Origin of the sequence: Pseudomonas sp. SAR267, from assembly GCF_052077595.1 — a bacterium.
Taxonomy (GTDB): Bacteria; Pseudomonadota; Gammaproteobacteria; order Pseudomonadales; family Pseudomonadaceae; genus Aquipseudomonas; species Aquipseudomonas vlassakiae.
This window is the reverse complement of record NZ_JBQIHU010000001.1, coordinates 717985-773186: the sequence shown is the minus strand read 5'-3', so window position 1 is coordinate 773186 and position 55202 is coordinate 717985. Positions and strand designations below refer to the sequence as shown.

The 55202-nt window shown below is 63.5% G+C and carries 53 protein-coding genes and 2 riboswitches (2 of these 55 only partly in view); of the genes, 25 read left to right on the top strand and 28 right to left on the bottom strand.

Annotated elements, in window-relative coordinates:
- Positions 1-1227, top strand: the final stretch of a protein-coding gene (locus tag ACTORR_RS03985) for an NEL-type E3 ubiquitin ligase domain-containing protein (protein WP_441343552.1). The gene continues 3324 nt to the left of window position 1, outside the view; 1227 of the gene's 4551 nt are visible here — the last part of the coding sequence; its start codon lies beyond the left edge, outside the window; it ends in the stop codon at positions 1225-1227.
- A 205-nt stretch (positions 1228-1432) separates the two neighbouring features.
- Positions 1433-1993, top strand: a complete 561-nt coding sequence (locus tag ACTORR_RS03980; protein WP_054885104.1) for a DUF4174 domain-containing protein — start codon at positions 1433-1435, stop codon at positions 1991-1993.
- Between the two features lie 11 nt (positions 1994-2004).
- On the opposite strand, the gene ACTORR_RS03975 is transcribed toward ACTORR_RS03980, so the two are convergent.
- The 4 genes from ACTORR_RS03975 to ACTORR_RS03960 all read right to left on the bottom strand — a co-directional run bounded on the left by ACTORR_RS03975 (position 2005) and on the right by ACTORR_RS03960 (position 5283).
- Complete coding sequence (locus tag ACTORR_RS03975) at positions 2005-2493, bottom strand: HvfX family Cu-binding RiPP maturation protein (protein ID WP_054885103.1); 489 nt, start codon at positions 2491-2493, stop codon at positions 2005-2007.
- 13 nt (positions 2494-2506) lie between these two features.
- Positions 2507-3121 carry a ferric reductase-like transmembrane domain-containing protein gene (locus ACTORR_RS03970; RefSeq protein ID WP_313365824.1) on the bottom strand — a complete coding sequence of 205 codons (615 nt, stop codon included), beginning with the start codon at positions 3119-3121 and terminating at the stop codon, positions 2507-2509.
- A 141-nt stretch (positions 3122-3262) separates the two neighbouring features.
- Positions 3263-4546, bottom strand: coding sequence for a sensor histidine kinase (locus ACTORR_RS03965; protein WP_054885101.1), 1284 nt, complete (start codon positions 4544-4546; stop codon positions 3263-3265).
- Positions 4543-5283, bottom strand: coding sequence for a response regulator (locus ACTORR_RS03960; RefSeq protein ID WP_054885100.1), 741 nt, complete (start codon positions 5281-5283; stop codon positions 4543-4545). The genes ACTORR_RS03965 and ACTORR_RS03960 overlap by 4 nt, the downstream gene beginning before the upstream one ends.
- A 221-nt stretch (positions 5284-5504) precedes the next feature.
- Here ACTORR_RS03960 and ACTORR_RS03955 point away from each other — a divergent pair, with 221 nt between their 5' ends.
- Both ACTORR_RS03955 and ACTORR_RS03950 read left to right on the top strand, forming a co-directional pair.
- Positions 5505-5780, top strand: a complete 276-nt coding sequence (locus ACTORR_RS03955) for a DUF2790 domain-containing protein (protein WP_054885099.1) — start codon at positions 5505-5507, stop codon at positions 5778-5780.
- Positions 5770-6309, top strand: a complete 540-nt coding sequence (locus tag ACTORR_RS03950) for a thioredoxin family protein (RefSeq protein WP_313365692.1) — start codon at positions 5770-5772, stop codon at positions 6307-6309. Before ACTORR_RS03955 ends, ACTORR_RS03950 begins: the two co-directional genes overlap by 11 nt.
- A 26-nt stretch (positions 6310-6335) precedes the next feature.
- Here the strand turns inward: ACTORR_RS03950 and ACTORR_RS03945 are convergent, their stop codons facing one another.
- Positions 6336-7184 (bottom strand): shikimate dehydrogenase, encoded by an 849-nt coding sequence (locus ACTORR_RS03945; protein ID WP_054885097.1) that lies wholly within the window; start codon positions 7182-7184, stop codon positions 6336-6338.
- Entirely contained in the window at positions 7181-7630 is a 450-nt protein-coding gene (aroQ, locus tag ACTORR_RS03940; RefSeq protein ID WP_313365693.1) for a type II 3-dehydroquinate dehydratase, read from the bottom strand. The genes ACTORR_RS03945 and aroQ overlap by 4 nt, the downstream gene beginning before the upstream one ends.
- 216 nt (positions 7631-7846) lie before the next feature.
- Between aroQ and ACTORR_RS03935 the strand changes: the two genes are divergently transcribed.
- Genes ACTORR_RS03935 through ACTORR_RS03925 form a run of 3 tightly spaced genes read left to right on the top strand, consistent with a single transcriptional unit; the run spans position 7847 to position 13458 of the window.
- On the top strand, positions 7847-9100 hold the full coding sequence (locus ACTORR_RS03935) for a TolC family protein (RefSeq protein ID WP_313365694.1): 1254 nt from the start codon (positions 7847-7849) through the stop codon (positions 9098-9100).
- On the top strand, positions 9093-10304 hold the full coding sequence (locus tag ACTORR_RS03930) for an efflux RND transporter periplasmic adaptor subunit (RefSeq protein WP_313365695.1): 1212 nt from the start codon (positions 9093-9095) through the stop codon (positions 10302-10304). The genes ACTORR_RS03935 and ACTORR_RS03930 overlap by 8 nt, the downstream gene beginning before the upstream one ends.
- A gap of 16 nt (positions 10305-10320) precedes the next feature.
- A complete protein-coding gene (locus ACTORR_RS03925; protein WP_441343551.1) occupies positions 10321-13458 on the top strand; it encodes an efflux RND transporter permease subunit in 3138 nt (1045 codons plus the stop codon).
- A 118-nt stretch (positions 13459-13576) separates the two neighbouring features.
- Here the strand turns inward: ACTORR_RS03925 and ACTORR_RS03920 are convergent, their stop codons facing one another.
- Together ACTORR_RS03920 and ACTORR_RS03915 are read right to left on the bottom strand one after the other, a co-directional pair.
- Positions 13577-14911, bottom strand: a complete 1335-nt coding sequence (locus tag ACTORR_RS03920) for an MFS transporter (RefSeq protein ID WP_313365155.1) — start codon at positions 14909-14911, stop codon at positions 13577-13579.
- A 156-nt stretch (positions 14912-15067) separates the two neighbouring features.
- Positions 15068-15757: a FadR/GntR family transcriptional regulator gene (locus tag ACTORR_RS03915; protein WP_054885091.1), complete on the bottom strand. Its 690-nt coding sequence runs from the start codon at positions 15755-15757 to the stop codon at positions 15068-15070.
- 277 nt (positions 15758-16034) lie between these two features.
- On the opposite strand from ACTORR_RS03915, the gene ACTORR_RS03910 reads away from it, so the two are divergent.
- From ACTORR_RS03910 to ACTORR_RS03895, 4 genes are read left to right on the top strand one after another with little or no spacing between them, the layout of a single operon-like run.
- Entirely contained in the window at positions 16035-16820 is a 786-nt protein-coding gene (locus ACTORR_RS03910; RefSeq protein ID WP_176508961.1) for a transporter substrate-binding domain-containing protein, read from the top strand.
- 22 nt (positions 16821-16842) lie between these two features.
- Positions 16843-17508: an amino acid ABC transporter permease gene (locus tag ACTORR_RS03905; protein ID WP_054886392.1), complete on the top strand. Its 666-nt coding sequence runs from the start codon at positions 16843-16845 to the stop codon at positions 17506-17508.
- Positions 17505-18155 carry an amino acid ABC transporter permease gene (locus ACTORR_RS03900; RefSeq protein ID WP_082433639.1) on the top strand — a complete coding sequence of 217 codons (651 nt, stop codon included), beginning with the start codon at positions 17505-17507 and terminating at the stop codon, positions 18153-18155. Before ACTORR_RS03905 ends, ACTORR_RS03900 begins: the two co-directional genes overlap by 4 nt.
- Positions 18142-18876 carry an amino acid ABC transporter ATP-binding protein gene (locus ACTORR_RS03895; protein ID WP_054886390.1) on the top strand — a complete coding sequence of 245 codons (735 nt, stop codon included), beginning with the start codon at positions 18142-18144 and terminating at the stop codon, positions 18874-18876. The genes ACTORR_RS03900 and ACTORR_RS03895 overlap by 14 nt, the downstream gene beginning before the upstream one ends.
- A gap of 44 nt (positions 18877-18920) precedes the next feature.
- Here ACTORR_RS03895 and ACTORR_RS03890 read toward each other — a convergent pair whose 3' ends face one another.
- The 11 genes from ACTORR_RS03890 to ACTORR_RS03840 all read right to left on the bottom strand — a co-directional run bounded on the left by ACTORR_RS03890 (position 18921) and on the right by ACTORR_RS03840 (position 32273).
- Positions 18921-21071 carry a TonB-dependent receptor gene (locus ACTORR_RS03890; RefSeq protein ID WP_054886389.1) on the bottom strand — a complete coding sequence of 717 codons (2151 nt, stop codon included), beginning with the start codon at positions 21069-21071 and terminating at the stop codon, positions 18921-18923.
- 68 nt (positions 21072-21139) lie between these two features.
- On the bottom strand, positions 21140-21550 hold the full coding sequence (locus ACTORR_RS03885) for a DUF2946 domain-containing protein (RefSeq protein ID WP_262108426.1): 411 nt from the start codon (positions 21548-21550) through the stop codon (positions 21140-21142).
- 64 nt (positions 21551-21614) lie between these two features.
- Positions 21615-22391: a ParA family protein gene (locus ACTORR_RS03880; protein ID WP_099813432.1), complete on the bottom strand. Its 777-nt coding sequence runs from the start codon at positions 22389-22391 to the stop codon at positions 21615-21617.
- Positions 22392-22532: 141 nt separating this feature from the next.
- Positions 22533-23552 (bottom strand): UV DNA damage repair endonuclease UvsE, encoded by a 1020-nt coding sequence (uvsE, locus tag ACTORR_RS03875; RefSeq protein WP_313365156.1) that lies wholly within the window; start codon positions 23550-23552, stop codon positions 22533-22535.
- Positions 23553-23732: 180 nt separating this feature from the next.
- A complete protein-coding gene (locus tag ACTORR_RS03870; protein WP_313365157.1) occupies positions 23733-24212 on the bottom strand; it encodes a hypothetical protein in 480 nt (159 codons plus the stop codon).
- Positions 24213-24270: 58 nt separating this feature from the next.
- Entirely contained in the window at positions 24271-25620 is a 1350-nt protein-coding gene (locus tag ACTORR_RS03865; protein WP_313365158.1) for an OprD family porin, read from the bottom strand.
- 17 nt (positions 25621-25637) lie between these two features.
- A complete protein-coding gene (locus ACTORR_RS03860) occupies positions 25638-26426 on the bottom strand; it encodes an ABC transporter ATP-binding protein (protein WP_262108420.1) in 789 nt (262 codons plus the stop codon).
- Positions 26423-27439, bottom strand: a complete 1017-nt coding sequence (locus ACTORR_RS03855; RefSeq protein ID WP_313365160.1) for a FecCD family ABC transporter permease — start codon at positions 27437-27439, stop codon at positions 26423-26425. The genes ACTORR_RS03860 and ACTORR_RS03855 overlap by 4 nt, the downstream gene beginning before the upstream one ends.
- Positions 27436-28446, bottom strand: coding sequence for an ABC transporter substrate-binding protein (locus tag ACTORR_RS03850; protein ID WP_313365161.1), 1011 nt, complete (start codon positions 28444-28446; stop codon positions 27436-27438). Before ACTORR_RS03850 ends, ACTORR_RS03855 begins: the two co-directional genes overlap by 4 nt.
- A gap of 109 nt (positions 28447-28555) precedes the next feature.
- Positions 28556-28755: riboswitch (cobalamin riboswitch) on the bottom strand.
- Between the two features lie 28 nt (positions 28756-28783).
- Complete coding sequence (locus ACTORR_RS03845; RefSeq protein ID WP_441343550.1) at positions 28784-29950, bottom strand: DUF1624 domain-containing protein; 1167 nt, start codon at positions 29948-29950, stop codon at positions 28784-28786.
- A gap of 205 nt (positions 29951-30155) precedes the next feature.
- A complete protein-coding gene (locus tag ACTORR_RS03840) occupies positions 30156-32273 on the bottom strand; it encodes a TonB-dependent receptor (RefSeq protein WP_313365631.1) in 2118 nt (705 codons plus the stop codon).
- Between the two features lie 107 nt (positions 32274-32380).
- A riboswitch (cobalamin riboswitch) is annotated at positions 32381-32586 on the bottom strand.
- Between the two features lie 159 nt (positions 32587-32745).
- On the opposite strand from ACTORR_RS03840, the gene ACTORR_RS03835 reads away from it, so the two are divergent.
- Positions 32746-33492 carry an outer membrane beta-barrel protein gene (locus ACTORR_RS03835; RefSeq protein ID WP_054886378.1) on the top strand — a complete coding sequence of 249 codons (747 nt, stop codon included), beginning with the start codon at positions 32746-32748 and terminating at the stop codon, positions 33490-33492.
- Between the two features lie 57 nt (positions 33493-33549).
- Here the strand turns inward: ACTORR_RS03835 and ACTORR_RS03830 are convergent, their stop codons facing one another.
- The 3 genes from ACTORR_RS03830 to lpxO all read right to left on the bottom strand — a co-directional run bounded on the left by ACTORR_RS03830 (position 33550) and on the right by lpxO (position 35574).
- On the bottom strand, positions 33550-34119 hold the full coding sequence (locus ACTORR_RS03830; protein ID WP_054886377.1) for a GNAT family N-acetyltransferase: 570 nt from the start codon (positions 34117-34119) through the stop codon (positions 33550-33552).
- Positions 34120-34197: 78 nt separating this feature from the next.
- Positions 34198-34542 carry a carboxymuconolactone decarboxylase family protein gene (locus tag ACTORR_RS03825; protein ID WP_054886376.1) on the bottom strand — a complete coding sequence of 115 codons (345 nt, stop codon included), beginning with the start codon at positions 34540-34542 and terminating at the stop codon, positions 34198-34200.
- Between the two features lie 132 nt (positions 34543-34674).
- The gene (gene lpxO, locus ACTORR_RS03820; RefSeq protein ID WP_099813441.1) at positions 34675-35574 is read right to left on the bottom strand and encodes a lipid A hydroxylase LpxO; all 900 of its coding nucleotides are present in this window, start codon (positions 35572-35574) and stop codon (positions 34675-34677) included.
- Positions 35575-35731: 157 nt separating this feature from the next.
- Between lpxO and thpR the strand changes: the two genes are divergently transcribed.
- Positions 35732-36274 carry an RNA 2',3'-cyclic phosphodiesterase gene (gene thpR / locus ACTORR_RS03815; RefSeq protein ID WP_099813442.1) on the top strand — a complete coding sequence of 181 codons (543 nt, stop codon included), beginning with the start codon at positions 35732-35734 and terminating at the stop codon, positions 36272-36274.
- Between the two features lie 181 nt (positions 36275-36455).
- On the opposite strand, the gene ACTORR_RS03810 is transcribed toward thpR, so the two are convergent.
- Positions 36456-37361, bottom strand: coding sequence for an AraC family transcriptional regulator (locus tag ACTORR_RS03810; RefSeq protein WP_099813443.1), 906 nt, complete (start codon positions 37359-37361; stop codon positions 36456-36458).
- Between the two features lie 180 nt (positions 37362-37541).
- Between ACTORR_RS03810 and calA the strand changes: the two genes are divergently transcribed.
- Positions 37542-38594 carry a vanillin reductase gene (gene calA, locus ACTORR_RS03805; RefSeq protein WP_313365630.1) on the top strand — a complete coding sequence of 351 codons (1053 nt, stop codon included), beginning with the start codon at positions 37542-37544 and terminating at the stop codon, positions 38592-38594.
- Between the two features lie 314 nt (positions 38595-38908).
- Positions 38909-40108, top strand: a complete 1200-nt coding sequence (locus ACTORR_RS03800; protein ID WP_099813444.1) for a sugar transporter — start codon at positions 38909-38911, stop codon at positions 40106-40108.
- A gap of 62 nt (positions 40109-40170) precedes the next feature.
- Here the strand turns inward: ACTORR_RS03800 and ACTORR_RS03795 are convergent, their stop codons facing one another.
- The 3 genes from ACTORR_RS03795 to ACTORR_RS03785 all read right to left on the bottom strand — a co-directional run bounded on the left by ACTORR_RS03795 (position 40171) and on the right by ACTORR_RS03785 (position 42593).
- Positions 40171-40755 carry a LysE family translocator gene (locus tag ACTORR_RS03795; RefSeq protein WP_054886370.1) on the bottom strand — a complete coding sequence of 195 codons (585 nt, stop codon included), beginning with the start codon at positions 40753-40755 and terminating at the stop codon, positions 40171-40173.
- A gap of 49 nt (positions 40756-40804) precedes the next feature.
- On the bottom strand, positions 40805-41623 hold the full coding sequence (locus tag ACTORR_RS03790) for an AraC family transcriptional regulator (RefSeq protein ID WP_409521016.1): 819 nt from the start codon (positions 41621-41623) through the stop codon (positions 40805-40807).
- A 70-nt stretch (positions 41624-41693) separates the two neighbouring features.
- A complete protein-coding gene (locus ACTORR_RS03785) occupies positions 41694-42593 on the bottom strand; it encodes a LysR family transcriptional regulator (protein WP_313364702.1) in 900 nt (299 codons plus the stop codon).
- A gap of 102 nt (positions 42594-42695) precedes the next feature.
- On the opposite strand from ACTORR_RS03785, the gene nfsB reads away from it, so the two are divergent.
- Together nfsB and ACTORR_RS03775 are read left to right on the top strand one after the other, a co-directional pair.
- Complete coding sequence (nfsB, locus tag ACTORR_RS03780) at positions 42696-43349, top strand: oxygen-insensitive NAD(P)H nitroreductase (protein WP_262108412.1); 654 nt, start codon at positions 42696-42698, stop codon at positions 43347-43349.
- Between the two features lie 182 nt (positions 43350-43531).
- Entirely contained in the window at positions 43532-43906 is a 375-nt protein-coding gene (locus ACTORR_RS03775; protein WP_099813447.1) for a DUF1801 domain-containing protein, read from the top strand.
- 7 nt (positions 43907-43913) lie between these two features.
- Here ACTORR_RS03775 and ACTORR_RS03770 read toward each other — a convergent pair whose 3' ends face one another.
- Both ACTORR_RS03770 and ACTORR_RS03765 read right to left on the bottom strand, forming a co-directional pair.
- Positions 43914-45068, bottom strand: coding sequence for a cysteine desulfurase family protein (locus ACTORR_RS03770; protein WP_054886366.1), 1155 nt, complete (start codon positions 45066-45068; stop codon positions 43914-43916).
- Between the two features lie 192 nt (positions 45069-45260).
- Positions 45261-46187: a LysR family transcriptional regulator gene (locus ACTORR_RS03765; RefSeq protein ID WP_313364703.1), complete on the bottom strand. Its 927-nt coding sequence runs from the start codon at positions 46185-46187 to the stop codon at positions 45261-45263.
- Between the two features lie 138 nt (positions 46188-46325).
- Between ACTORR_RS03765 and ACTORR_RS03760 the strand changes: the two genes are divergently transcribed.
- The 8 genes from ACTORR_RS03760 to tssH all read left to right on the top strand — a co-directional run.
- A complete protein-coding gene (locus ACTORR_RS03760; RefSeq protein ID WP_099813448.1) occupies positions 46326-47555 on the top strand; it encodes an acyl-CoA dehydrogenase in 1230 nt (409 codons plus the stop codon).
- A 948-nt stretch (positions 47556-48503) separates the two neighbouring features.
- Positions 48504-49007 (top strand): type VI secretion system contractile sheath small subunit, encoded by a 504-nt coding sequence (gene tssB / locus ACTORR_RS03755; protein WP_313364704.1) that lies wholly within the window; start codon positions 48504-48506, stop codon positions 49005-49007.
- A 32-nt stretch (positions 49008-49039) separates the two neighbouring features.
- Positions 49040-50578: a type VI secretion system contractile sheath large subunit gene (gene tssC, locus ACTORR_RS03750; protein ID WP_441343549.1), complete on the top strand. Its 1539-nt coding sequence runs from the start codon at positions 49040-49042 to the stop codon at positions 50576-50578.
- A gap of 23 nt (positions 50579-50601) precedes the next feature.
- Positions 50602-51957 carry a type VI secretion system baseplate subunit TssK gene (gene tssK / locus ACTORR_RS03745; RefSeq protein WP_313364705.1) on the top strand — a complete coding sequence of 452 codons (1356 nt, stop codon included), beginning with the start codon at positions 50602-50604 and terminating at the stop codon, positions 51955-51957.
- The gene (gene tssL / locus ACTORR_RS03740) at positions 51954-52634 is read left to right on the top strand and encodes a type VI secretion system protein TssL, short form (RefSeq protein WP_313364706.1); all 681 of its coding nucleotides are present in this window, start codon (positions 51954-51956) and stop codon (positions 52632-52634) included. Before tssK ends, tssL begins: the two co-directional genes overlap by 4 nt.
- A 4-nt stretch (positions 52635-52638) precedes the next feature.
- Positions 52639-54369 carry an OmpA family protein gene (locus ACTORR_RS03735; protein WP_313364707.1) on the top strand — a complete coding sequence of 577 codons (1731 nt, stop codon included), beginning with the start codon at positions 52639-52641 and terminating at the stop codon, positions 54367-54369.
- A 16-nt stretch (positions 54370-54385) separates the two neighbouring features.
- The gene (locus tag ACTORR_RS03730; protein WP_313364708.1) at positions 54386-54889 is read left to right on the top strand and encodes an Hcp family type VI secretion system effector; all 504 of its coding nucleotides are present in this window, start codon (positions 54386-54388) and stop codon (positions 54887-54889) included.
- A gap of 149 nt (positions 54890-55038) precedes the next feature.
- Positions 55039-55202: the beginning of a type VI secretion system ATPase TssH gene (gene tssH / locus ACTORR_RS03725; RefSeq protein ID WP_313364709.1), read on the top strand. It continues 2491 nt past the right edge of the window; the window shows 164 of its 2655 coding nt (coding positions 1-164); the start codon lies at positions 55039-55041; its stop codon lies beyond the right edge, outside the window.

The window sequence follows — 55202 nt, the reverse complement described above, 5'->3', positions numbered from 1 at the left end:
CAATTGGCGCGTTGCACGCACCTGGAGTACTTGAACCTGTCCTACAACCCGTTGAGTCGCGCTTTCCCGGTGCAGAGCATGCCTCGGCTGCGGCGTTTGCACATGCGCGCCACAGGGTTGACGGAGCTGCCCAGGGGCCTGCTGGCCAGTCTCGAACTGGTCATGGCCGACCTACGCGACAATCGCATCACCAGCATCCCTGGCGGCTTCTATCGGGCACCGGCCTGGGTCAGCAGTTGCATACGCCTGGAGGGCAACCCGTTGGGGCGCGTCGATGCGCAAAGGTTACAGGCGTTCATGCGAGACCACGGCTGGGCGGCAGACGTCGAGGAAGCTATCGGCGTGAGCACAGCCCGTCAGCGCTGGCTGGACGCTGCAGACAGCCTTGAGCGTATGGACCAGGCGGCGATGTGGGACGAGCTCGAGGTGTATGACGGTTGCGACGATTTCTTCAGCTTGCTGATCCGTCTGCTGCAAACCGCCGATTACCAGCAGCACCGGGAGGCACTGGCAACCCGGGTTTTCACCATGCTCAGGGCGATGTGCGAGCACGAGACTCTGCGCCAGGAATTGTTTGCCCAGGCCAGCCTGCCGGTGACGTGCCAGGACAGCGCGTCCTTGTCGTTCAGCGGCCTGGAGCTGCGCATGCTGGTGTGGCGTGCGCGCGTCGACGCTGCCGCCGGAGGGGAGCAGGCGGCATTCCTGCGGCTTGGCCGTCAGTTGTGGCGACTGGATGAGGTCGACCGGATTGCCCAACGCGACTATGAAAGCCGGCGTGCCGCAGGTGCAGATCCGGACCAGATCGAGGTGGTGCTGGCGTACCGCGTCGGCCTGCGGGCGACGCTGGACCTGCCTGCGCAACCCAGCGACATGCTGTTCGCCGAAGTGGCTGGTCTGGATCAGGCGCGTCTCGACCAGGCGCGCAATGATGTACTTGGCAATGAAACGACGGAACGCCTCAGCCAGGCGCTGGTCGAGCGCGATTTTTGGCGTGAACATCTGCTGCAGGCCAATGGAGCGCGCTTCGAATCGCTGGATGTGACATTTCATGCCCGCGTGGAGGCGTTGATGAATGCTTCCGACAGCCTACCTGAGGGGCGCTATCTCGAGGAAATGAACCAGGTGCAGGCCGAGCGTGAAGTGGCACGGCGGGCATTGATGTTGAGGCTCTCGCGTCAAGCCATCGGCGATCACCTGGAACCCTTGCCAGAAGTGCCGGAACCTTAAGGCGGGCGTTGCCGCCATGGTCTTGGGCTATGCTCACAGCAGGAAAGTCAGCGGCTTGGGTTGTAGGAAGTTTCTGGCGGTCAGTCAGAAACTGGCTGTTACCTTTCGCCCAAGCGTTCACCTGCCCAGCTGGTTTAGGCTCGCAGGCCGGATCTTTCTCCCTGATCCGCAGTCTTTGGTTAATCGAGAGAATAAGGAGATACGCATGCTCGTCCGGTCACTGACCCTCGCCACCTTGCTTGCCGTCGCCGGCCCGTTGTTTGCCGCCGACAGTGATGCGCCACTGGCCAAGGAGCTGGGCAAGGCCAGGCCGCTGGTGGTCATCGCACCCAGCGATAAGGACCCGACTTTGCGCGGCCTGAACGAAGCGCTGAAGGATCGCGCCACCCAGGCAGCCTTCAAAGAGCGCAGCCTGATCATGTTCAGCGTTGTCAACACGATGGGCAAGCGCGAGGACAAGAACCTTGAACAACAGACCACCATGGCCCTTATTCGCGAACTCAAGCTGGGCGCGAGCAAGGGCACCAAGGTGATCCTGGTGGGCAAAGACGGCGAGCGACATGTGCTCAAGGACGATGACTCGGGCGATAAGATCGACCCTCAAGTGATCATCGACGCGGTCGACCATTTGCCGGCGAGTGAAAAGGCGGTGAGCGCACCGGAACCCGTGGCCGCTGCGCCGGAACCCAAGGCCAAGGACAGCAAGGCAGCCAAACCGGTCAAGCCCGCCAAGCCAGCTGCCCCGCCAAAACCGTTGGATGACTGAACGCTGCAGGGTCATCGTGTACAGGCCTTGATCCAGTGGTCCAGGCTCAAGCGTCCCGAACCTTTGAGCAGCAGGGGCATCAGCGCGACCAGGTAGATCAGTGGCAGCTTGAAGTTGCCATGACCCTGATCGGTGATGGCGTAGCCTTGCGCCAGTTCGGCCAGGCTGGACCACTGCGCGGGCCAGTGCACGGCGGCAATCGCCACCACGGTCACCACCATCAGCCCCGCCGACGCCAGCCTGGTGCCCAGGCCAAGCAGCAACAGCAGCGGCAACAGCAGTTCGGCCCACATCGACAACTGCCAATTGAGTTCCGCCGGCAGGGCGTTGAAGGGAAATGGGAAACTCCCTTGCAAGTCGCCGAACCAGTTGCTGCCATTGAACTTCTCCAAACCTGATTCGAAGAACTCCCAGGCCAGGAACAGCCGCAGTGGCAGGTCGGCACTCCAGCTGCCGAGGCGATCGATCAGGTTGAAGGTACGGGTCGTCAGTGCATTCATGTGATTATCTCGCTCAGGAAAGGGCATCGGCAGCGCGACGCGGTGCCAGCTTGGCAGTCAGCTTGAGGGCGATGGCGCTGAACATCAGGGCGAAGGCCAGTGAGTACCCGCCGCCCATGGGGATGCGTTTGTAGAACGACAGGCAGAACACTCCGGCCAGTACCCACATGCCGGTGCTGTGCAGGGTTTTCCAGGTACGGCCGCCGAGCAGGCGCATCGGTGCCTTGAATGAGGTCAGGGTGAGCAGCAACAGAAACACATAACCGATGCTGCCAGGCAGGCTCGAGGTGACCGTGCGTCCGGCCCAGAACAGTTCAGGAAATTGCTGGGCGTAGCGGTAGATCAGCAGGCCATGCACGGTATGCGAAAAGGCGAAGGCCAGGCCCACGTAGCGTCGCTCGCGGAGCAACCAGCGGCTGCCATTGCCAGGCAGCAAGGTGACCATTGCCGAGGCCAGGAAGGCCAGCAGGAACAGTGCGAAAGAGCTGCGCGCAGTGGCGCGGATGGCACTGCGCAGGCCATCCGCACCGGGTGGGTAGCTGAGCAGTACCACGGCGGTCATGAACACGGTCAGGCCAGCAAGAGCGGTGAACAGTTTCCAGCCGGAGGGCAGGGTGAGCGGCTTCATGGGTGACTCCCGGAGTATCGTTGTGTGACCGGGAGTGTGTTGGGAATGAGTATCTGCAGTGTGTCGGTGAAAGCGGCTTTGTGTATCGGACTGTAGTTACCGGAGCTGTATGACGGCCCGCGCGGGCCGCCGCGTTTGTCGTTACAGCTCGATCTGGGCGCATAGCCCGCCGCTTTTTCGGTTGCTCAAGGTCAGCCTGCCGCCCATGGCCTGGGTCAGTTGCTGGGCGATGGCAAGCCCCAGGCCGGTACCGCCCGTGCTGCGGTTGCGCGAGCTTTCTACCCGGTAGAATGGCTTGAGCACTTCGTCCAGCTCTTCGGCGGGGATCCCGGGGCCTTCATCGAGCACCCGGATCAGCGTCTTGCCCCGCTCGCGGCTGACCTCAAGCTGTGCCTTGCCGGCAAATTTCAAGGCGTTGTCCACCAGATTCACCAGCACGCGGCGCAAAGCATGCGGGCGGGTTTCCAGCAGGCTGCCGGTACTACCGTTGCGCTCCACCTGGGCGCCGCTGTCCTGGTAGTCGAACACCACGCTGTCGAGAAAGGCGTCAAGGTTGATCCGGCAGGGCGCCTCGGTGTTGATGTCCATGCTGCGTGCGTAGGCCACGCCTTCGCGGACCAAGTGCTCCATGGCGTCCAGGTCGTGCCAGAGCTTGTCCTTCTCGACGCCATCGTCCATCACCTCGACCCGCAGTTTCATGCGCGTGATCGGTGTTTGCAGGTCGTGGGAAATGGCAGCAAGCAGTTGCATGCGCTCTTTGAGGTAGGCGGCGATGCGCGCCTGCAGGGCATTGAACGCCACGGCGGCGTACTGGACCTCGCGTGGGCCGCTTTCATCCAGCAGCACGCCAGGCTTGTCCGGGTCGAGGGTGTCCACTGCCTGGACCAGGCGGGTAAGAGGCCCGATGGCCAGGCGCACGGCGAGCCAGGTACAGAACAGCAGCACCGCCAGCTGGATCAGCAGTACCAGCGGCAACCAGCGCGCTACCGGGACGGGTGCCGGCGTGACATCGATGGTCAGTGGCGCCCCATCGGCCAGGCGCAGGTGGGCCTGGAAGTGGGCATTGGGGCCGGGAATATCCTGGAAAGTCAGCGGATACTGGGCACCGATGGCCTTGACGATCGATTCGGCAGCCATGGGAGGATCGGTGCTTGGCATCGCTGAACCCTGCAAGCCTTCGTCCAGCCGGTACCGATAGGTGCGTCGCTCCAGCCTCGGCAGCCAGGCTGCACGCTCGGCAGCAGGCAGGCGGTCGAGGATGGCCACCGAGGTGACCACATCCTGCTCGAGGTTGCTGAGCATCATCGAGCGGCTGCTGATGTAGCGCTCGTACGCCTGCAGGCTGAACGACAAGCCATAGGCCAGCACCAGCCCGGTGAAGAAGATCAGTGCCAGGCGTGAGGCGAGGGTGCGCGGCCATTTCATGCCGGTGACTCGAGCAGTTGCACTGCCAGCGAGAACACATAGCCCTCACTGCGCACGGTCTTGATGCAGCTCGGCTCTCGGGCATCGTCGCCCAGGCGCTGACGCAGGCGGCTGACCAGCAGGTCGATGGAGCGGTCGAAGATGTCCGCCTCGCGGCCTTGGGTCAGGTTCAGCAACTGCTCGCGGCTGAGCACCCGTTGCGGATGGTCGAGGAACACCCGCAACAGGCGGTATTCGGCGCCGCTCAGCGCCACCAGTGTGCCTTCGCTGTCGAGCAGGTGGCGTGCGGTGGTGTCCAGGCGCCACTGGCCGAAGGCGAGCAGGCGGCTGCTTTCACTGATGGTCAGGTTCGGTGGCAGCATGCGGGTGCGGCGCAGCACGGCATTGATGCGCGCCAGCAGTTCGCGGGCGGAGAACGGCTTGGTCAGGTAGTCGTCGGCGCCCATTTCCAGGCCGATGATGCGGTCGGTCTCGTCGTTGCGTGCGGTCAACATCAGAACCGGCGTGTTGCGGTGCTTGCCGGCACGCAGTTCGCGGCACAGCAGCAGGCCGTCGTCGCCAGGCATCATGATGTCGAGGACGATCAGGTCGACGCTGTTGGCCTCGAGGAACGCGCGCATCTGCCGGCCGTCGGCGACGATGCTGGTGCGCAAACCACTCTTTTTCAGGTAATTGCCGACCAGCTCGCGGATCTCACGGTCGTCGTCGACGATCAGGATGTGATCGACATGTTCCATTTGCAGCGTTCCTTTTCAAAAGGGGGTGTGGGCGCAGTGTACCGAGCGCGTAGGGACTTGCCTGTGCGGGTTTGTATTGCAGTGTATCTGGGCTGGGTGGAGATACAGCAGGAAGCAGATCACAGGCCGGGGCGACACATGCGAGATACCTGGCGGGCGTGAAATGGCTCTCACCGGGGAACAGTGATCCCCATTCCTGAAATGTTGCAAGGAGAGATGCCATGAACTTCAAGACCATCGCCAGCGCCAGTGTGTTCGCCGTGCTCAGCTTCGCTGCCGTTGCCGCCAATGCCAGTTCCACGTCCATGAATGACGCCAGCGTCATGCAGTACCGCTACGGCGATCACCTGGATGTAAAGAAGGTGCTGTCGCTGAAAGACGACCAGCGCAATGCCTGCGGCCCGGTCAAGACGCGCATGGACTACCTCGACTCCCAAGGCCAGTATCAGAGCGTCGAGTACCGCAGCTACGCCACGAGCGGTTGCCATGACAACTGATCGCCGACGGCTGCTGAACGTGGCGAGCGTGGCCTTGGCGCTGGTTGGCCTGGGCCTCGCTGGAGGGCAATTGATGGCTCGCGACAGTTTCGGCAGCATGCCGTCGCTGGCCGGTGCCAGCCAGTGGCTCAACTCGCCACCCTTGGACGCCCAGGAGCTCAAGGGCAAGGTGGTGCTGGTGGACTTCTGGACCTGGGACTGCATCAATTGCCAGCGCAGCCTGCCGCACGTCAACGACTGGGCACGGCGCTATGCCGACCAGGGCCTGGTGGTGGTGGGCGTGCATACGCCGGAGTACGACTACGAGCATGATGTCAGCCAGTTGCGAAGCAAGGTGGCCAGCCTGGGTATCGCGTATCCGGTGGCGGTGGATAACGACTATCAGGTGTGGAATGCCTGGGGTAACCAGTTCTGGCCAGCGCATTACTTTGTCGACCGGCATGGGCAGGTGCGGCATGTGCACTTTGGTGAAGGTGATTATGCTGGGCAGGAGAATGTGATAAAGGCGTTGCTGGATGAGAAAGGGTAGGCTTGTGCCGGCCTCTTCGCGGTCTGTCAGGAGAAGCTGGCGAAATGCGCCTGCATCCGCTCGGCATCTGCCTGTTTGCCACTGAACAGCTCGAACGCCTTGACCGCCTGGAACACCGCCATGTTGCTGCCATCGAGCGTGCGGCAACCCAGCGCGCGAGCGGCTTTCAGCAGTTCGGTCTCCAACGGGAAATAGATGATTTCAGCCACCCACAGACGCGGGTGCAACAGCGCCACCGGGAGTGGCGTGCCTGGCAACTTGGCCATGCCCACTGGCGTGGTATTGACCAGGCCATCGGCTTCGGCCACTTCGACCGCTAGGTCCGTGCCAAGTACCGCGCGACCCGTGCCGAAATGGCCATTGAGGTTGTCCACCAAAGCCTGGGCGCGCGTTGCGTCCACTTCGAACAGCACCAGTTGCTCGACCCCTTCGCTCAGCAGCGCATGGGCCACCGCCGAACCGGCGCCACCGGCGCCCATCTGTACCACGCGCCGGCGCGAAACATCCGGCAAACCGCGCCGCAAACCTTCGGCGAAGCCCAGGCAGTCGGTGTTGTGGCCGACCCGCTTGCCGTCCTTGAGCACAACGGTGTTCACCGCACCAATGCCACGTGCCTCGTCCGACAGCTCATCGAGCAGCGGCAGGATGGCCTGCTTGAACGGATAGGTGATGTTGAGGCCGGTAAAGCCGGTGTGCTGGGCCGCATCGAGCAGCTGTGCCAGGGCGCTGTCTTCCAGCTGGAGCTGGTCGGCGTCGATCAGGCGATAGAGATAACGCAGGTGCTGGGCGTCGCCTTCGTGTTCGTGCAGGGCAGGGGTGCGCGAAAGCTGGATGCCACGGCCGATCAGGCCGGCGAGGATGGCGGGCTGGCTCATGCGCGCGGCTCCTGGAACAGCTCGGCAAAGTGGCTCAAGGCCATGCGGTAGCCATGGCTGCCCAGGCCGCAGATGACCCCCACGGCAATCGACGAGACGAACGACAGGTGGCGGAACGGCTCGCGCTTGTGCACGTTGGACAGGTGTACCTCGATGACCGGGAGTTCGCTGGCCACCAGGGCATCGCGAATCGCTACCGATGTGTGGGTCCAGGCGCCGGGGTTGATCACGATACCGGCACAGCGGCCGCGGGCGGCGTGGATCCAGTCGATCAGTTCGCCTTCATGGTTGGTCTGGCGAAATTCGATTTCCAGGCCGTGGGCGTGGGCAGTGTCGGCGCAACCCTGGGCCAGGTCGGCCAGGGTTTCATGGCCATACTGGGCGGGTTCGCGGGTTCCCAGCATGTTCAGGTTGGGGCCATTGAGCACGAGGATAAGTGGCTTCATGACGGGCATCGCTTTGTTGTTGTTGAATGCCGCTATGTTTGTACCGGGTGGTTAATTCCGTCAATCCGCTCAGGTGTCGCAGGGGGGCAAAGTGGGCGATTATCGAACTTGTCCGGCAGCGTGCCGGATTACGTAATTGTAATGCTGACGCCACCGCCTCGATAACCAGCCTTCTTTACAGTCCATCGCCAACGCTTGTCGACGAGGACTCTCGAAGTGCCCACCCCCCGCAAGATCGCCTTGCTCGGCCTGTTGCTGGCGGCCACCGCCAGCGCCCAGGCCGGGCCAGGCATGAGCCTGCCCGAGGCGTTGAGCGCCGCCTTTGCCAACAACCCTGAACTGGCCGCAGCCGGTCGCGAAGTCGGCATTGCCGAGGGCGAGCGGCGCCAGGCCGGGTTGATCCCCAACCCTGAACTGGCCTGGGAAATGGAAGACACCCGCCGCGATACCAGCACCAGCACCGTCACGCTCAGCCAGCCACTGGAACTGGGCGGCAAGCGCGGTGCGCGCATTGCGGTGGCCGGCGCCGGCCAGGCCATTGCCCAGCTTGACCTCGAAAGGCAGCGCAATAGCCTGCGCGCCGATGTGGTCCAGGCGTATCACGCCGCCTTGCGTGCGCAGACCGGCGTGGAACTGGCGCAGCAGTCGCAAGCGCTGACCGAGCGTGGCCTGCGGGTAGTCCAGGGCCGGGTCACGGCCGGCCAGTCGTCACCGGTGGAGGTCACCCGTGCCCAGGTTCAACTGGCCCAGGCCCGGGCCGACGTAAGACGCGCCGAAACCCAGCGCACCGTGGCCTACCAGGCCCTGGCGCGGTTGACCGGCAGCTCGCTGGCGACCTTCGACACCTTGGCGACGGCCAGTCTGTCGCCTGGCGCCGCACCTTCGGCCGAGGCCTTGCTCGGCCAGCTCGAACGGACCGCCGAATGGCGCCTGGCAGCTGCCCAGGTCGAGCGCGGCGAAGCGTCGCTGGGGTCGGCAAAGGCCCTGCGCGTGCCCAACCTCACCGTCAGTGTCGGCAGCCAGTACAGCCGTGAGGACCGTGAGCGGGTCAATGTGGTCGGGCTGTCGATGCCCTTGCCGTTGTTCGACCGTAACCAGGGCAACGTGCTCGCCGCGGCACGCCGCGCCGACCAGGCCCGTGACCTGCGCAACGCGGTCGAACTGCGCCTGCGCAGCGAAACCCGCAGCGCCGTTGACCAGTGGCGCACGGCGATGCAGGAGGTGCAGGCCTACGACCAGACCATCCTGCCGTCGGCGCAGCAGGCCGTGGACACCGCTACCCGTGGCTTCGAAATGGGCAAATTCGCTTTCCTCGACGTGCTCGACGCCCAGCGCACCTTGATCGACGCGCGCGGGCTGTACCTCGAGGCCTTGGCCACGGCAACCGATGCACGGGCACAGGTCGAACGGATCTACGGCGATCTGGACGGTTTGAGCAACATTTCGAGCAGCAGGAGCAACAATGACTAACCCCCGCAAATTCGCCCTCCTGGCCGCTGCCATTGCCATTCTCGGCATGGGTGGCTTGGCCTGGACCGGCCACCTTGGCCAGGCCAGCAAAGGCCAGACCAGTCCAGCAGAGCCCCGCCACGACGACCATGGCGAAGACAGCCACGGTCACGCTGATGAAGCGGTTGAAGCGCATCAGGAAAAGGAAGGCGCACTGCACCTGTCGACTGCCCAGATCGAGTCGGCCGGCATCCAGTTGACCACCGCCGGCCCACGCGAACTGGGTACCGCCATCAGCTTCCCCGGCGAGATCCGTTTCGATGAAGACCGCACGGCCCATTTGGTACCACGGGTGCCGGGCGTGGTCGAAGCGGTGCAGGCCGAGCTCGGCCAGTCGGTCAGGCGCGGCCAGGTGCTGGCGGTCATCGCCAGCCAGCAGATCTCCGACTTGCGCAGCGAGCAGCAGGCCGCACAGCGGCGCCTCGAACTGGCGCGCCTGACTTTCCAGCGCGAGCAGCAGCTGTGGCAGGAGCGCATCAGTGCCGAGCAGGATTACCTGCAGGCGCGCCAGGCCTTGCAAGAAGCCGAAATCGCCCTGGCCAATGCCCGGCATAAAGTGGCCGCCGTCGGCCCGGCCGGTGCCGGTAACCGCTACGAGTTGCGTGCCCCGTTCGATGCGGTGGTGGTGGAGAAGCACCTGACCGTAGGCGAAGTGGTCGACGAGACCAGCAACGCCTTCACACTGTCCGACCTCAGCCGCGTGTGGGCGACCTTCGCTGTCGCACCCCGCGAACTGGCGAGGGTCACCACTGGGCGCAGCGTGACCGTCAGCGCGCCGGACCTCGGCGCCGAAACCGAAGGCACGGTCAACTACGTCGGCAGCCTGCTCGGCGAGCAGAACCGCGCCGCCACCGTGCGCGTCACCCTGGCCAACCCCAGCGGTGCCTGGCGCCCGGGGTTGTTGGTCAATATCGGGGTCAGTGTCGAACGCTTCAAGGCGGCCGTCGTCGTGCCCGAAAGCGCATTGCAGAGCTGGGAGCAGCAGACCGTGGTGTTCGCCCGCACCGACGAAGGTTTCGAGGCCCGCCCGGTGAACACCGGCCGCCGCGACGCCGGCCAGGTAGAGATCACCTCGGGCCTGGCCGCCGGGACCCAGGTGGCTGCTGCCGGCAGCTTCGTCCTCAAGTCCGAGCTCGGCAAAGCCTCTGCCGAGCACAGCCATTGACTGCGGGGATGCTTGCATGTTCGAACGCCTGATCCAATTCGCCATCGAGCAGCGCCTGGTAGTGATGCTCGCCGTGGTGCTGATGGCTGCCGTGGGAATCCACAGCTACCAGAAACTGCCGATCGATGCGGTGCCGGATATCACCAACGTACAGGTGCAGGTCAACACTGCCGCGCCGGGCTATTCGCCGCTGGAGACCGAGCAGCGCATCACCTTCGCCATCGAGACCGCCATGGCAGGCCTGCCGGGCCTGAAACAGACCCGCTCGCTGTCGCGCTCGGGGTTGTCGCAGGTAACGGTGATCTTTGACGATGGCACCGATCTGTTCTTCGCCCGGCAACTGGTCAACGAGCGCCTGCAGGTCGCTCGCGAGCAGTTGCCCGAAGGCATCGAGGCCGGCATGGGGCCGATCTCCACGGGGCTGGGGGAAATCTTCCTGTGGACGGTGGAGGCCGAGCAGGGCGCACTCAAGGACGACGGTACGCCTTACACGGCGACTGACCTGCGGGTGATCCAGGACTGGATCATCAAGCCGCAGCTGCGCAACGTGCCCGGCGTCGCCGAGGTCAACAGCATCGGCGGCCACGCCAGGCAGTACCTGATCGCCCCCGACCCGAAGCGCCTGGCAGCCTACACGCTCACCCTCAACGACCTGATCGCGGCGCTGGAGCGTAACAACGCCAACGTGGGCGCCGGCTACATCGAGCGCAACGGTGAGCAGCTGCTGATTCGTGCGCCGGGGCAGGTGGCCTCGGCCGAAGACATCGCCAACATCGTCATTTCCACTGTCGATGGCACGCCCATCCGCGTCAGCCATGTTGCCCAGGTTGGCTTGGGCAAAGAGCTGCGCGCTGGCGCGGCTACCGAAAACGGCCGCGAGGTGGTGCTGGGCACGGTGTTCATGCTGATCGGCGAGAACAGCCGCACTGTGTCCCAGGCGGTGGCGGCCAAACTCGCCGAGATCAATCGCAACCTGCCCAAGGGTGTGGTCGCGGTCACGGTCTATGACCGCACCCACCTGGTCGAAAAGGCCATCGCCACGGTGAAGAAGAACCTGGTCGAAGGCGCGATCCTGGTGATTGCCGTGCTGTTCCTGTTCCTGGGCAACATCCGCGCTGCGCTGATCACTGCCATGGTCATCCCGCTGTCGATGCTGTTCACCTTCACCGGCATGTTCAGCAACAAGGTCAGTGCCAACCTGATGAGCCTTGGCGCCCTGGACTTCGGCATCATCGTCGATGGCGCGGTGGTGATCGTCGAAAACGCCATCCGCCGCCTGGCCCATGCGCAGCAGCGCCATGGCCGCATGCTGACCCGTGCCGAACGCTTCCACGAGGTGTTCGCCGCCGCCCGTGAGGCGCGCCGGCCGCTGATCTACGGGCAGTTGATCATCATGGTGGTGTACCTGCCGATCTTTGCCTTGACCGGGGTCGAGGGCAAGATGTTCCACCCGATGGCCTTCACCGTGGTGATGGCACTGCTGGGTGCCATGATCCTTTCGGTGACCTTCGTGCCAGCCGCTATCGCGCTGTTCGTCACCGGCAAGGTCAAGGAGGAAGAGGGCGTGCTCATGCGCACCGCCCGCCTGCGCTACGCACCGGTGCTCAACTGGGTGCTGGGCCGGCGCAAGCTGGCGTTCACCACAGCCGCCGGGCTGGTGCTGCTGTCCGGGGTCATGGCCAGCCGCCTGGGCAGCGAGTTCATCCCCAGCCTCAGCGAAGGTGATTTTGCCTTGCAGGCGCTGCGTGTTCCAGGCACCAGCCTGTCGCAGTCGGTGGACATGCAGCAGCGCCTGGAGCAGGCCATCATCGCCCAGGTGCCGGAAGTGCAGCGGGTGTTTGCCCGCACTGGCACCGCCGAGATCGCCTCCGACCCGATGCCGCCGAACATCTCCGATGCCTACGTGATGCTGCGCCCGCGCGAGCAGTGGGCGGACCCCGGCAAGCCCCGCACGGAACTGATTGCCGAGGTGCAGCGCGCTGCCGCCAGCGTGCCGGGCAGCAACTACGAGCTGTCGCAGCCGATCCAGTTGCGCTTCAACGAGCTGATCTCCGGCGTGCGCAGCGATGTGGCGGTGAAGGTGTTCGGGGATGACATGGAAGTGCTCAACCGTACCGCCGCGCAGATCGCCAGCAGCCTGCAACAGGTACCCGGCGCCGCGGAGGTGAAGGTCGAGCAGACCACCGGCCTGCCGGTGCTGACCATTGATATCGATCGCGACAAGGCTGCGCGCCATGGCCTGAATGTGGGCGACGTGCAGGACGCCATCGCCATCGCCGTCGGCGGGCGCACGGCGGGCACGGTGTACCAAGGCGATCGCCGCTTCGACATGGTGGTACGCCTGCCCGAAACCCTGCGGACCGATGTCGATGGCCTGGGCAGCCTGCTGATTCCGGTCCCCGCCAGCGCGGCGGCCGGCGCGGCACGGATCGGCTTCATCCCGCTTTCGCAGGTGGCCACGTTGAACCTGCAGTTGGGGCCGAATCAGGTCAGCCGCGAGGATGGCAAGCGCGTGGTGGTGGTCAGCGCCAACGTGCGCGGGCGCGACCTGGGTTCGTTTGTCGAGCAGGCCGAGCAGACGTTGCTTGCGCAGGTACAGATCCCGCCGGGTTACTGGACCCGCTGGGGCGGCCAGTTCGAGCAGCTGCAGTCGGCCGCCGAGCGCTTGCGCGTGGTGGTGCCGGTAGCGCTGTTGCTGGTGATGGCTTTGCTGCTGATGATGTTCAACAACCTCAAGGACGGCCTGCTGGTGTTCACCGGGATTCCGTTTGCCTTGACCGGCGGGGTGCTGGCGCTGTGGCTTCGCGAGATTCCGCTGTCGATTTCCGCCGGGGTCGGTTTCATTGCCTTGTCGGGTGTGGCGGTGCTCAATGGCCTGGTGATGATCGCCTTCATTCGCAACCTGCGCGAGCAAGGGCGTGGCGTGCGTGCGGCGGTCGAGGAGGGGGCGTTGACGCGCTTGCGGCCGGTGCTGATGACCGCGCTGGTGGCGTCGTTGGGGTTCATCCCGATGGCCTTGGCGACCGGGACTGGGGCCGAGGTGCAGCGGCCGCTGGCGACGGTGGTGATTGGCGGGATTCTGTCGTCGACCGCGCTGACCTTGCTGGTGTTGCCGGCCTTGTATCAATGGGCATACAGGCGCGAAGAGGATTGAGATCGCCGGGGCCGCTCTGCGGCCCTTTCGCGACACAAGGCCGCTCCCACAAGGATCGCGCAGTCCCTGTGGGAGCGGCCTTGTGTCGCGAAAGGGCTGCAAAGCAGCCCCAAGGGCCTCAGCTCGAAGCGCGGACTGCAGGGCTCACATCAACCCCAGCTTCATCATGCAACGATATCCTCGATGTCTCCGGCAACGCCAACCCGCCCACCAAGGCCACCAGCGCAATCACCACCAGGTAGAACGCCGGCGCCAGGCTGCTGCCGGTCTGCCCGATCAACCAGGTCGCCACCAGCGGTGCAGTCCCACCAAACAGCGTATACGCCACGTTGTAGGTAATCGCCGAAGCGGTATAGCGGGTCCGCGTAGGGAAACTCTCCGACAGCAATGCCGCCGTCACCACGCCACTGCACAGCGCCCCCACCGCCAGCAGGATCACCCCCAGCAGCGCCCCCGACATCGACCCGGAGCTGGCCAGCCAGTAAGCGGGGAACACGCAGACCATCACCCACAGGCAGGTGAAGCCAATGGTCTTGCGCCGCCCGACCCGGTCCGAGAAGGCCCCGGCCAGCGGGCAACCGACGGCAGCGAACAGCAGCGCCACGGTGGTCACCAGCAGCGACTGGGCGCGGGTCAGGTTGCCGACCAGTTGCAGGTAGGTGGCGAAGTAGGTGGTGAACATGTAGAACGACAGCGCCGTCAGCGAAATGAACATGCCCAGGTTGCGGATCGCGCGGCCGTGGTTGCGCAGGGTCTCCTTGAGCGGCGAATGTTCATGTTCCTTGCCTTGGGCGATAGCCTCACGAAACGCCGGGGTTTCCTCCATGCGCCAGCGCAGGTACAAGCCCACCAGCCCCAGCGGCGCGGCCACCAGGAACGGGATGCGCCAGCCCCAGGCGGCCATGGTTTCGGCCGACAGGCTGGCTTCCAGACCATAGGCTATGACCGCCGCGCAGGCAAAGGCCGAGAAGGTCGACACAGGCACGAAGCTGCCGTAGAACGCACGCCTGTTGCGTGGCGCATGTTCCATCAGGTAGGCGCAGGCGCCGGCATATTCGCCGCCGGCCGAGAAGCCTTGCAGGCAGCGCGCCAGGGTCAGCAGTGCCGGCGCGGCAAGGCCGATGCTGGCATAGGTCGGCAGCAGGCCGATCAAGGTGGTGGAGCCGGCCATCAGCAGGATGGTCAGCGACAGAATACGCTTGCGCCCCAGGCGGTCGCCCAGTGCACCGAACACGATACCGCCGAGCGGGCGCAAGGCGAAGGCCACGGCGAAAACGGCAAAGGTCTTGAGCAGGGCGACGCTGGCATCTTCGCTGGCGAAGAACTGCCCGGCAATCAGCGTGGCGAGGAAGCCATAGACGGCGAAGTCGAACCACTCGACGAAGTTGCCGATGGCCGAAGCGGCGATGACCCTGCGCAGGGCGGCGGGGGATACCTCATGCGATGCAGACATACGGAAGCTCTCCGGTTTCCATAGGCAGCCTGGATGAATGTGGCGCGCTCAGGCGCGCCATCGTTGTTATCAAGGGCCAGTAGACCGGGTCAGCTGGGGCGGGCGCATCGTTCAGGGCGACATCGGGATGCCTGTTACGACCGCAACGGGCCGACGCTACACCGTAAACACCACGCCGGTGCGCGAGGCCGCGTTGCGGATGTGCTCCTGCATCGCCTTCTGCGCGGCCGCCTGCGAGCGGCGGCTCAGGGCGCGGAGAATCTTGCGGTGCTCCTGCCAGGTTTCCAGGGCGCGTTCCGGGCGAATGAAGGGCAGCTTCTGGCTCTCGAGGAAAATCTCCTGGCTCGCCGTGATCACCTGCAGCATCGCCTGGTTGCCGCAGGCTTGCAGCAACCGCTGGTGGAACGCGAAGTCCAGCCGGGCCGCGGCTTCGAAGCGGCCCGCGCGCAACTCCTGGTGCATCGCCTCGACATTTTCCTCCAGGCGATCGATGTCATCTGCGGTCAGGGCCAGTGCCGCCTGCCCGGCGGCGAAGCCTTCCAGGGCGTAACGCAACTGGAAGGTGTCACTGGCGGACACCTGCTCGGCATAAGGCCAGGCAAACGTCGAGGCTGCAGGCACCGGCGCTTGCACGAACACACCCTTGCCCGGTTGCACGCTGACCAGGCCCAGGGCACTGAGCGACGACAGCGCTTCACGCAGCGATGCCCGGCTCACCCCCAGCTGCTCGGCAAGGTCACGTTGCGAGGGCAAGGCATCGCCGGGTTGATAGGTGCCTTCGTCGATCAGCTTGCGAATGCCTTGCAGGGCCTGTTCGGGGACGGCGCGGGGGAGGGTATCGAGCATGCTGTTCAGACCGGTCGGAGGGCGATGACTTTGGCTTTTTACGGCGATTGCCTTGCGCTGGCAAGTGCTGCTCCGCCCTGGCGCAGCGTAGTGCCCGGCTGCACGAAAGCGGGGCGTGCCCTCGGCGACGCGGGCGGCCGACGGGCAACTGTTCAGACCAGTAAGACCGTTCAGTGCGCGCTTTCCACCGCTTCGTGATGTGCCCGGGCGCACTCTGGCATGGCCCGTGCACTGCCCTGGCGGCAGTCCACTTCCTGAATGCTTGCGAGGCCATCCGATGAAGATATTCCGCCCCCTGTTCCTGGCCACTCTGTTCTGCGGCGGCGCCCTGGCATTGCCAGGCGCGCAGGCCGATGCGCTGGCCGACATCAGCGCCCGTGGCGTGCTCAAAGTGGCGGTGCCGCAAGACTTCCCGCCTTTCGGTTCGGTCGGCCCCGACCTCAAGCCTCGAGGCCTGGACATCGACACCGCCCAGCTGCTGGCCGACAAGCTTGGCGTAAAGCTGGCGCTGACGCCGGTCAATAGCACCAACCGCATTCCGTTTCTCACCACCGGCAAGGTCGACCTGGTGATCTCCAGCCTGGGCAAGAACCCCGAGCGTGCCGCCGTCATCGATTTCTCCCGCCCCTACGCACCGTTCTACCTGGCCGTGTTCGGCCCGGCCGACGTGGCCATCGCCGGGATCGACGCGATCGCCGGCAAAACCATCAGCGTCACCCGCGGCTCGATCGAAGACATGGAACTCAGCGCCGTGGCGCCCAAGGGCGCGGTGATCAAGCGCTTCGAGGACAACAACTCGACCATCGCCGCGTACCTCTCCGGGCAGGTCGAGCTGATCGCCAGTGGCAGCGTGGTGATGGCGGCGATCGCCGAGAAAAACCCGGCCAAGGTGCCGGTGGTCAAGGTCAAGCTCAAGGATTCGCCGGTCTACGTGGGGATGGCCAAGAACGAGCCAGCGCTGATGGACAAGGTCAACGCCACGCTGGAGGCCGCCAAGGCGGACGGCAGCCTGAACCGCAACGCGGAAAAATGGTTGAAACAGCCGCTGCCGGCTGACCTCTGAGCGGCGCCTGGAGCCTGTCACCATGGCCTATGAATTCGATTTCGCTCCTGTGTTGGCCCAGGCCGACCTGCTGCTCAAGGGCGCCTGGTTCACCCTGCAGCTGACGGCGGTCGGCACCTTGCTGGGCGTGGCCATCGGCGTGCTGGGTGCAGGTGTGCGCGCCTGGCACGTGCGGCCGTTCGACACGCTGTTCGGCCTCTATGTGGAGCTGATCCGCAACACGCCCTTCATCGTCCAGCTGTTCTTCATCTTCTTCGGCCTGCCCGCGCTGGGCATTCGCCTGAGCGAATGGCAGGCGGCGGTGCTGGCCATGGTGGTCAACCTGGGCGCCTATTCCACGGAGATCATCCGTGCAGGTATCCAGGCCATCCCCAAGGGGCAGCTGGAAGCCGCCGCGGCCTTGGCCATGAACCGCTTCGAGGCGTTCCGCCATGTGGTGCTGCGGCCAGCGCTGGCCAAGGTCTGGCCGGCACTGTCCAGCCAGATCGTGATCGTCATGCTCGGCTCGGCGGTGTGTTCGCAGATCGCCACCGAAGAGCTGTCGTTCGCTGCCAACTTCATCCAGTCGCGCAACTTCCGCGCGTTCGAAACGTACTTGCTGACCACCGCGTTGTACCTGCTCATGGCCATTCTCCTGCGCCAGTCGCTGGCCTGGCTGGGGCAGCGCCTGCTGATGGGGAGACGCTGATGGACTTCACCTTCTGGGACATCCTGCGCAACCTGCTGGTCGGCCTGCAGTGGACCTTGCTGCTGTCGTTGGTGGCCTTCGTCTGCGGTGGCCTGGCCGGGCTGTTGGTGCTGGTCGGGCGGCTCTCCGAGCAGCCGCTGTGGCGCGGCCTGGCGCGGGGCTATATCGAGCTGTTCCAGGGCACGCCGCTGTTGATGCAGCTGTTCATGGTGTTCTTCGGCATTGCCCTGTTCGGCCTCGATGTGTCGGCCTGGATGGCTGCGGCCATTGCCTTGACCCTGTTCACCAGCGCCTTTCTCGCTGAAATCTGGCGCGGTTGCGTCGAAGCCATCCCGCGTGGCCAGTGGGAGGCCTCCGGCAGCCTGGCGCTGAGCCGCCTGGAGCAACTGCGCCACGTCATCCTGCCCCAGGCCCTGCGCATTGCCATTGCCCCGACGGTGGGCTTCTCGGTGCAGGTGGTCAAGGGCACGGCGGTGACCTCGATCATCGGCTTCACCGAACTGACCAAGACCGGCGGCATGCTGGCCAACGCCACCTTCGAGCCGTTCATGGTCTACGGCCTGGTCGCGCTCGGTTACTTCGTTCTCTGCTATCCGCTCTCGCTGAGCGCCCGTTACCTGGAAAGGAGGCTGCATGCCCCTGCTTAGAGTGTCTGCATTGCACAAGTACTATGGCGACAACCACGTGCTCAAGGGCGTCGACCTGAGCATTGAGGAGGGCGAGGTGGTGGCCATCATCGGCCGCAGCGGCTCGGGCAAGAGCACCTTGCTGCGCACCCTCAATGGCCTGGAGTCGATCAGCGATGGCGTCATCGAAGTCGACGGCGAATACCTCGACGCCAGCCGCGCCGACCTGCGCGCCTTGCGCCAGAAGGTGGGCATGGTGTTCCAGCAGTTCAACCTGTTTCCGCACCTGAGCGTCGGCGAGAATGTGATGCTTGCGCCGCAGGTGGTGAAGAAGGCCAGCCGCAGCGAAGCACGCCAACTGGCCGAACAGATGCTGGCACGGGTGGGCCTGGCGGAGAAGTTCGATGCCTTCCCCGACCGGCTTTCTGGCGGCCAGCAGCAGCGCGTGGCCATTGCCAGGGCCCTGGCAATGTCACCCAAGGTGCTGCTGTGCGACGAGATCACCTCGGCGCTCGACCCTGAACTGGTCAACGAGGTGCTGGGCGTGGTGCGTCAACTGGCCAGCGAGGGCATGACCCTGATCATGGTCACTCACGAAATGCGTTTCGCCCGGGAAGTGGGCGACAAGCTGGTGTTCATGCACCACGGCAAGGTGCATGAGGTGGGCAACCCTCGCGAGGTGTTCGCTGCACCGCAGACGGCCGAACTGGCCAACTTCATTGGCGCGGTGGCGTCGGCTTAGCAGCAGGGGCGATGCAGCCCCGCTGCCTTGGCGCACAGCCAGTGTCAGAAGCGTACGTCCACCGCTACCTCGAAGGTCCGCGGCGCCCCCATGTAGTACTGCAGTCCATAGGCCTGCTTGGCATACACCTCATCGGTCAGGTTGCGCACCCGCCCGGTAATGGTGGTGTGTTCATCCAGCCGGTAGCGGGCAAAGCTGCCGAACAAGGTATAGGCCGGCGCCTTGAGGGTGTTGGCGTTGTCGGCGTACACCGAGCCGACATAGCGGGCATCCACCCCCGCCGACCAGGCCGAGGTGAAGCTGTAGGTCAGCCACAGGTTGGCGACATTGGCCGGGACGTTGACCGGGGCATTGCCCTTGCGCGACACCGATACGCCGTTGACCGCTTCGTTGAACGCGTCGTACTGCGCGTCGACATAGGCGTAGTTGCCCTCGGCCAGCAGCTTCGGCGTGACCTGCAGCCGCCCGGACAACTCGACTCCGCGTGAGGTCTGCTGCCCGGCCTGGACCGTCAGGTTGGGGTTGCTCGAATCGCGCACGGCAAAGTCCTTGCGCACGATCTGGTACAAGGCCACGGTCGCCGCGCCTCGCCCTTCGAGGAAGTCAAACTTGCTGCCCACTTCCCATTGCTCGCCCTTGGACAGGTCGAAGGTGCCGACGTTGGCGTAGGTGGCTGCCGCCAGCGAACCGGCCGGCAGGTCGGCGGCGGTGCTGTACTGGGCGTAGAAGCTGGCCGACGGGGTCAGTTCGTAGGTCAGGCCGATGCGACCGGACAGCGGTTCCCAGCGCCGCTCGAAGAACGCCGGCGAGGTCGGTGTCACCGCACCGTAGTTGGTCACCTCCATGTCCAGGTAGTCGTAACGCAGGGCCGTGAGCAAGGCCAGGCGCTCGGTCAGTTGCAGGCGGTTTTCGGCAAACACGGCGCGGTTGCTGGTGACATGCCGGCGCTGCTTGGTCAAGCCGGCGTTGACCCCGGGGATGTCATGGAAACTGCCGGGGTCGAAGTGGTCCGGGTCGACCACATCGGTCCAGCTCCCGGACCTCGGATACACGGTCTGGCGCATGTGTGAGTAATCCAGCCCCAGTGACCACTGGCTGGCCAGGCCGAACAGCGAGTTGTCGTGGCGCAATTCGATGCGCTCGCCCAGCACGCTTTGTTCATGGCGCTGCAGGTAAGGGCTGGCACGCTGCACATTGCCGTCGCGGGTGTAGCTGTAGCGCTCGACGTTGCGGTAATCGCGCTGGGCGCTGTAGTGGTACAGGGTGTTGTGCACGCTGGTGCTGTCGTTGACCTGGTAATCGAGCATCGAGCGCAGCCAGCGCACCCGCTGCTCGTAGCGGCCGTCGGCGACGTTGTAGTTCTCGAAGCGGCGGCTGTTGTCGATCTTCATGGTGCTGCGCCCCGGCAGGATCGGCGCGCCCCAGTACGGGCTGTCTTCGCGGTCCTCCTGGTATTCCAGCGCCAGGGTGTGGGTGAGGTCGGGCGTCAGGTCGCTGAGCAGGGAAAACGCCAGGCTGTCGGTCTTGCGCTGGTTACGGTCGATGTAGCCATTGCTGCCGGTGTGGCTGAAGTCCAGGCGCATGAAATGGCGGGCATCGGCCGGGTTGCTGGCCAGTGCCTGGTTGATGCCGAAAGCCACTTCCGAGTCGTCGTAACTGCCATGGCGCACGCGGCCATCGATGATCTGTTGGTCACGGCTGGCGGTCTTGGTGATGTAGTTGATCGAGCCGCCGACTGCGCCTGCGCCATGCAGGAACGACGACGGGCCGCCGAGCAGCTCGACGCGGTCCAGCACCCAGGCGTCCACTGGCCGGGTGGCGCTGCTGTAGCCGAGGTTGATGCCGTTGAACAGCTGGGTCACCTGGTTCTGGGTGAAGCCGCGGTAGCTGACGAAGCCGCCATAGCCGGGGTTGGCCGACGCGTTCACGCCGGTCATGGCGTTGATCACATCCTGGCTGTCCTTGGCGCCGCGTTCTTCGATGACGCGGCGGTCCGATACGCTGACCGACGCGGGGGTTTCCCGTGCGGTGAGGCCCAGCCGCGAGCCGGTGCTGATGGGCACGTCCAGTTGCACGCCGGAGGGTGCATCGCGCTCACCGTCGATGGTGGTGGCGTTGAGTTCGACGGCGGCATCGTCCGCCCAGGCAAAGGTGCAGGTGCCCATGAGGAGCACCAGAGAGGTATTGCGGAGCATGTTGTTATGTCTTCCACGCAAAGGTCATGGCTGACGGCGAGCGCGCAGGCAGGCGCGCCCGGCTGAAGTCAGGCGATATGAGTGATGGCTGCGGGGAGGACGACAGGGGGAGCGCGGGGGGTGAGGGCAGGGCGTTGGTAACGGGGCGGCGGTTGCGCCCAACTGCGCACGACGATGGGCGAAGTGGCAGCGGCGTGTGCAGGGCTGAACGACCAGCCGCTGCTGGCCAGCGGCACGGCCAGGCCGAACGAGGAGCATACCGGGCAATCGAGCTGGGCCATGTGCTCGTCGCCACCGGCGCCGTCGAGGTCGATGGCCACGCCGTGCTCGCTGTTGATCGAGCAGAAACCACCTTCCAGGCCGGCCAGGCGCAGGCCGCCCATCTGGCCATGGTGCAGGCCACACAGCAACAGGCTGAACAGGACGCTGGCATAGAGCGTCCAGGCAGTCAGGGTGCGAGTGTGCCGGGTGATTTTCATGGCGGCGAATCTATCACCCGGACGAACGGCAGGGTAGTGCCTGGCCGTGACAGGTTGTCGCAGCTCAGGCAGCGCGTTCGAGCACGTCCAGCAGGTCGACGAATTCCTGCGCGAGCTTGTGGCGTGGCGCCATGTGCACCAACGGTACCGAGACCTGGTGCGACTCGCGCATCTTGATCGAACTGCTCAGGTACACCGGCAGCACCGGCATGCCTTCGGCGCGCAACTGATCGACCAGGGTCTGGTGCAGCGCGGTGCGCCCGGCGAACTGGTTGACCACCACGCCCTCGACCTGCAGCGCCGGGTTGTGGTCCTGGCGTAGCTCTTCGACCTCGGCCATGACGCTGAGCAGCGCCTGGCGCGAGAAGCTGTCGCAGTCGAACGGGATCAGCAGGCGCTCGGCGGCCACCAGGGCACTGAAGGTGTAGAAGTTCAGCGCAGGTGGGGTGTCGATGTAGATCCGCTCATAGTCCTCGCCCAGCTCGGCCAGCAGCTTGCGCAGCTTGTTGATCTTGAACTTGCTTTCCAGCTTGCTCTGCAGGTCGCTGAGGTCGGGGCTGGCGGTCACCAGGTGCAGGTTGTCGTAGCGGGTTTCGCTGATCGCCACGCGGTGCTTCTTGCCAGCGGCGGTGGCCGGCGAGAGGGTCTGGCGGAAGAAGTCGGCGATACCGGCAGGGATGGCGTCGTCGGTCAGCCCGGTGAGGTAATAGGTGGCGTTGGCCTGCGGGTCGAGGTCGACCAGCAATGTGCGATAGCCCTCGGCGGCGCTGGCCGCGGCGAGGTTGCAGGCGATGCTCGACTTGCCCACGCCACCTTTCTGATTGAAAACCACACGACGCATGAGACGCTCATCCATGAAGTGAAAATGTCAGGTTGGGGTCAATCCTATGACTGAAACACGACAGATTTATGACAACGGTTGAAACAGTAGTTAAGTTCATCTTTTTCGAACCGCAAGCGCTCTGTTGCGGTGGTTTTGCGCTCATGGCCGCTCGACATGGCGCCGGTAGAAATCCAGGGTCGCCAGGTTCTTGTCCTTGGCTTCGAACATGATGTCGAAGTGGTCGAGGAACTGCAGGGCGTAGCGGTTGGTCCAGTCGTTCCACATCTGCGCGCTGTGCTGATACAGGTCACGCTTGTTCACCTTCTCCAGCAACGCCGGGATGGTCAGCTTGCGGTCAGCGTCGAAGCCCAGCGCCAGCAAGCTTTCCGGCGGCTGCGAGTAGTGCATGGTCGGCCGCACCCCACGCCAGCTGTCGATGATCCGGGCCACACGCGGGTCGTGCGGGTCGATGTAGTCACCCTCGTGGATCCAGCAGTGGTGGATGTCCAGCACGACTGGCGCAAGGTCGGCCAGTGCCAGGCAGTCGTCGACGCCATAGGTCTTTTCGTCGTTCTCGAAGGTAATCACGTTGCGTGCCACCTGGGACAACCGTGGCCACACCTGGCGCACACCGGCCGCGCCGAGGCGCCCGGCGATATGCACATTGCACTTGAAGTCCTGAAAGCGTTGGCCGAAGCCCATCATGCGGATCATGTCGGCGTGGTATTCGAATTCGGCCAGACTATTTTCCACTACCTCGGGGCGGTCCGAGCCGAGCACGCAGTACTGGCCGGGGTGAAATGACAGGCGCAAATCCTGCTCCCGAGCCAGCTTGCCGATGGCGGCGAAGCCTTCGGCCATCAGGGCCTGGAACTCGCTGTCGCGATAGAGCGGCGCGACGCTGGGGTGGCTGTAGAGCGGCAGCAGGTCGCTACTCAGGCGCACCATGCGCAGCATCGGCGGCAATTCGCTGACGTAGGCCAGCAGGCGCAGTTGGGCATCGAGGTTGTGCTGCACCAGCTCCAGCAGTTTGGCGCGGGCCGTTTCTTCGCTGGCACTGGTCAGCCAGCGCAGCGTGGTGGTGCGCGGATTGAAGGTGCGTTCGATCGCTTCCAGCGCTTTCACCGACAGGCTGCGGTGCGGGTGGCGGTACATGCAGGCGAAGCCCAGGCGGGGCATGGTCGGTCTCCCGATGAGGAATGTTCGTTGGACTCGGTGGCTGCGAGAACGATCACTTCAAGCCTGTTCCGGCCTCTTCGTGGGTAAACCCACAGGGATAGCGTTGCTCTGAAGTTGCGGTGCCTGTGGGAGCGGGTTTACCCGCGAAGAGGCCGCAACAGGCGAAGTATCGATCCAGGTTCAGGAGCCCGATTTTTCCAGGGCTTGCAGGTCATCCTCGACCTGCTGCATGCGCTGCTCGGCCAGGGCCTGGACCTTTGCATCCCGCGCCGTTTCGCGCATCAGGCCGGTGAGTTTGTCGCTCAAACGCTTGCCTTCCTCGGTCTCTTCCAGCGCCTTGGCCTTGGCCGGGTCGTGGGTGGCGGCGACGATGGTGGCGAATTCGGCGTCGCTGAAGTTCTTCTCGCTGTAGAGCTTGTACAGGTCCTGGCGCTGGTCCTCGACGGTGAGGTGTTTGCGCAGGACGTTGCTGATGGTGGCCGCATCCAGCTGCGGGTGGGTGCGCGTGAGCAGTGCAGCCATGCGCTCGATATTGTGGTCGTAGGCCTCCTGCAATGGCAGGTTGGCCAGGATCTGCTGTTCGCGGGTGGGCTTCTGGTCGCAGGCGGCGAGGGCGGCAGTGAGCAGCAGGGGGAGCAGCAACTTCTGGATGCGGGGCATTGGGTGGCCTTGGGCGGGTATTTCCGAGAGGGGGATTATAGCGGTGTCGCAGTGGCTGTCAGAAACCGCCTGGCAACGGCCATTCCACTGCCAGGCGGATCTGATTGCCATCGAGCTCCGCCTGCGCCGTGTTGCCGCGGTGCACGTTGTGCCGCAGCGAGAAGGTGGTGCCCTTGGCCTTGCCGCTCTGCACCACATAGCGTGCCTCCAGGTCACGTTCCCAGTGCTTGCCACCCTTGCCATAACCCAAGTACGCATAGCCGCCGTTGGGGTCGACATGGCTGCCGTCGATATCGAAACCGCGTACATACAGGGCGGTCAGGCTCAGCCCCGGAATGCCGTAGCCGCCCATGTTCAGGTCATAGCGTGCCTGCCATGACTTTTCGTTGGGTGCGTTGAAATCGGACATCTGCACGGCGTTGGCGATGTAGATTGCCCCACGCGTCACGTAGTCGAACGGCGTGTTGCCATCCACTTGCTGCCAGCCGAGGCTGTAGCTGTGCGGGCCCTGGTTGTAGCGTGAGACCAGGCTCCAGGTGGTGTTGTCGATACGCCCGGACAGCGCCTTGCCGGCGTCGGTGGTGCGGTACAGGTTGAGGTCCAGGCTCAGGCTGCGGCGGTCGCCCAGGGCCTGGGTGAAGGTGCTGCCAAGGTAGTGCTGGTTCCAGGTGTCTGCGTAGCGTGAGGTGTACAGGCTGCCACTGAAGGCAGCGCCGGGGTTCCACACCAGGCCGGCGAGGTCGAAGCTGTTGCCCTGGCGGCCATCGGAGTAGTTCACCACGAAGCCCTGGTCGTGGCTGGAGGCGTTGCGGTCGGTGCTTTCGTTGAAGTGGCCGGCGACCAGCTTGAGGGTGTCGTTCTCGCTGCTGGTCAGGAACAAGCCCGTGGCGGTTTCGGGGAGCAGGCGGCTGTCGGAGGAGCTGAACACCGGCGTCTTCACCCGCTGTTCGCCCCAGGACAGCACGGTGTTCGATACCCGCAGCTTCAGCGCCGCGCCGCCCCGGCTGTATGCGTTCTTGGGGTGGCCGTCGTTGTCCAGGCTCAGCAGGCGCGCCTTGCCGGCACGGCCGCCACCGCTGTCGAGCTGCACGCCCTGATAGGCGTGGGCATCGACGCCGACGCCGATCAAGCCCTGGGTGAAACCGGACTGGTACGTGCCCATCAGGCCGTAGGCCCATTCCTCGGCCAGGCCGTTACGTTCGCTGCGTGGCTTATAGGCATTGCGCGCGCCGCTGTTACGCCCGCCGTGCTTGTAGTCACGCTGGTCGTAGACCGTGCGATTGAGGATGCTCCAACTGCTGTCTTCGACAAAACCGCTGCTGTGGGACTGCGCCGAGCCCGCGAAGGCAAATGGGGCCAGGCCTGCCAGTGGCAGGGACAAAAGCACAGCGGCGGGGCGCAACAACATGGCGGGAACGTCCTGGTTCAGGGGGCGCGGAAACGCAGGATGCGTGCGCCGTCGAAGGGGTCGGTGAGGTAGTGGGCATGCACGCCGAAGGTGCTCAGCAGGCGCTCGGGGGTCAGCACCTGCAGCGGCTTGCCGAGGGCTACCAGGCGGCCTTGGTCGAGCACTGCCACACGGTCGCAGGTCAGCGCCTGGTTGAGGTCGTGCAGGGCCACCAGGGTGGTCACCGGCAACGCCTGCACCTGTTGCAGCAGGCTCAGCTGGTGCTGGATGTCGAGGTGGTTGGTCGGTTCGTCGAGCAGCAGTACCTGCGGGCGCTGGGCCAGGGCGCGGGCGATGTGCACGCGCTGGCGCTCGCCGCCGGACAGCGAACTCCAGGACCGTTCACGCAGGTGCGTGGCGTCGAGGTCGGCCAGGGCCTGTTCGACCATGGCCCGGTCTTCGCGGGAAAACGGCGCCAGCGCGGACAGCCAGGGTGTGCGCCCCAGGGCGACGGCGTCGAACACGCTGATCGCGTCGAGGGTGTCGGCCTGTTGCTCGACCAGCGCCAACGCCTGGGCGACGCGCCGGCGCGGCAGGCGCGCCAGGGGCTCGCCGAGCAGCTGCACGTTGCCGCTGCTCGGCGTGCGCAGCCCGGCCAGCAATTTGAGCAGGGACGATTTGCCTGAACCGTTGGGGCCGACGATAGCCAGCGTTTCACCGGCCGCCACGCTGAGGTCGATGTTGCTCAGCACACTGGTGCCTGACAGTTGCAGGCCCAGCCCGCTGCAGGCGAGTGGCGCGACGTGCGCGCTGTTCATGATGTTCATGGGCGCCCCCGGCGGCTGACCAGGATCAGGGCGAACACGGGCGCGCCGATCAATGCGGTGACCACGCCGACTGGAATCACCTGGCCGCCAATCAGCGTGCGCGACAGCACATCGGCAGCAATCAGGAACAACGCGCCGCCCAGCGCGCTGGCCGGCAGCAGGCGGCTATGACCGGGGCCGAGCAGCAGGCGCAGGGCGTGGGGGATGACCAGGCCGACGAAACCGATGGCGCCGACGATCGACACCATCACCGCCGTTACCAGTGCCGCGCAGCTGATCAGCAGCAATTGCGTGCGGCGTACGGCGATGCCCAGCGAAGCTGCCGAGTCGGCGCCGAAAGTGAAGGCATCCAGCGCCCGACGGTGCCAAAGGCACACCGCCAGGCCGAACAGCGCCACGGGCAATGCCTGCCACACCGACGGCCAGCGCACGCCACTGAGGTTGCCCAGCAGCCAGAACAGGATGCCGCGTGCCTGTTCGGCGGTGGCCGACTTGGTGATGAGCAAAGCGGTGATGGCGGTGAACAGTTGGGAGCCGGCAATACCGGCGAGGATGACCTGCGCGTGGTTGTTGCTCGGCCCGGCCGCACGGGCCAGCACCAGCACCAGCAAAAAGGCCGCCAGGGCACCGATGAAGGCGCCGCCGGACATGCTCAGGGCGACGCTGCCCAGGCCCAGCAGGCCAACCAGCACCGCGCCCATCGATGCGCCGGCGGACAGCCCGAGCAGGTAGGGCTCGGCCAGCGGATTGCGCAGCAGCGCCTGGAGGATCACCCCACAGGTCGCCAGCCCCGCCCCGCAAGCGGCAGCGACCAGGGCGCGGGTCAGGCGGTAGTTCCAGACGATGCCGGCGTCGATCGGGTCGACCGGATAGCCGGCCTGCCACAGGTGGTTGGCCAGCACCTGGTAGACCACCTGTGGCGGCAGGTTGGTTTCGCCGATGGCCGTACCGGCCAGCACGGCCGCGAGCAAGGCCAGCAGGGCCAGGGCGCTGTAGGGCAAAGCTTTCATCATGGCGCTGCTTTACCGCTGGCGAAGGCCGCGGACAAGGTCTGCAGGCCGCGGAACAGGCGGATCCCGGCCTGCATGGCGTCGGCGTCGAGGATGATGATGCGGTTGTTCTTTACCGCATCCATCTGCTTCGTCACCGGGTCGTGGCGGAGGAATTCGAGCTTTTTCCGGTAATCATCGGCGGGGTAGCGGCGGCGGTCCATGCGCGCGATGATCAGCCAGGTCGGGTTGGCCTTGGCCAGGGTTTCCCAGCCTACGGTTGGCCATTCTTCAGTCGACTCGACCACGTTGCGCACGCCCAGGGTGCGCAGCATGAAGTCGGCTACGCCCTGGCGGCCCGCAACATAAGGGTCGATGCCGAGGTCGGCGCTGGAGAACCAGAACATTGCCGAAGTCTGCGACAGGTCCTTGCCGGCCAGTTGCTGCCGGGCACCCTCCAGGCGTGCCTTGAGGTCGGCATTGAGCGCGGCACCGCGGTCCTGTACGTCGAAGATCTCGGCCAGCTGGCTGATGCTCTTGTAGATGCTGTCGACCTGGAATGCCTGCAGACGGGTGCCGTCGGCGCCGACCAGGTTGTCCTTGCCTTCACAGTCCGAGGGCAGCAGGTAGGTGGCAATGTTCAGTTCGCGGAACTGTTCACGGGTGGCGACCGCGCCCTGGGCGCCGACCATCCACTCGAACTGCACCGCCACCAGTTGCGGGCGCTTGCCGACCACGGCTTCGAAGCTGGGCTCGTTGTCGGCCAGGCGCGGTACCTTGTCGTTCACTGCCTGGTATTCGGGCAAGACGTTGTTGAACCACAAAGAGGTGCCGGCCAGCTTGTCGCCCAGGCCCAGGGCGTAAAGCATCTCGGTGCCGGCCTGGCCGATGGTGACCGCACGCTCAGGCGCCTGGGCGAAGGTCTGCGGCGCGCTGCAGTTGTCGACGGTCAGCGGGTAAAGGGTGGCCGCAGCCTGAGCCAGGCCGGTGAGGCTCAGGCCGGCGAGCAAGGTGGCGATACGGGGCAGCATGCTGGGCGATCTCCTGTCGGACAGTTCTGGTGAGGAACGCACGGACAGGCATCGCCGCAGCCCTGCACGTGCAGGGGCAAGACGGATGGCCATCCCGGACACCCCGCCGGTTGGTGAATGTAGGCCGGCAGGTCTCCTGACTGGTGCGTCCTCGCCCGGCTCCGGCCTTCCCGGACCAGGTCCAGTGGCATCGATGGAGCAGGCTCGGCACCTACAGTTGCGGGGGCAGTTCCGATTGGCACGCCGGGTTGGGCGGGCCCGGGATTCCCTATTAATTCCGTGGTGGAAACCGGCGGGCGGCATGGTAGACCATCCGGCCGCCGGGTGAAACGCTGAATCAGAAGTACTTCAGCCAGTGGATGTCGCGCCGGCGCGCCTTGAGCCGGGCGAACCAGCGCACCGGCAGGTACAGCGCCGCCGCCAGCAGCAGCGCGGCCAGCCACACCGCGCCGATGCCGTCGAAGCCGAAGTAGTCGCCCTGGTTGAGGCCGAACAGCGCCACACAGGCCAGGTACAGCAGCTTGAGCACATACAGGTGCAGCAAGTAGAAGAACATCGGCGCTGCGCCGAACACCGCCAGGGCGCTGACCCAGCGGGCAAGCCCGGCACGCTCGAAGGCGCGCAGCAACAGCAGGCCGCAACCCAGGGTCAGGGCCAGGAACAGCAGCGAGGGCGGATATTTGGTGATGTTGAAGAAGCTCATCAGCGTCTGGGTGAGCGCCGGGTAGCCGCTCCACGGCGCTTCGCCGTAGCCGTTGTAGAGGCGCAGCACCATGAAGGCGAGCAGGGCGGTGACGCCGGCCATCAGCAGGCGATGCTGGCGCTCGCCGGCATCGCTGCCACGCCCGAACCACGGACCGAGGCCGTAGCCCAGCGCGATCACGCCGATCCACGGCAGCACCGGGTAGGAGGTGCGCAGGCGCAGGTTCTCCGAGACCTCCAGCCAGCCGCGGTCATGCAGGATCGCCCACGGTACATGCAGGGCTGATTGCGCGTCGAAGTGCAGGCCATCGAGCAGATTATGGCCGGCGATGATCAGCGCGCCCACGGCGAGCAGGGCCGGACGCGGCAGCCACACCAGCAGCGACAGGGCGATCATGCTCACGCCGATGGCCCAGATCACTTGCATGTAGACCACGCTCGGTGGCAGCTGGAAGGTCCAGGCGAAGTTGACCAGGGTGAATTCCAGCACCACCAGGAACAGCCCGCGCTTGAACAGAAACGCCGACACATCGCTGCGACCCCGGTACTTCTCGCCATACAGCCAGGCCGACAGGCCGGTGAGCAGGACGAACACCGGTGCGCACAGGTGGGCCAGGGTACGGCTGGCGAACAGCGAAGGGTCGGTGGCATCGATGGCCATCGGGTCGCTGACCTGGCGGTGCAGGAAGAAGGTTTCGCGCACGTGGTCGAGGAGCATGAGCAGGATCACCAGGCCGCGCAGGGCATCGATGCTCTGCAGGCGCTGGGTGAGCAGGGTGGGGGTGGCTGAGGCGCTGGTCATGGAAGGCGGTCGCAAGCAGGAATGAATGTCAAATGAAACGTTATCCTATAACTATTTGGTTGGCTTCTGATAGTGTTTTTTATGTTGCCTGTGCCGGCCTCTTCGCGGGCAAGCCCGCTCCCACAGGTTCACCACCCTTTTCAAATGAGTGGAAATCCTGTGGGAGCGGGCTTGCCCGCGAAGAGGCCGGGACAGGCGGTTCAAGTCAGAAGGTGTAATCCACGGTAGCGAAGTAGGACCTTGGCGCGCCCATCACCCACTGCTCGCCACTGAACACCGATGCCACATACTCCCGGTCGAACAGGTTGTTCACCTGCAACCCCAGCCGAACATCCGGCAGCACCTGCCAGCCGATGTTGGCATCGACCACGGTGTACCCCGGCGCACTCTGGCTATTGGCCGTGTCGGCATAACGCTCATCCACATAGCGTGCGCCAATCCCGGCCTCGACCTGCTGGCCGAAGCCTTTGGTCAACCACAGGTTGGCCGTGCGCCGTGGCACGTTGGCCGGGCGGTTGCCGGCACGGTCCTGGGCTACGCCTTCGACCACTTCGTCGAAATCATCGTACTGCGCCCGCACCAGCGACGCATTGGCCGACAGCTGCCACTGCTGCCCCAGGGCCAGCTCCAGCGACGCCTCCAGGCCGTCGGAGGTCTGCTGCCCGGCCTGTTGCGCCTCGTGGGTGATCGGGTCATCCACCAGCAGCTTGTTCTTGACGATATGGAACGCCGCCAGCGTCCATTCGCCACGGCCTTCCCAGAAGCGCTGCTTGAGGCCCAGCTCGGTCTGCTTCGCCTCGGTCAGGTCGTAGTGCATCTGTGTCGGGCTGAGGCTGACCAGATTATCCACCCCGTCCTCGCTGGTGGAGTACTGACCATACAGCCACAGGTCGTCGGTGACGGCGAACACCAGCCCGGCCCGCCAGTTGCCGCCTTGCAGGCTGCGGTCGCTGCGGCTGCCATCGATCAGGTTGTCGCGGTCGATGTGGTTCTGGTCGCGGCGCACGCCGGTCACCAGCGACAGGCGCTCGGTGAGCTGCAGGCTGTTCTCGGCGAACAGGGCGAAGGTGTGGGTGGTGGACAGTGTTTGCGGGCGTGTTGGCGAGGCGCTGTGGAACCAGCCCGGGGTCGGCTGCCACGGGTCGATGTAGTCGCCGCCGACGTCGTTGTACGGCCGATTGCTGTCGACGTTGAAGCGCACCTTGTTGAATTCGACACCGACCAGCGTCTTGCTGGCCAGGCCGAGCAGGCGGTGGTCGAAGGTGAAGGTCTGGCGGTCACCGATCTGCTCCTGGTTGTGCTTGATCTCCAGGTAGCTCTGGCGCTCCAGTTGCTCGCGGTCGGCGTCCCAGCTGTAGTTCTCGGCATTGCGCCAGTGGCGACGGCTCTTGATGTAGTAGAGCTGGTTGGTGGCGCTGAGCTGGTCATTGATCGCCCAGTCGGTGGTGAAACGGGTCCACTCGTCGTGGTAGCGCTGCACGTCGTTCTGGACGTTGTAGTTGTTCTTGCGCAGGCTGCTGCGGTAATGCCCGTCGATCAGCGGCGTGCCGTAGTAGTTGGCCGGCAGGGCGTCACCGCGCTCATGGGCGAGGGTGAAACTCAGGTCGTCGCTGGCATCGAAACGCAGCGCGGCACTGAGGGCCAGGCTGCGCGAGTCGGTGCGGTCGACCCAACCGTTGCCGGCCTGCTGGTTCAGGGTCAGGCGATAGCTCAGCCGCTCGCTGAGGCTGCCGCCGCTGTCCAGGCCTAGTTGCTGGCGGTCCCAGGAGCCGTAGCCCAGGCGCAGGCGGTTGTGGATGTCGCCAGCGAAGGGTTTTTTCGGGATCACGTTGACCACCGCGCCGGTCGCGCCTTCGCCATAAAGCACCGAAGCCGGGCCGCGGATCACGTCGATCTGCTCGACCATCCACGGGTCGACCGGGAAGGTCTGGGTACCGGCTCCGGTGTACAGGCGCGCGCCGTCGAACAGGGTCATCACCGAGCCATGGCCGGTGAATCCGCGCGCCGACAGGCCTGTACCGCCATCGCCCGGGTTGCCGATGAAGGTGATGCCGGGCGAGCGGGTCACGGCGTCCTGCACGGTGAGGTTGTTGCGTTGTTCGATCTGTGCGGCCGTGATGCTGCTGGTGCTGGCCGGTGTTTCCAGGGCACTGAGGTGCAGCCGTGAACCGGCCTCGGTCGGCGTGGCCAGGTCGACGCGCTGTGGGTCACGGGTATCGGTGATGGCCGTGGAGGGGAGGTTCAGCACAGGTTCGTCGGCCAGGGCCGGCAGGGTAACGGCCAGGCAGGCCGCCAGGGGGTGAAGCTTGATGAGTCGGGACATGTCGTTCCACTGCTGCAGGAATGAATGGATCCCGGTGGAAAACACGCAAAGGCGCACCCCGTACGCAGGCGCACGCGGATACCGGCCTGCGCCCGCCCACCGCGGGTTGCCAAGTGACGCTTCAGGCCGGTCTCCGGGCTTGCGAGGGTCATGAGTCCTTCACCTTCCCATGCTGGTGCACAGTGGTGTGTCGAAGGCATCGCTCGCTTACCGTTGCGGGGGCAGCGCCGGACTTGTCGTGGACCACGACGCACCGGCTTCCCGTTTCACCCTGCGCACGGCGGCGCAGGACACCTGAAACTGCCGCGTATCTGAACATCCCGACACTGCCTCGTCAAATGTCGCAGCATCGGAAAATAACGGCGAATCAGTTCTTTAAGAGTACTCCCTGAATTTTTTTCGAACTTTTCTGCGCGGCGTTGCCTCGAAGCGCTCGTTAGTCATTCGTATTACTGTCATGGAGACTTCAGGTATGTTCACCCGTAATCTGCTTCGCCAATCCTGCCTCCTCGCTTTGCTCGGCAGCCCATTGTTGGCAAGCGCTGCGCCCAGCACTGAGCCGCTGTTCAGCGTCGGCCTGTTGGGTGCATACAACAAATTCAAGTTCGAAGGTGGCAGTGATTCCGACAAGGAGCACATGGGCCAAGGTGGTGTGTTTGCCACGTTCGGTAACAAGCTCACCGCTGAATCGGGCTTCATCTACCAAGCCGGCGTCGAAGCCAAATACGGCAAGAAGAACGACGACAAGCTCAAGGAGGCGCAAGCCGACCTTGACCTTGGCTGGCGCGCGGCGCTGGATGCGCGCAACTTCGTCGATGTCATCGTGGGCGGTGGCTACAGCTGGACCCGCTTCGAGCCCGAGATCAACGACCTCGATACCAAGCTCACCTACAAATCGCCCTTCGCCAAGGCGGCGCTGGGCTACAACCATCAGTTCGATGCATCCACCTTGCGTGTGGAAGTGGGCGCGCGTCACACCATCGACGGGCGTGCACGGTTGAAGGTGGATGATTTTGGCAGCGACACGGTGGACATGAAAGACCGTACCAACCCTTATGCCGAAGTCACGCTGCTGATGAACCAGCAGGGCGGCATGCCGGTGCAGGCGGGCGTGTATTACACCCGCACCGAGTACAAGCTCGATGAGGATTCGCCAGTGGCGGACAACACCAAGCTCAAGCGTGACGAATTTGGCTTCAAGGTTGGCCTGGCCTTCTGAGACAGCGTTGAGCAGGATCGGCCTTTTCGCGCTTCAGTCGCGAAAAGGCCTTACCGGCTAGCGCCCACGTCGGCGCGACACCCGAGCCTCGATGTTTTTGCGCCCGATCAGCAGCGCTGGCTTCTCCACCACCGGCTCATCGGCCAGCCACTTGTACATCACCAGGCAGTCGACCAACCCCAGGCGCGCGTGGCGATAGGCCTTGGGCAGGCGGCCCACGGTCTCGAAGCCGAGCCGGGTCCACAGCGCCACCGCCACCTCGTTGCTCGCCACCACCGAATTGAACTGCAACGCCAGGAAGCCCTCCTGGCGTGCCAGCTTCTGCGAGTGCTCGCACATCAGCCGGGCCACACCACGGCCACGGGCGGCCTCGCAGACCATGTAGCCGCAGTTGCCGACATGGGCGCCGGGGCCTGCGGCGTTGGCCTTGAGGTAGTAGGAACCGAGCAGCGCGCCGTCTTCCTCGGCCACCAATGTGTGCAGTGGCTGTTGCAGCCACAGCTGGCGAGCTTGCTCGACGGTCAGCTCGGGGTCGAAGGCGTAGGTTTCGCGGGCCTGGACGATGGCCTGGAAGGTCGGCCAGAAACGCTCGAAATCGTCGGGCGTCATGGGGCGAATGTGGATCATGGCGGTTCCTGCAATGGCTAGGCCGCCAAGTCTGGGTGGCGCGGCGCCGTCGCGCAAGGGCGGCGACGCCGTCGGGCTTCAGCCGTTGGCCTTGCCCACCGCATCCAGGGCGCGGGCCGAGTAGACCAGTGCGGCCCCGGCATTCATCGCCACGGCTACACCCAGCGCCTCGGCGATCTCCTCACGGGTGGCGCCGTGCTTGACGGCTTGCTGTGAGTGCACGGCGATGCAGCCGTCGCAGCGGGTGGTGACGGCCACGGCCAGGGAGATCAGTTCGCGGGTCTTGGCGTCCAGGTGGTTGGTCTTGGCACCCGCGCCGCTGGCGGTCATGTAGCCGGCCACGGTGTCGGGGGACAATTGCTTGAGATCGCCGATGCCGGCCATCAACTGCTTACGGTAGGCGTCCCAGTCCATCATGCTCATCGTCTTCACCTTGGTAAGGTTGCGAGTGGAGCTTTCATGCTAGTCGAAGCGCGGGAGGCGAGACTTGTACTTTAGTGCTGGCCAGCATTGAGCGGCCAGAAAAGGCCGCTTCTGCAATGGCCAACGTGTCGGTCAGATATAGACGAACACCAGCACCAGGGCGGCGACCACCAACCACTTCTCCAGGTAGTAGCGCATGCGGTTGCGCTTCTTCAGCGCCTTGCCACGTTCGCGGATCTTGTAGATGCGGGTGAACAGGCGGTTGATGCCGCCGGTCTTGTCGCCGGCGTCGTTGGGCGCTGCGGCGGCGGCCATGACGTTGCGGCTGAACCAGCGGTTGAACGCGGTGGCCCAGCGGTACTTCAGCGGGCGTTCGATGTCGCAGAACAGGATGATGCGGTTGTGCTCGGTGGTGTTGGCCGCGTAGTGGATGTAGGTCTCGTCGAAGACCACGCCCTCGCCGTCGCGCCAGGAGTATTTCTCGCCGTCCACATCGATGTAGCAACCGTCATCGTTCGGCGTGTCCAGGCCGAGGTGGAAGCGGTACGAGCCGGCATACGGGTCACGGTGACGGACCAGCTTGGCACCCGGTGGCAGGGTAGCGAACATCGCCGCCTTGACCGTGCCGATGCCTTGCAGCAGCTCGGTGGTGCGCGGGCACAGGGTCATCGCCGAGGGGTGGCTTTCGCCGTACCACTTCAGGTAGAAGCGCTTCCAGCCGGTCTTGAAGAACGAATTGAAACCGACGTCGTCATAATTGTCGGACTTCTTGATCTCGCCCACGTGCAGCAGCTGCTGGCCTTCGGCACGGATCTCCTGCCAGTGGTCCATCAGTGGCTGCAGTTCGGGGAACGCCTCGACCGGCAGATAAGGCTTGGCCGGGTGCTTGGAGAACAGGTACAGGAAGCTGTTGACCGGGGCCAGGAAGCTGGAATGGTCGCCCAGCTGACGGGTCAGCTTGTGGCGTACCCGACCGCGCAGGTGAACATAGGCGATCGAGAGGACGAAGATCAGTACGAGTGCGATTTTCATGGACGTTTACTTGTCGAAAAATGGCCATGCGCCATGGCATAAGCTCGCCAGCATAAACAATCATGGGGGCAGTTTGTACTTATTGTTACGTTAATGCGGGGCGACATTGGTGTAAGGCCCTTAAGCGTGAAAAAACGTTTCACGTGATGGAGTTCACATGATTCAGGACATTCGCCCGAGTGGCACCCCATTCAAAAGGTTGTTTTTCGCCTTGCCGGTCAGCGACGCCCAACGCCGTGCGATCAGCCAGTGGCGGCGTGGCCTGAACCTGCGCAGTGGCAAGCCGGTACCGAGCGAAAACTTCCACCTGACCTTGCTGTTTCTCGGTGATGTGGATGCGGCGCAGGTGCCGGCCATCTGCGCGGCGGTGGACAACCTGGCGCGGCCGGTTGCGCCGTTGCGCCTGCTGCTGGACCAGCTGAATACCTGGCAGCGCGCCAATGTGCTGGTGCTGGAGCCGCAGGAAACCCCCGCCGCCTTGCGCCAGTTGGTCTATGGCTTGCAGCAGGCGTTGTTGCCGATGGGCTTCGAAGAACAGGCCCGCGAGTACCGTCCGCACCTGACGCTGTCACGGGACTTTCGTGGCCAGGCCCCGGAGGCGGCCGTAGCGCCCGAGTTCCCTCTCAGCGCCCGGCATTTCACTCTGTACGAATCGCGCAAGGGCCGTTACTGGCCGCTGGCGCAGTGGCCGCTGGCGTAATAGCTCGGCTCGTTTCCAGAGGTTGATGCGATCTCTGTGTGAACAATGTCCGCAAGAGCGCTGCGATACCTGTGGGAGCGGCTTTAGCCGCGAAGCAGGCGACGCGGTGGATGGCACCGGCCTTGCCGGTGTTCGCGGGTGAACCCGCTTTCACAAGAGCCGTGCGATACCGATGTGCAGGTCACACCGGCAGGCTCTGGTAGGGCAGTTCATCCCCTGGGCTGCGGGCAAACTGGCGCTTGTACTCGCGGCTGAACTGCGAAGTGCTCTGGTAGCCCACCCGATGCGCCGTCTGTGCCACCCCGAGCCCCTCACCGATCAGCATCTGCTGCGCCTTGAGCAGGCGCAGGCGCTTGAGGTACTGCATCGGCGCCATGTCGGTGCAGCGTTTGAAGTGCTCATGGAAGGTCGATACGCTCATATTGGCGCAGGCGGCCAGTGCCTCGACACTCAGCTGCTCGGTGTAATGTTCGCGCAGGTGCGTGAGCGCCGCGCCGATCCGGGCGAAGTGCCCTTGCTGTTCCACCAGCGCGCGCAGCACCCCGGCCTGGGGGCCGCGTAGCGCGGTGTACAGCACCTCGCGTACTCGCGCCGGGCCCAGCACCTTGGCGTCCACAGGGTCTTGCAGGCACTGCAGCAGACGCTCCACCGACTCACGCATCGGTGCATCGAGCGCCGCCGAGGTCATCGACTGTGGCGTTTGCGCCTGCACTGCAGGGTCGGGTGCCAGGGCCATGCTTTGCACCAGTTCACCCAGTACAGCGCGGTCGATGTCCACCGCCACGCCCAGCAGCGGCTCGTCGGTGGTGGCAAAGGTTTCGCACATGAACGGTACCGACAGCGCTTGCACCAGATAATGGCCGGCGCCGTATTCCAGGGTGCGCGGGCCGAGGCGCGCCAGCTTGCTGCCCTGGGCCAGGATCATCAGGCTCGGCTCGTAGATCTGCGGGCTGCTGGCCACATAGTGGTCCCAGCTCAGCACCTGTACCTGGGGCAGGTGCGTGGGTACGAAACCCGGGCGGGTGGCCAGGCTGCGGATCAGCGAGCACAGCGGGGCGTTGGCATCGACGTGGCGGGTCAGTTGCATGAGGAACCTGGGCAGAGAATCAGACAGTCGCATCATCGCAGATCGGCAGGCCAGCGCCAGATGGTCGCTGGCAGGTTCGGAGAATCAGGCATGGATGCCGGAGAATCAGCCGTGTGCGGGCCGGGCGAGGACGAGCAGAATGCGCAGCCTGAATCGTTTCACTTCCCTGTGAGGTCCCGCATGTACACCGCCATCGGTTATGCCGCCCAAACCCCGACCAGCCCCTTGGCCCCCATGACCTTCGAGCGCCGCGCCCCGCGCCCGGACGACGTCGCCATCGAGATCCTCTACTGTGGCGTTTGCCATTCCGACATCCACCAGGCGCGCAACGAATGGGGCATCGCCGTGTACCCGCTGATGCCCGGCCACGAGATCATTGGCCGGGTCACTGCGGTGGGTGACCAGGTCACCTCGCACAAGGTCGGCGACCTGGTCGGTGTCGGTTGCATGGTCGACTCCTGCCGCCACTGCGAGGCCTGCGCCAAGGACCTGGAGCAGTACTGCATCGAAGGCCCGACCATGACCTACGCCACCCCGGACCGGGTCGATGGCAGCAACACCATGGGTGGTTATTCCAGCAGCATCGTGGTCAGCGAGCACTTCGTGGTGCGCATCCCGGCTGGCATGGACCTGCCCAGCGCGGCGCCGATCCTTTGCGCAGGCATCACCACCTACTCGCCGCTCAAGCACCATGGCGTCGGCCCCGGCCACAAGGTCGGCATCCTCGGCATGGGCGGACTGGGCCATATGGGCATCAAGCTGGCCAAGGCCCTGGGCGCCGAAGTGACCCTGTTTACCCGCTCCCGGGCCAAGGCCGAGGAAGCCCGCCGCCAGGGTGCCGACCATGTGATCGTGTCTACCGATGCCGAACAGATGCGCGCGGCGGCGGGCCGTTTCGACTTCCTGCTCGACACCATCCCGGTGCAGCACGACCTCAATCCGTATCTGGAGACCCTGAAGTTCGACGGCGTGCACATCCTGGTGGGCCTGATCGAGCCGATCGACCCGGCCGTGCATGCCGCCAACCTGGTGATGAAGCGTCGGGTGCTGGCCGGTTCGCTGATTGGCGGCATCGCCGAAACCCAGGAAGTGCTGGACTTCTGTGCCGCCCATGACATCCGTTGCGACATCGAGATGCTCGACATCCGCAACATCAACCAAGCCTACGAGCGCATGATCGCGGGTGATGTGAAGTACCGCTTCGTGATCGACATGGCCACCCTGCAGGGCTGAACCAGCCGTTAGCCTGCACCGGCCTCTTCGCGGGTAAACCCGCTCCCACAGGTACTGCGCTTGCCTCAGGCTGAGTGCTATTCCTGTGGGAGCGGGTTTACCCGCGAAGAGGGCGGTGCAGGATTGCACGATCAGCGCCTTGTCACACTTTTCCACAACAGGCATCCCCCAATGCTGCCATGGTTGTGAGGCCCCGGCGTGACGCGTACCATGCGGGCAATCCTTCCAATAACAAACCCGTGCCTCAGCGCGGCCGATACTTGGCCCCTGACGCGCGTCCTTTCGCCTTGCCTGCGGAGAACAGATTCCAGCCCATGAACGGACCCATCCCCACCAACCTGCCGCCGACCGCGGGTGCTGGCAGCTGGCTGAGCGTGATTGCCCTGGCCCTGGCGGCCTTCATCTTCAATACCACCGAGTTCGTCCCGGTAGCGCTGCTCAGCGACATCGGCCGCAGCTTCGACATGACCACCGCGCAGGTCGGCCTGATGCTGACCATCTATGCCTGGGTGGTGGCGCTGGCTTCGCTGCCGATGATGCTGCTTACCCGCAACATCGAGCGCCGGCGCCTGCTGCTGTTGGTGTTCCTGGTGTTCATCATCAGCCACCTGCTGTCGTGGTTGTCGCAAAGCTTTGCCATGCTGCTGGTCAGCCGCATCGGTATCGCCCTGGCCCACGCCGTGTTCTGGGCCATCACCGCGTCGCTGGCCGTGCGCGTGGCGCCGCCGGGCCAGCAGGCCAAGGCCCTGGGATTGCTGGCGACGGGCACGACCCTGGCGATGGTGCTGGGCATCCCGTTGGGGCGCGTGGTGGGCGAAGCGCTGGGCTGGCGCATCACCTTCCTCAGCATTGCCGCGGTGGCGCTGGTGACCATGCTGTGCCTGATGAAGTCGCTGCCGTTGCTGCCGAGCCAGAACTCCGGTTCACTGCGCAGCCTGCCGATTTTGTTCAAGCGCCCGGCGCTGGTGATTACCTACCTGCTGGTGACGCTGGTGATCACCGCGCAGTTCACTGCCTATAGCTACATAGAGCCCTTTGCCTTGCACGTGGCGCAGATCGGTGGTGAGCGCACCACGCTGTTGTTGCTGTTGTTCGGTGGCGCTGGCGTGTTCGGTTCGCTGTTGTTCAGCCGCTACAGCGACCGTTACCCGCATGGGTTCCTGGTGGGTTCGATCGGGGTGCTGGCGGCTTGCCTGCTGTTGCTGCTGCCGCTGTCGGGCGATTTCTATGTGTTTGCGGCGTTGAGCATGTTCTGGGGCGTGGCGATTCTCAGCTTCAGCCTGGCGCTGCAATCCAAGACCCTGAAGCTGGCGTCCGATGCCACCGACGTGGCCATGGCGCTGTTCTCCGGCATCTACAACATCGGCATCGGTGGCGGGGCGTTGCTGGGCAGTATCGTCAGCAGTCAGATGGGCGTGGCCGATATCGGCATGGTTGGCGGCAGTGTGGCGGTGGTCGGGTTGCTGCTGGCAGTGGCCAGTACCCGGCGATTCCGCGAGGCCCTGAGTCATTGAAGAACCGCACCGGCCTCTTCGCGGGTTTACCCGCGAAGAGGCCAGCGCAGGCATATCAACTCTCAGCTCAGCACGGCCGCCCATGCGGAAACAAGGAGCAACCCTGCCAAGCCCCGGTTGAACCACCGCAACCGCCCAGGCGCCTGCAACCAGCGCGCACTACCTACCCCCAACAGGGCCCACACCGCCATGCACGGCACGGCAATCAGCAGAAACACCAGGGCCAATTGCCACACCGGCAGCGTCGGCGCCGCAAACACGCCAATCACGGCCACTGCCATCATCCACACCTTTGGGTTGACCACCTGCAACGATGCTGCGCTGACTGCGCCGAACGGCTTGCCGCCTGCCGTATCCAGCGGCTCGCCGGCACTGCGCAACATGCGCCAGGCCAGCCAGCTCAACCACAGCACCCCGGCCCAGCTCATCGCCTGCTGGGCTGTTGGATGGCGCAGCAGCGCCTCACCCAGCCCCAGGCCGACCAGCAACACGATTGTTGCCGCCGCACCACAGGCCGCCAGTATCGGTGCCAGGCTTGCGCGCAGGCCTTGCCGGGCGCCGTGGGCGAGGATCAGCAGGTTGGTCGGCCCCGGGCTGATGCTCGAGACCAGGGCGAAAAGCATGAAAGGTAACAACGATTGCGACATGGGAACGGCTCCGAATGCTCAGGGCCCCATGGTCGCCATTGACGGCTTGTCAGTCTGGAAGGTTTGAGCAGCGGCGTCGGTAGTCGGCCGGGGTCAGCCGATAGGCACGACGGAACCAGCGACCCAGGTGGCTCTGGTCGGCAAAGCCAAGGGTCATGGCCACCTCGGCAGGTGTCTGGCCGTGAGCAAGCAGGCGCCGGGCACGGGCCAGCCGCAGCTGGACCAGGTAGGCATGGGGCGCCAGGCCGAAGGCCGCCTTGAAGGCGCGGGTCAGGCGGAAACGGTCGACCCCACAGGCCTGGGCAACCTGCTCCAGGCCGATGTCCTGGTCGAAATGGGCGTGCAGGAAATCACGCGCCCGCTGTGCGGTCAGTGGTAGGCGCGGGTCGGGGTTGAGGCGCTTGCGCCAGTGCAGGTGGCGGGTCAAGGTGGCCAGCAGGGTGTCCATGGCCGTCTGGCGCACGATGCGCAACTCCTGGCCATGCACCGCCTGGAACGCCAGGGCGATAGCGTGGGCCAGGCGCTGGTCGTGGCACAAGGTGTCGGCGAAACGCGGCAGGCTGTCACCGGGGGCCTGTTCGAACAGCGCCCGCAGCTCGGTGTCCAGCCAGTTCGGTTCAAGGTACAGGGTCGAGTAGGTGAAGCCTTCGGCAGTCGGGGCATGGCCGTCGTGAAGGTCGCCGGGTTCGAGCAGGAAGACCTGGCCTGCAGTGCTCTGGTGGCGAACCCGACGGCAGTTGAACTGCTGCACGCCCTGCTCGGTGAAACCGACCAGAAAGCTGTCGTGCCAGTGCGGGTCGTAGGCGTGCCCGACAAAATGCGCGCGAACCGACTCGATGCCGGTGTCGGCGTCCTGCTTGAGGTCGATCCCAGTTGCTCATGGCGCTGCGCTGCTGACGGGGAGGGCAGTTCACCTTACTCCAGATGCGTTAGCCGGTTTAGAACAATTGTGCAGGCTGCAGCGCGGCAAAACGCTCGCGCAGCCACAAGTGCAGTTGCGTCACCGCGGGCGACAGCTGCTTGCGGTGCGGGCACACCAGCGTCACCGGCGTGGCTTCGCCCTGATGCTCCGGCAACAGGACTTCCAGTTCGCCGGCGGCGATGTTGGCACTGACGTCCAGCCACGACTTGTAGACGATGCCTTCACCTTCCAGCGCCCAGCGCCGCACCACGTCGGCGTCGTCGCTGACCAACGGCCCGCGCACCTGCACGGTGCGGTTGCCCAGCTGCCATTTGTCGTATACGCGGTTGTGCTGCAGGTACAGCAGGCAGTGATGCTGTTGCAGCTCTTCGGCTGTGCGGGGGCGGCCGTGGCGGGCCAGGTAGGCGGGGGATGCCACCACCACGCGACGGTTCCAGGGCGCCAGCGGCAGGGCGATATAGTTGGCGTCCTGGTTGAGGCCATAGCGGATGGCGATGTCCACCGGGTCACGGCTGAAATCGGCCATCTGGTCGGAAAGGAAGAAGCGCAGGCTCAACGCCGGGTGCTCGCGGCGAAACGCACTGAGCCAGGGCAGCAACAGGTTGCGGCCGATGTCGGAAGGCGCGGACACCTGCAACACCCCGCGCAAGGTGCTGTGGCTGCCGTGCAGCTGTTCGTGGCCCTGGCGCAGGGTGTCGAGCACGCGCTGGGCGGTGGGCAGGTAGAGTTCGCCCTCGGCGGTCAGGCGCAGGCTGCGGGTGGTGCGGGCGAACAGGCGCACGTCGAGGTCGCGCTCCAGGCGCTTGATCGCGGCGGCCACTTGCCCGGGCAACAGGTCAGCCTCATGGGCAGCGGCGGTGAAGCTGCCAAGGGCGCTGCTGCGCACGAACAGTTCGAGGTCGGTGAAACGAAGCATTTTCACTCCGCAAGGTAAAGTGTTGCTGCATTCTGCCGCTTTTTCCGGTTTGCAGGAAAGATAAGATGCGCGACAAATCCCTTCGTTAACTGGAGTTGCAGCATGGATACCGTCTCCCTGGCCAAGCGCCGTTACACCACCAAGGCCTACGATGCCGCCCGCAAGATTCCCCAGGCCACGGTCGATGCGCTGCTCGAACAGCTGCGCCACAGCCCGTCCTCGGTCAACTCGCAGCCTTGGCATTTCGTTGTCGCCGACAGCGCCGAAGGCAAGGCCCGCCTGGCCAAGGCCACCGACGGCCGTTTTGCCTACAACTCGCCGAAAATCCTCGATGCTTCGCATGTAGTCGTATTCTGCACCCGCACCGATATGACCGAGGCGCACCTGAATGCGGTGCTTGAGCAGGAACAGGCCGATGGCCGCTTCCGCGACGATCAGGCACGGGCAGGGCAGAACCAGAGCCGTCGCGGCTATGTGGACCTGCACCGTTTCGATCAGAAAGACCTGCAGCACTGGATGGAGAAGCAGACCTACCTGGCCTTGGGCACCGCGCTGCTGGGTGCTGCGGCACATGGGCTGGATGCGACGCCGATCGAAGGGTTTGATAGCAAGGTGATGGATGCTGAGCTGGGGCTGCGTGAGCAGGGCTACAGCAGCGTCGTGGTATTGAGCCTGGGCTATCGCAGCGAGGCGGACTTCAATGCCGGGCTGAGCAAATCGCGCCTGCCGGCGTCGACAGTCTTCACCTTCCTGTAAGTGCGTTATCGGCAGTGGCGGCCTCTTCGCGGGTAAACCCGCTCCCACAGGGATATCACCGACCTTGAAGCCGGTGGAGACCTTGTGGGAGCGGGTTTACCCGCGAAGAGGCCAGCACTGCCGACACATTCGTCATGCATGAACGATACTGAGAAGCCCACTGACCGCTTCTGGATCTCACCATGCCTGACCTGACCCCCAGCGAACAGATCGACGCCCGCATCGCCGTCCTGGACGACTGGCGCGGCCCGGCCCTCGCACGTCTGCGAGCCCTGATCCACCAGGCCGACCCCGACGTGCTGGAGGAAGTGAAATGGCGTGGCGTCCCGGTCTGGTCCCACGCCGGCATCCTCTGCACCGGTGAAAGCTACAAGGACAAGCTCAAGCTGACCTTCGCCAAAGGCGCGCGACTGGCCGACCCCGCAGGCCTGTTCAATGCCAGCCTCGACGGCAACACGCGCCGCGCCATCGACGTGTTCGAAGGAGATGAAATCGACGAACAGGCGTTCATCAACCTGATCCGGTCAGCCGTGGCACTCAACGCGAACAAGGACTGAGCGGCAGCTACCAAAGCGCGGCCGAAGCCGCCGTCAAAGCCCGCCCGAACACCGCGATCGCCGTGTCCACCTCGGCCTCGCTGGTAAACCGCCCGATACTCACGCGCACGCTCTTGCGTGCCCGCGCTTCATCGAGCCCCAGCGCCAACAGCACATGCGAAGCGGCATTGCTCGCCGAGTTGCAAGCCGATGTGGTCGACAGCGCCAGTTCACTGGCCAAGGCCATGCTGTTGAAACCGTTGGCTTCGATGCACAGGTTCAGGGTGTGAGGGATCCGCTGCAGGGCGCAGCCATTGAGGCTGACCCCCGGCAATGCCAGCAACCCATCACGCAGGCGCTTGGCCAAATGTTCGATACGCTGGTGCTCGCTGTCACCCGGCTCACCGGCCAGGGCGAAGGCACTGCCCATGCCGACGATCTGGTGCGTCGGCAAGGTACCCGAGCGCAGCCCTTGCTCATGCCCGCCACCGTGGATCTGCGCACGCATCAATTCACGGGCGCGAGGCCCGACATACAAAGCGCCGATACCTTTTGGCCCATAGACCTTGTGCGCCGAAAACGACATCAGGTCCACCGCCATTGCCTGCAGGTCAATGGCCAGCTTGCCGACCGCCTGGGCCGCATCCACATGCAGCAGGGCGCCATGGGCGCGAACCCGTTCGCCAATGGCAGCGAAATCGGTGACAGTGCCCAGTTCATTGTTGACGGCCATCAGCGACACCAGGCGGGTGTCCGCGCGCAGCGCAGCCTGCACGGCGTAGGGCTGGATCAGGCCGCCGGCGTCCGGCGCCAGGCGGGTGATGGCCCAGCCCTGGCGCTCCAGTTCCTTGACCGTATCGAGCACGGCCTTGTGCTCCAGCTGGCTGGTGATCAAGTGGCCAGGCTGGGCCATGCCCTGGGCGATGCCCTTGAGTGCCAGGTTGTTCGACTCGGTGGCGCCCGATGTCCAGACAATGTCGTCGGCGCGGGCGCCAACCCGCTCGGCCACTTGCCGACGGGCCTGCTCGACCACTTCGCGTGCGGCCTGGCCGTAGGCGTGGCCACTGGAGGCGGGGTTGCCGAAGTTAACCTGGCGACCGAGGCAGGTGAGCATGGTTTCGATGACCCGGTCGTCGACCGGAGTGGTGGCGGCGTAGTCGAAATAGAGGGGGGCGCTAGGCATGGGGCGGATCCGTGCAATGTTGCCGTGGTGTCGGCAATCGTTGCATCAAGCCTAAGCGCTTGTGGAAAAATGATTTTGCTATTTATGCTGCAGATAGCCGGTTAATGGAGAATTTTTTTCTCCGCTGATAAATCAGTTAGAAATGCTTTTTCTCTCTGTGGGCCCAGGCGAGCCCACAATGCCATGAGCGCTTCAGGCAGGCTCCAGCGCCCGTTCTTCTTCGGCCACCACGCGCTCGCACAATTCGATGATTTGCTCGCGCATCCAGCGGTTGGCCGGGTCCTGATCGGTGCTCTCATGCCAGTACAGGTGAGTCTCCAGCGCTGGCACCTCCACCGGCAGCGGCTGGAAACGCAGCTGGTGGCGGCGGGCGAAGCGCTCGGGCACGGTCATGGCCATGTCGGTCTGCTGCAACACCTGCGAAGCCATCAGGTAATGCTGGGAGCGCAGCGCGACCTTGCGTTGCACGCCCATCTTGCCCAGTGCCAGGTCGACGTAGCCCAGGCCGTTGCGGCGGCTGGAGATATGGATATGGGTCATGCCCAGATAGTTGTCGAGGGTCAGCTTGGTATCGGCCAACGGGTGGTCCTGGCGCAGCGCGCAGACGTAGCGGTCCTGCATCAGCTTGACGTGGCGCACCTGCGGGTCGGTGTTCAGCGGGGCATCGACGGCGAAGTCCAGGCGCCCGGCGGCCAGTTCCTTGGTGGTTTCCCGGCGTTTGCACAGGAAGCTTTCGATCAGCACTGCCGGGGCCAGGCGGCGCAGACGCTGGAACAGTGGCGGCAGGATCACCGCCTCGGTCAGGTCGGTCATGCTGATGCGGAAGGTCTTGTTGGCCTGCTGCGGGTTGAAGATGCGGCTTTCCTGCACCGAGGTGCGCAGCAGCGCCAGGGCATTGCGCACCGGGCCGATGATGTTCTGGGCCATGGGCGTGGGCACCATGCCCTGGGCGGTACGTACGAACAGCGGATCGTTGAAGGTTTCGCGCAGCCGGGACAGGGCGTTGGACACCGCCGGCTGGGTGATGCCGACGATCTGCCCGGCGCGGGTCAGGTTGGCTTCGGTGTAGATCGCGTCGAAGACGATGAACAGATTGAGGTCGACCTTGCTGAGGTTCATGGCGCCGCTCTTTGTTGGAATTATTGGCCGATCATATATCGGTTATGAATGTTTATACACGCTGAAAATAGGCTAGGTAGATCGAGGCTGGCTGCTCTAGGCTCTGCGCATGTACTTCGAACCGTGAAGGTAACCCCGATGGATTTCGCCTATTCGCCCAAGGTCCAGGCACTGCGAGAGCGCGTCAGCGCCTTCATGGATGCTTATGTCTATCCCGCCGAACCGGTGTTCGAGCGCCAGGTCGCCGAGGGCGACCGCTGGCAACCCACCGCGATCATGGAAGAGCTCAAGGCCAAGGCCCGTGCCGAGGGTTTGTGGAACCTGTTCCTGCCCGAGTCGGAGTACGGCGCTGGTCTGAGCAATCTGGAATACGCACCGTTGGCCGAGATCATGGGCCGTTCGCTGCTGGGCCCGGAGCCGTTCAACTGCTCGGCACCGGACACCGGCAACATGGAAGTGCTGGTGCGGTATGGCAGCGAGGCGCAGAAGCGCCAGTGGCTGGAGCCGCTGCTGCGGGGTGAAATCCGCTCGGCATTCGCCATGACAGAACCGGACGTGGCGTCTTCGGACGCGACCAACATGGCCGCTACCGCAGTGCGTGATGGCGACGAGTGGGTGATCAACGGCCGCAAGTGGTGGACCTCCGGTGCCTGCGACCCACGCTGCAAGGTGATGATCTTCATGGGCCTGTCCAACCCCGATGGTCCGCGCCATCAGCAGCATTCGATGGTGCTGGTACCGACCGATGCAGCGGGGGTGAAGATCGTCCGCCCGTTGCCGGTATTTGGCTATGACGATGCACCCCACGGTCATGCCGAGGTGCTGTTCGAGAACGTGCGGGTGCCGTATGAAAACGTGGTCCTCGGCGAGGGGCGTGGTTTCGAGATTGCCCAGGGGCGCCTTGGCCCAGGCCGTATCCACCATTGCATGCGCTCGATCGGCATGGCCGAGCGGGCGCTGGAGCTGATGTGCAAGCGCTCGGTCGAACGCACGGCCTTTGGCCGGCCCCTGGCGCGCCTGGGCGGCAACGTCGACAAGATCGCCGACTCGCGCATGGAGATCGACATGGCGCGCCTGCTGACGCTGAAGGCGGCGTACATGATGGACACCGTCGGCAACAAGGTCGCGCGCAGCGAGATTGCGCAGATCAAGGTGGTGGCGCCGAATGTGGCGTTGAAGGTGATCGACCGGGCCATCCAGATGCACGGTGGGGCAGGGGTGAGTGGTGATTTCCCGCTGGCCTACATGTACGCCATGCAACGCACCCTGCGCCTGGCCGATGGGCCGGATGAGGTGCACCGGGCGGCGATCGGCAAGTACGAGATCGGCAAGTATGTGCCGGTGGAGATGTTGCGCGGAGGAAGGTGAGGCAAGCCTGCTCCTGTCTCTGTGGGAGGAACTGTCTTGCTCAAATGTTGAAAGCTGGCGCGATTCCTGTGGGAGCGGGCTTGCCCGCGAACACGGGCAAAGCCCGTGCCATGGACCGCGGCGCTTGCTTCGCGGCTGAAGCCGCAGTGGACCGTGCAGGTTTATTGTGTCTTGAGGTCTACATCAGATCTTTGGCCCCCTTGGCGGCCCAGTACACTCATCAGCTTGCTCGTCTCATCCTGGCGCCCCACGCCAGTGTCTGATCCCCCATCCTCACGCGCGGCACCGGTGTCCTTGGCGCCGTGGCGAACACCAGTTTTTTCTTCCTCCTTGAGCGGCTCCGCTGCGCCACTTCCAGTTCCGCCAACGCCTCTTGCACCGCGCCCGTCGTTGAAACGCCATGAAGTCGGAAGGCATTAACTGATGCTGTAGGACGTTTCCATCATAACCGTGCAGAAAATTCTTCAGAAGTTTAATGAGCGGCGAGTTCATCCTGCAATACATCGGGCTCGAATCCTAGTCGGCGGCGAGTGTGCTTTCGAGTTTTCTTATTTCAGGGTGCTTGTTCGAGTTTGTAGGAAGTATCTGATTATATGCGGGCGACTTGAAATATATTGTTGCTTGTGTGTGGCGGAAGTTGGTTTGGTTTGATGCTGATTGTGTTGATGTAGGTCAATGTCTGAGCAGCGATTGGGCTGTTTCCATTGGATATGTAGTTGTGTTGGTGCGGTTGATACGGCTTCTGTAGTTCAGTGTGGTTTTGACTGATTTTTGTAGGACGCTTCTCTATTTTTACAAGGGGGTAGCGCACTGTGGAAAATTACGCCATGGTTTGGCGAGGAGATGGTTCCGTGCGCAGTGGTACATTTGGGTTTGAAACTCGACGAGTCTTGAGGGTCGCTAACTTTTTTCTAATCCTCGCCAGGGGGTCCTGTTTTAGGAGAATATATGGCTTCAAACAGCTTTCAAAATGAAGTGCCGAAGGCGCGGGTCAATATCAAGCTAGATCTGCACACTGGCGGTGCCCAACGCAAGGTGGAACTTCCGCTTAAGCTCATGCTGATGGGGGACTACAGCAACGGCAAGGAGCAGCGCCCGCTGTCAGAGCGGCCGAAGGTAAATATCAATAAGCATAATTTCGACAGTGTGCTATCCGAACTCTCTCCACGTCTCAAGCTTATCGTTGAAGATACGCTGTCGGGAGGCGGTGGCGAGACGCCGGTCGAACTGAGCTTTCAGCGCATGAAGGACTTTGAACCAGAGCAGGTTGCCCGACAGATCCCCCAGTTGCGTGCACTGTTGGCGATGCGGAATTTACTGCGCGAGTTGAAGGCCAATCTTCTGGATAACGCCACGTTTCGTGCTGAACTGGAGCGGATACTTAAAGATGAAGCGTTAAGTGACGAGTTGCGTAGGGAGCTCGCCGCCCTTGCGCCGCAAAGCGAGCGCTAAAACCATCATCTCGACAGACGGGAAGCTAATAAATGTCCGAAGAACAATCTTCTGCGCAAGTGCGTGGCGCCACCGTGCAGGTGGAACAAAACCAGAGCGTCTATCACGCGCTGTTTGAAAGAATAAACCTTGAGCCGCTTGAGCAGATGGGCCGCATTGAAGCGTTCCAAAATGTCGATGCGTTGTCAGAAGCGACGGCTAATGAACGTGTGACGGCATCGGTGAGCGTTTTTCTGGACCGGCTCAAGCAAGTCTCGCCGAAGGTGGAGAAACTGGACAGGGCTCTGCTGGATGAGCACATCGCCTCGATTGACGCTCAGATCAGCAGCCAGCTGGACAAGGTCATGCATCACCCGGATTTTCAGAGGGTCGAATCAATCTGGCGTGGCGCGAAGTCGTTGATTGATCAAACGGATTTTCGTCAGAACGTTCGGATCGAGCTGCTGGATATCAGCAAAGCGCATTTGATGCAGGACTTTGAGGACGCGCCGGAAATTTCTCAAAGCGGTATGTATCTGCATACCTACACCCAGGAATACGATACGCCTGGCGGTGAGCCCATCGCGGCGGCGGTTTCGAATTACGAATTTGGGCGGGGGGCGCAAGATATCGCGCTGTTGCGGAATGTTTCGAAAGTGGCAGCCGCCGCGCACATGCCCTTCCTGTGCTCGGTTGGCCCGGCGTTCTTCGGCAAGGACACCATGGAGGAGGTTGCCGCGATCAAGGATATCGGCAACTACATGGATCGCGCTGAATACATTAAATGGCATGCCTTTGCGCAAAGCGATGACGCCCGTTACGTGGGGGCGACGATGCCCCGTGTGTTGGGGCGCCTGCCTTATGGGCCTGACACGAACCCGGTGCGACTCTTTAACTATGTGGAGCAGGTCAAGGGGCCGGACCACAGTAAATACCTGTGGGTGAATTCGACCTTTGCATTCGCAGCCAACATGGTTAAGAGCTTTATCGCCAATGGCTGGTGCGTGCAGATTCGAGGACCGCAGTCCGGTGGCGCTGTCACGAACTTGCCGATCCATTTGTACGACATGGGGACTGGTAGTCAAGTCAAGATCCCTTCGGAAGTGATGATCCCGGAGACCCGAGAATTTGAGTTTGCCAACCTGGGCTTGATACCACTTTCGTATTACAAGAATCGCGACTACGCGTGTTTCTTCTCGGCTAACTCAGCGCATAAGCCGGCCATCTATGACACCGCAGAGGCCACGGCGAATAGCCGTATCAATTCGCGCTTGCCCTATGTGTTCCTGCTTTCTCGCATTGCACATTATTTGAAACTGATCCAGCGGGAGAATATCGGTACCACCAAAGACCGTCGTCTGTTGGAGTTGGAGCTGAACAGGTGGGTAGGCGGTTTGGTCACCGAGATGACGGACCCAGGGGATGACTTGCAGGCATCTCACCCGCTAAGGCAAGCCAAAGTGGTTGTCGAAGACATTGATGACAATCCGGGCTTCTTCAGAGTCAAGTCGTTTGCTGTGCCGCATTTCCAGGTTGAGGGTATGGACATCAACCTCTCCTTGGTTTCGCAGATGCCCAAAGCAAAATCTTGATTGCGGTTGCAGGAGTGTACGACGTGAAAATCGATCGGCCTTTATGGGCGTCCGGAGTGGTGTTGTCTGCGCAGCAGTTTCAGCAGCAGGCCCGCTTTGAATCGTGGACTAATCAGAGTATTGCCTCACTGGCCTTGGTCCACCCTTGGGGTATCCGCAATGTGGCGTTTGATTCAGAGGCGCTGAGGTTGGGCAAGCTGATGGCCACTCGGCTTCAATTGTGCCTGCCAGAGGGTACTTTGATTGACACCGATCGGTTGGATCGACTGCCCGGTGCCCTGGAACTCTCTCGGGTATTACCCGGTGATATCCAGACGGCAACGGTTGTGCTCGCTTTGCCACTGGAGCAGGCCAATGGTAACAACTGCCTGCTTGAGGGCAGCAGCGCTGAGCGGCCTGTCAGATATCACCAGGTTTGGCGTGATACCAAGGATCTCTACTCCGGGGAAATGCAGTCAATCAGCGTGCTCGAGCATGCGCTGAGCTTGCGACTGGCTGACGACGATAATGCGGATTATCTCACGTGCCCGGTGGCCCGTTTGCTGCGTGATGGCCGGGATGGGTGGGCAATGGATGATACCTACATCCCGCCCTTGCTCAGGTTTGATGCGCATGCCGGGTTGTTGCTTCAGCTCGACAACTTGCTGACCCAGCTGTCCGCCAAGCGTGAGCGGTTGATGGGGATGCGCCGGGAGAGCAACCAGCGCATGGCGGATTTTGCTGTTGCGGATGTCACATTGTTCTGGTTGCTCAATGCGCTGAACACTTATCAGCCAGTGTTGGCCGACCTGAAAGCGCACCCTGGTCGGCACCCGGAGCAGGTGTATCAGCAGTTGGTGAAGTTTGCAGGTGGTCTGCTGACCTTCTCGTTGGACCAGCATATAGAGGACATACCTGCCTACCAGCACGCAGATCTTCAAGCCGTTTTCCCGCCGTTGATGCGTACCCTTTCTACGTTGCTAGAGGCGAGCCTGCCGTCACGTGTGCTGGCCTTGACCCTGGAGGTACGCAGCGCAAACCGTTGGCAGGTTTCCCTGAGCGATCCACGCTTGCTAGAGCCAGAAGGTGCTGACTTCTATCTCTCGGTTCGCTGCCGGCTGCCGGCCGTTCAAATTCAAAGCCAGTTCCCCCGGCTGTGCAAGGTCGGTTCCCCTGATGACGTGGACCGTCTCGTCAATGCGGCGCTCGATGGCGTTCCGCTGAAACCTTTGAGCCATGTGCCGGCGGCAATACCGCTACGTCTGGAAAATCAGTACTTCGCACTCGACCTCAGCCACGCGAAAGGGCGGGCGATGCTGGCTGATGGGGTCTGTGCGCTCTATGTACCGAGCGTGTTTCAGGATGTCCAGCTCGAATTGTTCGCGGTGCTTCGCTCATGAATCGTGCGACACAAAAGAACGCCGCAGCCAAGGTGGATATCGACGCGCTGATGCAGGATACCTATCTGCGGGTAGTCGAGTTGCGTCACGGTACCGAGGCGCACAGTAGTCCCCAGCTTTGGGCGCGTTGTGTTGCCGATGTCGAGCATATACGCGCCGTGCTTCAGGAGCGTGGTCTGGATCGCCGTAGCATCGATCTGATCAGCCATGCGCAATGTGCCCTGCTGGACGAGACGGTGCTTGCTTGCGCGGAGGGTCGAGCCCATGAGGATTGGGCGATGGAGACCTTGCAGGCAAAGTTTTTCAGTAGCCACCAGGCGGGTGAGTCGCTTTACGAAGATATCCGCAGTGCGCTGCGAGAAGCCTCTGTGCATCCTCACGTACTCACCGTATTTCATCGAGTCCTGATGCTTGGATTCCTGGGGCGTTACCGAGAAGTCAACCATCCGGAGCGGCAGCAACTGTTGACCGCCATCTCTGCCGAGGTGCCGCCTCTGGTCACAAGCCAGTCGTTGGTGATCCCTTTAGGCACTGGTCCGCGGATGCCGATCTGGGGATGGTTGCGCTCTCCTCTGGTTCACATCGTGATGGCCACTGCCCTGTTGGTAGGCGCCTGGTGGTGGCTTGATAACGCGTTAAGTGAGGCGGTGGCCTCACTCTTGCCGGCGCAGGAGTGAGGATATGCCGCAGATACACAAACAAGGGCTTTGGCTGTGGGCCGGTGCGCTGTCCTTGTTGTTGATTGCCATGCTGCCGATGGCTGTAGAGGTTCAAGCCATCGCTGCCCTGGTGGTCACTGCTTTGATGATGTTGGGTTGGCGCCGGATTTCGCGTGCTGCCGAAAAACGTACACAGCTGCAGCGGAGCAGTGGTGTCAGCCTGCCTGCCGGATCGTATTGTCATCCCGTTGTTCTAGTGGTCGGCGATGGTTTGGCTGAACTGTTTGAGGCCTTGTCTGCCGAGCAGTTGGCTCCACGAATAACAGGGGAGGGATGTTATGTGCCAGTGCCCGACCTTTCGAAGTTACCCGCAACCGTAGCCGATCTCTTGCTGGCGCAGCCAGAGTGGAGTGGGCAGCTCAGCGTCATGTGGGTCGTAACCCCCAGTGCCCACACTGACGGCGCAGTGCTTGCGAGCCAGATACAAAGCTTGTGCCACCAGCTCGCAATATTGCGCAAGCGAGGTATACCGCTGCCGCTGCTGGTTGTGGGCTATTTCCACAGCGCGACGGGGGCTTCGCCCTGGTTCAGCTGGGAGGCTGAAGCGTCGAGTGTGCAAGTACGCGAGGCAGGTGAATGCCTGAGCCTGTCCGAATGGCAGCGCAGGGGCAAAGATCCTGAGCGCCAGGCTGGTCGACTACGAACCACGGTGCAATTGAACGCTGCCGTCGGTTGGTTGAACGAAGCATGCTTGCCGGAAATGGACATAGGCAATTCCCATCAGGGGATCGAAACTGCGCTCACCCTTGCGGTTGCCTTTGTTCCCAAGACTGAGGGGGCGCGTGACAGCAATATTTGGCACCGTTGGCTCCAGCAGCGGACCGGCCTTTCCTACAGTCGTGATGGCGCTAATTACGCAAACGCGTCGTTACCCTTTCCTGATGCACTGCTTCATTTGCTGCCCGGCAGGGCTCCGTACAGTCCGCGAAGCAGGGCTGTGGTGATTGGGGTCTGGTTGTTCGTGCTAGCGGCTTGCGTCGCATTGATCAGTTCGGCGAGGCAGAACACGCTCTTGATGCGTCAGGTCACCGATGATTTGCGACGCTACAGCACCGCTTCGCTGAGCCCCGATTCGGACAACATATCGCAGCGTCAAGAGGCACTGATGGTGCTTCGCCAGGATGCGCAGCGCCTGGATCACTACTACCGCCAGGGAGAGCCATGGTCACTGGGTATCGGGCTTTACCAAGGCGAAAGATTACGTCCGTCACTGCTGTCTGCGATCAACGGCCACCGCACCCCGCCCGTGCCTCAAGGATTGCCTGACAAGCCACGCACGGTTCGCCTGGACAGTTTGTCGCTGTTCAACAGTGGCAGCGCGCAGTTGAAGCCAGAGTCGACCAAGGTCCTGGTGAAGTCGTTGGCGGGCATCAAGGCCCAGCCAGGTTGGTTGATTGTGATCACGGGCCACACGGATGCGACGGGTCGTGACGAACAGAACCTGCGCTTGTCGCGAGCACGCGCTGCTGCGGTTCACGACTGGATTCAACACATGGGTGACATACCCAGCAATTGCTTCGCTGTACAAGGCTTGGGGGCGAGCGAGCCCGTTGCAAGCAATGACACGGAACAAGGACGGTCGGCCAATCGCCGAGTTGAAATTCGCCTGGTGCCGGAGGCGGGGGCTTGTCAGTCCTCGGCGACGGCCTCAGGACTGCAACCCCTGTCGCATTCCGCGACTTCCAACGCTTGAAATGAGGAACTTATAGATGGCTATTCCTATTTACCTGTGGCTGAAAGACGATGGCGGGGCCGATATCAAAGGCTCGGTGGATGTAAAGGGCCGCGAAGGTAGTGTTGAAGTGGTCGGTCAAGATCATGATCTGTATATCCCCACTGATAACAATACCGGCAAGTTAACCGGTACTCGCATCCATACGCCATTTGTTTTCACCAAGGAGATAGACGCCTCTTCTCCGTACCTCTACAAGGCCGTGACGACCGGGCAGACGCTTAAAAAAGCGGAATTCAAATGGTACAAAATCAATGGTGCCGGGCAGGAGGTAGAGTATTTCAACACCAAACTGGAAAACGTCAAGGTCGTGAAAGTTGCACCAAAAATGCATGACGTCAAAGATCCAGAGAAAGAGAGACACAATCACTTGGAATTGGTCGAGTTGCGCTACGAGAAGATTACTTGGGCTTTCAAGGATGGAAACATCATCCATTCAGATTCTTGGAATGAACGCCCTAGCGCCGCTGCCGCTGGATAAAACCTGGCTGTCAGGCCAAGTTGGTTGACAGCTTCCAGTGTCTTGGGTTGAGCGCCCGTGCGCGGGCGTTCAGCCAAATACACCTCAGATATTCAGACGCGCTCGCACTTGTGGCGACAGGCTGATAATTGACGACAAGGATGCCCTGTATGGCACACGATCCTACCCGCTTGCTACGCCGGCTCAACTCATATTGTACCCAAGCACTCACGGCGGCTGCATCGCTATGCCAGGCACGTGGGCACAGTCATATCACTGTTGAACATTGGCTGTTGAAGTTGTTTGAGCAGGGCGAAGGCGATCTGGTGGTCAT

Excerpts from the sequence above, each read along its gene's own strand:
- ACTORR_RS03980 (WP_054885104.1), top strand. The coding sequence starts at position 1,433 with ATGCTCGTCCGGTCACTGACCCTCGCCACCTTGCTTGCCGTCGCCGGC.
- ACTORR_RS03975 (WP_054885103.1), bottom strand. The coding sequence starts at position 2,493 with ATGAATGCACTGACGACCCGTACCTTCAACCTGATCGATCGCCTCGGC.
- ACTORR_RS03970 (WP_313365824.1), bottom strand. The coding sequence starts at position 3,121 with ATGAAGCCGCTCACCCTGCCCTCCGGCTGGAAACTGTTCACCGCTCTT.
- ACTORR_RS03965 (WP_054885101.1), bottom strand. The coding sequence starts at position 4,546 with ATGAAATGGCCGCGCACCCTCGCCTCACGCCTGGCACTGATCTTCTTC.
- ACTORR_RS03960 (WP_054885100.1), bottom strand. The coding sequence starts at position 5,283 with ATGGAACATGTCGATCACATCCTGATCGTCGACGACGACCGTGAGATC.
- ACTORR_RS03955 (WP_054885099.1), top strand. The coding sequence starts at position 5,505 with ATGAACTTCAAGACCATCGCCAGCGCCAGTGTGTTCGCCGTGCTCAGC.
- ACTORR_RS03950 (WP_313365692.1), top strand. The coding sequence starts at position 5,770 with ATGACAACTGATCGCCGACGGCTGCTGAACGTGGCGAGCGTGGCCTTG.
- ACTORR_RS03945 (WP_054885097.1), bottom strand. The coding sequence starts at position 7,184 with ATGAGCCAGCCCGCCATCCTCGCCGGCCTGATCGGCCGTGGCATCCAG.
- aroQ (WP_313365693.1), bottom strand. The coding sequence starts at position 7,630 with ATGAAGCCACTTATCCTCGTGCTCAATGGCCCCAACCTGAACATGCTG.
- ACTORR_RS03930 (WP_313365695.1), top strand. The coding sequence starts at position 9,093 with ATGACTAACCCCCGCAAATTCGCCCTCCTGGCCGCTGCCATTGCCATT.
- ACTORR_RS03925 (WP_441343551.1), top strand. The coding sequence starts at position 10,321 with ATGTTCGAACGCCTGATCCAATTCGCCATCGAGCAGCGCCTGGTAGTG.
- ACTORR_RS03920 (WP_313365155.1), bottom strand. The coding sequence starts at position 14,911 with ATGTCTGCATCGCATGAGGTATCCCCCGCCGCCCTGCGCAGGGTCATC.
- ACTORR_RS03915 (WP_054885091.1), bottom strand. The coding sequence starts at position 15,757 with ATGCTCGATACCCTCCCCCGCGCCGTCCCCGAACAGGCCCTGCAAGGC.
- ACTORR_RS03910 (WP_176508961.1), top strand. The coding sequence starts at position 16,035 with ATGAAGATATTCCGCCCCCTGTTCCTGGCCACTCTGTTCTGCGGCGGC.
- ACTORR_RS03905 (WP_054886392.1), top strand. The coding sequence starts at position 16,843 with ATGGCCTATGAATTCGATTTCGCTCCTGTGTTGGCCCAGGCCGACCTG.
- ACTORR_RS03895 (WP_054886390.1), top strand. The coding sequence starts at position 18,142 with ATGCCCCTGCTTAGAGTGTCTGCATTGCACAAGTACTATGGCGACAAC.
- ACTORR_RS03890 (WP_054886389.1), bottom strand. The coding sequence starts at position 21,071 with ATGCTCCGCAATACCTCTCTGGTGCTCCTCATGGGCACCTGCACCTTT.
- ACTORR_RS03885 (WP_262108426.1), bottom strand. The coding sequence starts at position 21,550 with ATGAAAATCACCCGGCACACTCGCACCCTGACTGCCTGGACGCTCTAT.
- ACTORR_RS03880 (WP_099813432.1), bottom strand. The coding sequence starts at position 22,391 with ATGCGTCGTGTGGTTTTCAATCAGAAAGGTGGCGTGGGCAAGTCGAGC.
- uvsE (WP_313365156.1), bottom strand. The coding sequence starts at position 23,552 with ATGCCCCGCCTGGGCTTCGCCTGCATGTACCGCCACCCGCACCGCAGC.
- ACTORR_RS03870 (WP_313365157.1), bottom strand. The coding sequence starts at position 24,212 with ATGCCCCGCATCCAGAAGTTGCTGCTCCCCCTGCTGCTCACTGCCGCC.
- ACTORR_RS03865 (WP_313365158.1), bottom strand. The coding sequence starts at position 25,620 with ATGTTGTTGCGCCCCGCCGCTGTGCTTTTGTCCCTGCCACTGGCAGGC.
- ACTORR_RS03860 (WP_262108420.1), bottom strand. The coding sequence starts at position 26,426 with ATGAACATCATGAACAGCGCGCACGTCGCGCCACTCGCCTGCAGCGGG.
- ACTORR_RS03855 (WP_313365160.1), bottom strand. The coding sequence starts at position 27,439 with ATGATGAAAGCTTTGCCCTACAGCGCCCTGGCCCTGCTGGCCTTGCTC.
- ACTORR_RS03850 (WP_313365161.1), bottom strand. The coding sequence starts at position 28,446 with ATGCTGCCCCGTATCGCCACCTTGCTCGCCGGCCTGAGCCTCACCGGC.
- ACTORR_RS03845 (WP_441343550.1), bottom strand. The coding sequence starts at position 29,950 with ATGACCAGCGCCTCAGCCACCCCCACCCTGCTCACCCAGCGCCTGCAG.
- ACTORR_RS03840 (WP_313365631.1), bottom strand. The coding sequence starts at position 32,273 with ATGTCCCGACTCATCAAGCTTCACCCCCTGGCGGCCTGCCTGGCCGTT.
- ACTORR_RS03835 (WP_054886378.1), top strand. The coding sequence starts at position 32,746 with ATGTTCACCCGTAATCTGCTTCGCCAATCCTGCCTCCTCGCTTTGCTC.
- ACTORR_RS03830 (WP_054886377.1), bottom strand. The coding sequence starts at position 34,119 with ATGATCCACATTCGCCCCATGACGCCCGACGATTTCGAGCGTTTCTGG.
- ACTORR_RS03825 (WP_054886376.1), bottom strand. The coding sequence starts at position 34,542 with ATGAGCATGATGGACTGGGACGCCTACCGTAAGCAGTTGATGGCCGGC.
- lpxO (WP_099813441.1), bottom strand. The coding sequence starts at position 35,574 with ATGAAAATCGCACTCGTACTGATCTTCGTCCTCTCGATCGCCTATGTT.
- thpR (WP_099813442.1), top strand. The coding sequence starts at position 35,732 with ATGATTCAGGACATTCGCCCGAGTGGCACCCCATTCAAAAGGTTGTTT.
- ACTORR_RS03810 (WP_099813443.1), bottom strand. The coding sequence starts at position 37,361 with ATGCAACTGACCCGCCACGTCGATGCCAACGCCCCGCTGTGCTCGCTG.
- calA (WP_313365630.1), top strand. The coding sequence starts at position 37,542 with ATGTACACCGCCATCGGTTATGCCGCCCAAACCCCGACCAGCCCCTTG.
- ACTORR_RS03800 (WP_099813444.1), top strand. The coding sequence starts at position 38,909 with ATGAACGGACCCATCCCCACCAACCTGCCGCCGACCGCGGGTGCTGGC.
- ACTORR_RS03795 (WP_054886370.1), bottom strand. The coding sequence starts at position 40,755 with ATGTCGCAATCGTTGTTACCTTTCATGCTTTTCGCCCTGGTCTCGAGC.
- ACTORR_RS03785 (WP_313364702.1), bottom strand. The coding sequence starts at position 42,593 with ATGCTTCGTTTCACCGACCTCGAACTGTTCGTGCGCAGCAGCGCCCTT.
- nfsB (WP_262108412.1), top strand. The coding sequence starts at position 42,696 with ATGGATACCGTCTCCCTGGCCAAGCGCCGTTACACCACCAAGGCCTAC.
- ACTORR_RS03775 (WP_099813447.1), top strand. The coding sequence starts at position 43,532 with ATGCCTGACCTGACCCCCAGCGAACAGATCGACGCCCGCATCGCCGTC.
- ACTORR_RS03770 (WP_054886366.1), bottom strand. The coding sequence starts at position 45,068 with ATGCCTAGCGCCCCCCTCTATTTCGACTACGCCGCCACCACTCCGGTC.
- ACTORR_RS03765 (WP_313364703.1), bottom strand. The coding sequence starts at position 46,187 with ATGAACCTCAGCAAGGTCGACCTCAATCTGTTCATCGTCTTCGACGCG.
- ACTORR_RS03760 (WP_099813448.1), top strand. The coding sequence starts at position 46,326 with ATGGATTTCGCCTATTCGCCCAAGGTCCAGGCACTGCGAGAGCGCGTC.
- tssB (WP_313364704.1), top strand. The coding sequence starts at position 48,504 with ATGGCTTCAAACAGCTTTCAAAATGAAGTGCCGAAGGCGCGGGTCAAT.
- tssC (WP_441343549.1), top strand. The coding sequence starts at position 49,040 with ATGTCCGAAGAACAATCTTCTGCGCAAGTGCGTGGCGCCACCGTGCAG.
- tssL (WP_313364706.1), top strand. The coding sequence starts at position 51,954 with ATGAATCGTGCGACACAAAAGAACGCCGCAGCCAAGGTGGATATCGAC.
- ACTORR_RS03735 (WP_313364707.1), top strand. The coding sequence starts at position 52,639 with ATGCCGCAGATACACAAACAAGGGCTTTGGCTGTGGGCCGGTGCGCTG.
- ACTORR_RS03730 (WP_313364708.1), top strand. The coding sequence starts at position 54,386 with ATGGCTATTCCTATTTACCTGTGGCTGAAAGACGATGGCGGGGCCGAT.